The sequence below is a fragment of the Akkermansia sp. BCRC 18949 genome (assembly GCF_045011645.1).
GTDB lineage: Bacteria > Verrucomicrobiota > Verrucomicrobiia > Verrucomicrobiales > Akkermansiaceae > Akkermansia > Akkermansia massiliensis.
Map to the genome: position 1 here is coordinate 2,988,823 of NZ_CP123619.1, position 56,986 is coordinate 3,045,808.

50 protein-coding genes and 1 riboswitch (2 of these 51 running past the window's edge) are annotated in these 56,986 nt (G+C 60.2%); of the genes, 25 read left to right on the plus strand and 25 right to left on the minus strand.

Going from position 1 to position 56,986, the window contains the following annotated elements; translation table 11 throughout:
• Positions 1–87, minus strand: partial view of a uroporphyrinogen-III C-methyltransferase gene (gene cobA, locus P8A25_RS12550; protein ID WP_251841026.1) — the 5' end (the start) only. It extends 1,497 nt beyond the left edge of the window; only the first 87 of its 1,584 coding nucleotides appear in the window; it begins with the start codon at positions 85–87; its stop codon lies beyond the left edge, outside the window.
• Positions 88–164: 77 nt separating this feature from the next.
• Between cobA and P8A25_RS12555 the strand changes: the two genes are divergently transcribed.
• Entirely contained in the window at positions 165–623 is a 459-nt protein-coding gene (locus P8A25_RS12555) for a PepSY-like domain-containing protein (RefSeq protein WP_102726427.1), read from the plus strand.
• Between the two features lie 202 nt (positions 624–825).
• Positions 826–1,497: a zinc metallopeptidase gene (locus tag P8A25_RS12560; RefSeq protein WP_102722270.1), complete on the plus strand. Its 672-nt coding sequence runs from the start codon at positions 826–828 to the stop codon at positions 1,495–1,497.
• Positions 1,498–1,734: 237 nt separating this feature from the next.
• On the opposite strand, the gene P8A25_RS12565 is transcribed toward P8A25_RS12560, so the two are convergent.
• Positions 1,735–4,839 (minus strand): efflux RND transporter permease subunit, encoded by a 3,105-nt coding sequence (locus P8A25_RS12565; protein ID WP_215443437.1) that lies wholly within the window; start codon positions 4,837–4,839, stop codon positions 1,735–1,737.
• A 6-nt stretch (positions 4,840–4,845) separates the two neighbouring features.
• Positions 4,846–6,003 (minus strand): efflux RND transporter periplasmic adaptor subunit, encoded by a 1,158-nt coding sequence (locus P8A25_RS12570; protein WP_022396811.1) that lies wholly within the window; start codon positions 6,001–6,003, stop codon positions 4,846–4,848.
• A 295-nt stretch (positions 6,004–6,298) separates the two neighbouring features.
• Here P8A25_RS12570 and P8A25_RS12575 point away from each other — a divergent pair, with 295 nt between their 5' ends.
• From P8A25_RS12575 to P8A25_RS12595, 5 genes are all read left to right on the plus strand, one after another.
• A complete protein-coding gene (locus tag P8A25_RS12575) occupies positions 6,299–7,111 on the plus strand; it encodes a MerR family DNA-binding transcriptional regulator (RefSeq protein ID WP_180971634.1) in 813 nt (270 codons plus the stop codon).
• A gap of 226 nt (positions 7,112–7,337) precedes the next feature.
• Positions 7,338–8,309, plus strand: a complete 972-nt coding sequence (locus P8A25_RS12580) for a thiamine pyrophosphate-dependent dehydrogenase E1 component subunit alpha (RefSeq protein ID WP_404838721.1) — start codon at positions 7,338–7,340, stop codon at positions 8,307–8,309.
• Positions 8,310–8,330: 21 nt separating this feature from the next.
• Positions 8,331–9,305, plus strand: coding sequence for an alpha-ketoacid dehydrogenase subunit beta (locus P8A25_RS12585; protein WP_102730168.1), 975 nt, complete (start codon positions 8,331–8,333; stop codon positions 9,303–9,305).
• An 18-nt stretch (positions 9,306–9,323) separates the two neighbouring features.
• A complete protein-coding gene (locus tag P8A25_RS12590) occupies positions 9,324–10,598 on the plus strand; it encodes a 2-oxo acid dehydrogenase subunit E2 (protein ID WP_022396815.1) in 1,275 nt (424 codons plus the stop codon).
• 30 nt (positions 10,599–10,628) lie between these two features.
• Positions 10,629–11,492 carry a UDP-2,3-diacylglucosamine diphosphatase LpxI domain-containing protein gene (locus P8A25_RS12595; protein ID WP_215443439.1) on the plus strand — a complete coding sequence of 288 codons (864 nt, stop codon included), beginning with the start codon at positions 10,629–10,631 and terminating at the stop codon, positions 11,490–11,492.
• 87 nt (positions 11,493–11,579) lie between these two features.
• On the opposite strand, the gene P8A25_RS12600 is transcribed toward P8A25_RS12595, so the two are convergent.
• From P8A25_RS12600 to P8A25_RS12625, 6 genes are all read right to left on the minus strand, one after another.
• Positions 11,580–11,756: a hypothetical protein gene (locus P8A25_RS12600; RefSeq protein WP_156340827.1), complete on the minus strand. Its 177-nt coding sequence runs from the start codon at positions 11,754–11,756 to the stop codon at positions 11,580–11,582.
• A 55-nt stretch (positions 11,757–11,811) separates the two neighbouring features.
• Positions 11,812–12,141, minus strand: coding sequence for a hypothetical protein (locus P8A25_RS12605; RefSeq protein WP_022396819.1), 330 nt, complete (start codon positions 12,139–12,141; stop codon positions 11,812–11,814).
• A 78-nt stretch (positions 12,142–12,219) separates the two neighbouring features.
• Positions 12,220–12,546 carry a hypothetical protein gene (locus tag P8A25_RS12610; RefSeq protein WP_102722223.1) on the minus strand — a complete coding sequence of 109 codons (327 nt, stop codon included), beginning with the start codon at positions 12,544–12,546 and terminating at the stop codon, positions 12,220–12,222.
• 127 nt (positions 12,547–12,673) lie between these two features.
• Complete coding sequence (locus P8A25_RS12615) at positions 12,674–13,378, minus strand: MmcQ/YjbR family DNA-binding protein (RefSeq protein WP_215443441.1); 705 nt, start codon at positions 13,376–13,378, stop codon at positions 12,674–12,676.
• 161 nt (positions 13,379–13,539) lie between these two features.
• Complete coding sequence (locus P8A25_RS12620) at positions 13,540–14,334, minus strand: WecB/TagA/CpsF family glycosyltransferase (RefSeq protein ID WP_215443443.1); 795 nt, start codon at positions 14,332–14,334, stop codon at positions 13,540–13,542.
• A 26-nt stretch (positions 14,335–14,360) separates the two neighbouring features.
• A complete protein-coding gene (locus P8A25_RS12625) occupies positions 14,361–15,134 on the minus strand; it encodes an MBL fold metallo-hydrolase (RefSeq protein WP_251828051.1) in 774 nt (257 codons plus the stop codon).
• 64 nt (positions 15,135–15,198) lie between these two features.
• On the opposite strand from P8A25_RS12625, the gene recN reads away from it, so the two are divergent.
• Positions 15,199–16,857 carry a DNA repair protein RecN gene (gene recN / locus P8A25_RS12630; RefSeq protein ID WP_215443445.1) on the plus strand — a complete coding sequence of 553 codons (1,659 nt, stop codon included), beginning with the start codon at positions 15,199–15,201 and terminating at the stop codon, positions 16,855–16,857.
• A gap of 30 nt (positions 16,858–16,887) precedes the next feature.
• Here the strand turns inward: recN and P8A25_RS12635 are convergent, their stop codons facing one another.
• Positions 16,888–19,131, minus strand: a complete 2,244-nt coding sequence (locus P8A25_RS12635; RefSeq protein WP_215443447.1) for a heavy metal translocating P-type ATPase — start codon at positions 19,129–19,131, stop codon at positions 16,888–16,890.
• Positions 19,132–19,313: 182 nt separating this feature from the next.
• Here P8A25_RS12635 and P8A25_RS12640 point away from each other — a divergent pair, with 182 nt between their 5' ends.
• Positions 19,314–20,273, plus strand: a complete 960-nt coding sequence (locus P8A25_RS12640) for a glycoside hydrolase family 16 protein (RefSeq protein ID WP_215443449.1) — start codon at positions 19,314–19,316, stop codon at positions 20,271–20,273.
• A 145-nt stretch (positions 20,274–20,418) separates the two neighbouring features.
• Here the strand turns inward: P8A25_RS12640 and P8A25_RS12645 are convergent, their stop codons facing one another.
• From P8A25_RS12645 to P8A25_RS12660, 4 genes are all read right to left on the minus strand, one after another.
• Positions 20,419–21,072 (minus strand): GDSL-type esterase/lipase family protein, encoded by a 654-nt coding sequence (locus P8A25_RS12645; RefSeq protein ID WP_215443451.1) that lies wholly within the window; start codon positions 21,070–21,072, stop codon positions 20,419–20,421.
• 164 nt (positions 21,073–21,236) lie between these two features.
• Positions 21,237–21,803, minus strand: coding sequence for an elongation factor P (gene efp, locus P8A25_RS12650; RefSeq protein ID WP_022396830.1), 567 nt, complete (start codon positions 21,801–21,803; stop codon positions 21,237–21,239).
• Positions 21,804–21,925: 122 nt separating this feature from the next.
• The gene (locus P8A25_RS12655; RefSeq protein WP_022396831.1) at positions 21,926–22,384 is read right to left on the minus strand and encodes an amino acid-binding ACT; all 459 of its coding nucleotides are present in this window, start codon (positions 22,382–22,384) and stop codon (positions 21,926–21,928) included.
• A 26-nt stretch (positions 22,385–22,410) separates the two neighbouring features.
• Positions 22,411–23,667, minus strand: a complete 1,257-nt coding sequence (locus P8A25_RS12660) for an aspartate aminotransferase family protein (RefSeq protein ID WP_404838722.1) — start codon at positions 23,665–23,667, stop codon at positions 22,411–22,413.
• Positions 23,668–23,854: 187 nt separating this feature from the next.
• On the opposite strand from P8A25_RS12660, the gene mscL reads away from it, so the two are divergent.
• Both mscL and P8A25_RS12670 read left to right on the plus strand, forming a co-directional pair.
• Positions 23,855–24,268 carry a large-conductance mechanosensitive channel protein MscL gene (gene mscL, locus P8A25_RS12665; RefSeq protein ID WP_022396833.1) on the plus strand — a complete coding sequence of 138 codons (414 nt, stop codon included), beginning with the start codon at positions 23,855–23,857 and terminating at the stop codon, positions 24,266–24,268.
• An 88-nt stretch (positions 24,269–24,356) separates the two neighbouring features.
• Positions 24,357–25,511: an alkaline phosphatase gene (locus tag P8A25_RS12670; protein ID WP_215443453.1), complete on the plus strand. Its 1,155-nt coding sequence runs from the start codon at positions 24,357–24,359 to the stop codon at positions 25,509–25,511.
• On the opposite strand, the gene P8A25_RS12675 is transcribed toward P8A25_RS12670, so the two are convergent.
• The 3 genes from P8A25_RS12675 to P8A25_RS12685 form a co-directional block, all read right to left on the minus strand.
• Complete coding sequence (locus P8A25_RS12675; RefSeq protein WP_215443455.1) at positions 25,508–26,431, minus strand: hypothetical protein; 924 nt, start codon at positions 26,429–26,431, stop codon at positions 25,508–25,510. The two genes, P8A25_RS12670 and P8A25_RS12675, sit on opposite strands and share 4 nt — an antisense overlap.
• Position 26,432: 1 nt before the next feature.
• A complete protein-coding gene (locus tag P8A25_RS12680; protein ID WP_215443457.1) occupies positions 26,433–27,011 on the minus strand; it encodes a DUF6932 family protein in 579 nt (192 codons plus the stop codon).
• 108 nt (positions 27,012–27,119) lie between these two features.
• A complete protein-coding gene (locus P8A25_RS12685) occupies positions 27,120–28,304 on the minus strand; it encodes an MFS transporter (protein ID WP_215443459.1) in 1,185 nt (394 codons plus the stop codon).
• Positions 28,305–28,459: 155 nt separating this feature from the next.
• On the opposite strand from P8A25_RS12685, the gene P8A25_RS12690 reads away from it, so the two are divergent.
• Both P8A25_RS12690 and P8A25_RS12695 read left to right on the plus strand, forming a co-directional pair.
• Positions 28,460–30,082 (plus strand): beta-N-acetylhexosaminidase, encoded by a 1,623-nt coding sequence (locus P8A25_RS12690; protein ID WP_251828050.1) that lies wholly within the window; start codon positions 28,460–28,462, stop codon positions 30,080–30,082.
• Positions 30,083–30,172: 90 nt separating this feature from the next.
• A complete protein-coding gene (locus tag P8A25_RS12695; RefSeq protein WP_102722214.1) occupies positions 30,173–31,321 on the plus strand; it encodes a M42 family metallopeptidase in 1,149 nt (382 codons plus the stop codon).
• 331 nt (positions 31,322–31,652) lie between these two features.
• On the opposite strand, the gene P8A25_RS12700 is transcribed toward P8A25_RS12695, so the two are convergent.
• Positions 31,653–32,156 (minus strand): hypothetical protein, encoded by a 504-nt coding sequence (locus tag P8A25_RS12700; RefSeq protein ID WP_215443463.1) that lies wholly within the window; start codon positions 32,154–32,156, stop codon positions 31,653–31,655.
• 205 nt (positions 32,157–32,361) lie between these two features.
• Here P8A25_RS12700 and P8A25_RS12705 point away from each other — a divergent pair, with 205 nt between their 5' ends.
• From P8A25_RS12705 to P8A25_RS12715, 3 genes are all read left to right on the plus strand, one after another.
• Complete coding sequence (locus P8A25_RS12705; RefSeq protein WP_102722212.1) at positions 32,362–32,910, plus strand: rubrerythrin family protein; 549 nt, start codon at positions 32,362–32,364, stop codon at positions 32,908–32,910.
• Between the two features lie 312 nt (positions 32,911–33,222).
• A complete protein-coding gene (locus P8A25_RS12710) occupies positions 33,223–33,462 on the plus strand; it encodes a hypothetical protein (RefSeq protein ID WP_215443465.1) in 240 nt (79 codons plus the stop codon).
• A gap of 354 nt (positions 33,463–33,816) precedes the next feature.
• Complete coding sequence (locus tag P8A25_RS12715) at positions 33,817–35,541, plus strand: phosphoethanolamine transferase (RefSeq protein WP_215443466.1); 1,725 nt, start codon at positions 33,817–33,819, stop codon at positions 35,539–35,541.
• A 54-nt stretch (positions 35,542–35,595) separates the two neighbouring features.
• On the opposite strand, the gene P8A25_RS12720 is transcribed toward P8A25_RS12715, so the two are convergent.
• Positions 35,596–37,830: a glycoside hydrolase family 88 protein gene (locus P8A25_RS12720; RefSeq protein WP_215443467.1), complete on the minus strand. Its 2,235-nt coding sequence runs from the start codon at positions 37,828–37,830 to the stop codon at positions 35,596–35,598.
• A gap of 204 nt (positions 37,831–38,034) precedes the next feature.
• A riboswitch (cobalamin riboswitch) is annotated at positions 38,035–38,236 on the plus strand.
• 150 nt (positions 38,237–38,386) lie between these two features.
• Here P8A25_RS12720 and P8A25_RS12725 point away from each other — a divergent pair.
• From P8A25_RS12725 to P8A25_RS12740, 4 genes are read left to right on the plus strand one after another with little or no spacing between them, the layout of a single operon-like run.
• On the plus strand, positions 38,387–40,483 hold the full coding sequence (locus tag P8A25_RS12725; RefSeq protein ID WP_102726446.1) for a ribonucleoside triphosphate reductase: 2,097 nt from the start codon (positions 38,387–38,389) through the stop codon (positions 40,481–40,483).
• A gap of 49 nt (positions 40,484–40,532) precedes the next feature.
• Entirely contained in the window at positions 40,533–40,727 is a 195-nt protein-coding gene (nrdD, locus tag P8A25_RS12730; protein ID WP_102722206.1) for an anaerobic ribonucleoside-triphosphate reductase, read from the plus strand.
• A 26-nt stretch (positions 40,728–40,753) separates the two neighbouring features.
• On the plus strand, positions 40,754–41,470 hold the full coding sequence (locus P8A25_RS12735) for an anaerobic ribonucleoside-triphosphate reductase activating protein (RefSeq protein ID WP_215443469.1): 717 nt from the start codon (positions 40,754–40,756) through the stop codon (positions 41,468–41,470).
• Positions 41,471–41,481: 11 nt separating this feature from the next.
• The gene (locus tag P8A25_RS12740; protein WP_102728536.1) at positions 41,482–43,095 is read left to right on the plus strand and encodes an aspartate:alanine exchanger family transporter; all 1,614 of its coding nucleotides are present in this window, start codon (positions 41,482–41,484) and stop codon (positions 43,093–43,095) included.
• 130 nt (positions 43,096–43,225) lie between these two features.
• Here P8A25_RS12740 and P8A25_RS12745 read toward each other — a convergent pair whose 3' ends face one another.
• Complete coding sequence (locus P8A25_RS12745) at positions 43,226–45,361, minus strand: alpha-galactosidase (RefSeq protein WP_215443471.1); 2,136 nt, start codon at positions 45,359–45,361, stop codon at positions 43,226–43,228.
• 130 nt (positions 45,362–45,491) lie between these two features.
• The gene (locus P8A25_RS12750; RefSeq protein WP_180971002.1) at positions 45,492–45,764 is read right to left on the minus strand and encodes an HU family DNA-binding protein; all 273 of its coding nucleotides are present in this window, start codon (positions 45,762–45,764) and stop codon (positions 45,492–45,494) included.
• 154 nt (positions 45,765–45,918) lie between these two features.
• Between P8A25_RS12750 and P8A25_RS12755 the strand changes: the two genes are divergently transcribed.
• The gene (locus tag P8A25_RS12755) at positions 45,919–47,388 is read left to right on the plus strand and encodes a hypothetical protein (RefSeq protein ID WP_102726451.1); all 1,470 of its coding nucleotides are present in this window, start codon (positions 45,919–45,921) and stop codon (positions 47,386–47,388) included.
• A gap of 84 nt (positions 47,389–47,472) precedes the next feature.
• On the opposite strand, the gene P8A25_RS12760 is transcribed toward P8A25_RS12755, so the two are convergent.
• Positions 47,473–48,024, minus strand: coding sequence for a thioredoxin family protein (locus tag P8A25_RS12760; RefSeq protein WP_022396851.1), 552 nt, complete (start codon positions 48,022–48,024; stop codon positions 47,473–47,475).
• Between the two features lie 91 nt (positions 48,025–48,115).
• On the opposite strand from P8A25_RS12760, the gene P8A25_RS12765 reads away from it, so the two are divergent.
• The 4 genes from P8A25_RS12765 (at position 48,116) to miaB (ending at position 52,111) form a co-directional block, all read left to right on the plus strand.
• A complete protein-coding gene (locus P8A25_RS12765; RefSeq protein WP_102726452.1) occupies positions 48,116–49,045 on the plus strand; it encodes a DUF3750 domain-containing protein in 930 nt (309 codons plus the stop codon).
• Positions 49,046–49,158: 113 nt separating this feature from the next.
• Positions 49,159–49,482 carry a hypothetical protein gene (locus P8A25_RS12770; protein WP_102726453.1) on the plus strand — a complete coding sequence of 108 codons (324 nt, stop codon included), beginning with the start codon at positions 49,159–49,161 and terminating at the stop codon, positions 49,480–49,482.
• Positions 49,483–49,502: 20 nt separating this feature from the next.
• Positions 49,503–50,726 carry a class I SAM-dependent RNA methyltransferase gene (locus tag P8A25_RS12775; RefSeq protein ID WP_215443473.1) on the plus strand — a complete coding sequence of 408 codons (1,224 nt, stop codon included), beginning with the start codon at positions 49,503–49,505 and terminating at the stop codon, positions 50,724–50,726.
• 8 nt (positions 50,727–50,734) lie between these two features.
• Positions 50,735–52,111, plus strand: coding sequence for a tRNA (N6-isopentenyl adenosine(37)-C2)-methylthiotransferase MiaB (miaB, locus tag P8A25_RS12780; protein WP_102726455.1), 1,377 nt, complete (start codon positions 50,735–50,737; stop codon positions 52,109–52,111).
• Here miaB and P8A25_RS12785 read toward each other — a convergent pair.
• The 3 genes from P8A25_RS12785 to P8A25_RS12795 all read right to left on the minus strand — a co-directional run.
• Entirely contained in the window at positions 52,074–54,185 is a 2,112-nt protein-coding gene (locus P8A25_RS12785) for a ComEC/Rec2 family competence protein (protein WP_215443475.1), read from the minus strand. The two genes, miaB and P8A25_RS12785, sit on opposite strands and share 38 nt — an antisense overlap.
• A 12-nt stretch (positions 54,186–54,197) precedes the next feature.
• The gene (locus tag P8A25_RS12790) at positions 54,198–55,253 is read right to left on the minus strand and encodes a 3'-5' exoribonuclease YhaM family protein (RefSeq protein ID WP_180971001.1); all 1,056 of its coding nucleotides are present in this window, start codon (positions 55,251–55,253) and stop codon (positions 54,198–54,200) included.
• Between the two features lie 77 nt (positions 55,254–55,330).
• On the minus strand, positions 55,331–56,986 hold the 3' portion of the coding sequence (locus tag P8A25_RS12795; RefSeq protein WP_215443477.1) for an alpha-L-fucosidase. 450 nt of this gene lie beyond the right edge of the window; only the last 1,656 of its 2,106 coding nucleotides appear in the window; its start codon lies beyond the right edge, outside the window — the gene reads right to left on this strand; it ends in the stop codon at positions 55,331–55,333.

The following is a 56,986-nucleotide window of genomic DNA, read 5'->3' on the forward strand; positions in this document are numbered from 1 at the left end:
CAAATAAACAATACCCTGTTGCATGCTGTCATTCAACTCCATCACCCGCTTTTTGGCGACAATAAACCCCGCCATGCCCGGATTCATTCCATTGATGGCAGAATTGTCACAAGACATCCACAAAAGATTCTTGTTTTTTGAATAAATACAATTATCACGTATTTATGAATATTTCACGTATACTTACGACCACTCTCGCTGCCGCATTCACCCTTCCGGCTTTGGCGGATATTCCGGCCTCCCGAGTTCCCGCCCCCGTGAAGGAACAGGTGCAGAAGCAGTATCCGAACGCCGGCGCCATCGAATGGGATTTCGACAACGACGAAGACGTTTACGAGGCGGAATTCCACCTCAACGGCCTGGAATACGACGTCAAGCTTTATCCGGACGGCACCGTCTGCCTGATTAAGGCGGACATGCGCCTTCAGGATCTGCCCGCCCCCGTTACGGCGGCCATCGCCCGCGATTTCCCGGGGTACGCTCCCCGCCGCGCCAAGCAGATCACCGCCAGGGGAGCCCTGAAGTACCGGGTGGACTGCCGGTCAGAAACCGCCGCCGTCCGCAAACTGGAGCTTTACTATGCCCCGGACGGCAAACTTCTTTCCCAGAAGGCGGACGATTGAATGCGCCGTTCTTCCGCATGTTTCCGTATGACAGAAGCCGGGGGAACCTCCCCCGGCGGCTGACACGGCGCCCTCTGGATTCAACAAAGCCTTATGATATAAGGTCAAACTTGCAATGATTGAATTATTCAATATCGACTTCCTTTCCTACACGGCCCAGGCGGCGGAAACCGCCCCGCAGCATTCCTATACCATTTACTGGATGATTCTGCTGGGCTCCATGCTTCTGAGCTGGCTGGTCAGCGCGCGCATGAAGAGCCGTTTCAGCGAATATTCCCAGATTCCCATTCCGGTGACCGGGCGGGAAGTGGCGGAACAGATGCTGAAGGACAACCACATCACGGACGTGAAGGTGATTTCCACCCCCGGCCACCTGACGGACCATTACAATCCGGCGGACAAGACCGTCAACCTGAGCGAGTCCGTTTACAATTCCAACAGCATTGCCGCCGCGGCGGTGGCGGCCCATGAAGTGGGGCATGCCGTACAGCACGCCCAGGCCTATCACTGGCTGGGCCTGCGGTCCGCGCTGGTTCCCATCGTCCAGTTCTCCTCCAATCTGGTGAGCATCGTGCTGATCATCGGCATTATCCTGCTGGCCATGGGCGGTTCCCCGTGGGTGCTGGGGCTGGGCATCGGCCTGTTTGCCATGACCACCATCTTCGCCTTCATCACGCTTCCGGTGGAGTTTGACGCTTCCGCCAGAGCTCTGAAATGGCTGGACCGTTCCCACCTGATGAATTACTTCGACCACGGAAAGGCCAAGAGCGCCCTGTTCTGGGCGGCCATGACCTATGTGGTGGGCGCGCTTTCCTCCCTGGCCATGCTGCTGTATTACGTGTTCATCTTCCTGAACGCGCGCGGCAGGGAATAACCCGGGGCACGGGCGCAGCGGCATACGGGGTTCCAGCCCATGCGGAGAACGAGGCTTTTCAGGCCCTCCCTCCGCAGGAAAACCTCTTTCAGCCTTTTTCCCGAAAGACGGGGAGCACGGAAACGTGCTCCTCTTTTTTAACGCATCAGGCGCGGGCAGCGGTCCCATGCAGGGGTCCGTCTTCCCGCGCCTTCCGCGGCAGGGGTATTCCAGGCGTTTCCGTTCCAGCCTCGTGCCCTATGCTTCTTCCGGGTGTTCCTGTTTCCTCTTTCCGGCTGTCAGGCGGAAGAAGGGGGGAACCAGGAAGATCGCCAGCAGGGTGGCCGTAATGATGCCGCCCAGCACCCCCGTGCCTACGGCGCGCTGCGCGCCCGCCGCCGCCCCGTGGGCGAAGGCCAGCGGAACCACCCCGGCGCCGAACGCCAGGGAGGTCATCAGGATGGGCCTCAGGCGCAGTTTGGCGGCGGCAACGGCAGCTTCCATCACATCCATGCCTTCCCGGTAGAATTCCTTGGCCACTTCCACAATCAGGATGGCATTCTTGGCGGAAAGACCGATGGTCGTAATCAGGCCCACCTTGAAGTAGATGTCGTTGGGCATGTCGCGCAGGAAGACGGCCAGCAGGGCTCCGAGCAGGCCCAGGGGCACCACCAGGATGACCGCCAGCGGAATGGACCAGCTTTCATACAGGGCCGCCAGCACCAGGAAGACGATCAGGATGGACAGGCCGAAGAGCAGCGTGGCCTGGGACCCGGCAAGCTTTTCTTCATAGGACTGTCCCGTCCATTCAAATCCCACGCCCTGCGGCAGGGTGGCGGTAATCTGCTCCAGGGCGTTCATGGCGTCCCCGCTGCTCTTGCCGGGCGCGGAGGAGCCGTTGATGGTGAAGGAGGGGTAGTTGTTGTAGCGCGTGAGCTGCGGGGGGCCGGCCGTCCAGTCCAGCCGGACGAAGGAGGAGAGGGGCAGAAGCTTCCCCTGGTCATTGCGGACATGCAGGTCTTCAATGTCATTGCCGTTCAGGCGGCTTTTTCCGTCCGCCTGCACAATGATGCGGCGCACCTGGCTGTCATGCATGAAGTCCCCCACATAGCTGGACCCGAACATGACCGCCAGCGAATTGCTGATTTCCGTAATGGGCACTCCCATGGAGAAGGCTTTTTCCCGGTCAATGGAGACGTGCAGCCGCGGCGTGTCCGCCTGTCCGGAGAAGTAGACGCCCGTCAGGTTGGGGTCCGCATTGGCGCGGGCCAGGAGTTCGTCCCGGGCTTCCACCATGCGGGCATACCCCAGGCCGCCCTTGTCCTGGAGGCGGAAGTCGAAGCCGGACGTGCTGCCCAGTTCCGGCAGGGACGGCATGTTCAGGGCCATGACCATCATCTGGCGGTCCCCGCCAAAACGGGCGTTGACCCGGTCAATGATCGCCTGGGCGGAGTTGTCCTCTCCGGAACGCTCGTCCCAGTTTTTCAGGCCGACAAACAGCATCGCCATGTTGGTGCCGGTGCCCATGAAGCTGAAGCCGCCCACGGAATAGGCGTATTCCACCGGTTCATGCTGCATCAGGTAGTCCTCCACCTCCCGCAGCCGGGTGCTGGTTTCCTCCTGCAAGGTCCCGGCAGGCAGGGCAACCATCGCCATGAAGTTGCCCTGGTCTTCTTCCGGAAGGAAGGAGGTGGGAAGCGTGAGGTACAGGTAGCCGGCCCCCGCAATGATGAGCACATACAGGAACAGGGAGCGTACGGGGCGGCGGATGATTCCGGATACGGCATTGCCGTACCGGTCCGTGGACCGGTGGATGGTCCTGTTGAACCATCCGAAGAATCCTTTCTTTTCCTGATGCTCCACGGAGGAGGCTTTAAGCATGGCGGCGCACAGAGCCGGAGTCAGGGAAAGGGCCAGAAACGCGGAGAAGGAGATGGATACAATGAGGGTCACGGCAAATTGCCGGTAGATGTTCCCCACCGCTCCGCTGAAAAAGGCCATGGGCACGAACACGGCCACGAGCACGGCGGTGATGCCCACGATGGCGCCTCCGATCTGCTTCATGGCTTTTACCGTAGCGCGCCGGGCGTCCAGCCCCTCCTCCATCATGATGCGTTCCACATTTTCCACCACCACAATGGCGTCGTCCACCAGAATGCCGATGCTGAGCACCATGGCGAACATGGTGAGCATGTTGATGGAGAACCCGGAGAGCCACATCACCGCAAAGGTGCCCAGCAGGGCCACGGGGACGACGAGCGTGGGAATCAGGGTGGCCCGGAAGTTCTGCAGGAACAGGAACATGACCAGGAATACCAGCAGAATGGCTTCCAGCAGGGTTGAAATGACTTTCTGGATGGAGATTTCCACGAAATGGGTGGTTTCATACGGAATCTGGTAGGTGACGCCGGGCGGGAAGTCCCTGGCCAGCTCATCCATCTTGGCCTTGAGCAGGCCCATGGTTTCCACGGCGTTGGAGCCGGGAGCCATCTTGATAGCCATGCCGGTGGCGGTCTGCCCGTTGCAGCGGGAGAAGAACGCGTAGCTGTTGGAGCCCAGCTCCACCCGCGCCACGTCCCCCAGCTTGACGGAGGAACCGTCTGAAAGCGTTCTCAGCGCAATGGAGGCGAATTCCTCCGGCGTGCGGAAGGCTTCCTCCGCCACCACGCTGGCGTTGATGGGGGCGGATTTGGAAACGGCCGCCCCCCCGATGTCACCGATGATGATGCGCTCGCTCTGGGCGGCCACGGCATTCACGATGTCCGTGGGCGTCAGTCCCAGCGCTTCCAGCTTTTCCGGATCGGGCCAGATGCGCATGGACGTTTCCGCGCCGAAGAGCTCCACGCGCCCGACGCCTTTCACGCGCTTCAATTCAGGGATGATGCGCGCGGAAGCCCATTCCCCCAGTTCCGTATCATTCAGGTTCCCCGTGGAGGAAAGGGAGATCATCGCCTGAATGTTGTTGGAGGATTTTTCCACGAACACTCCTTCCTTCCGGACAGATTCCGGCAGGCGGGATTCCACGATTTTCAGCCTGTTCTGCACTTCCACGGCGGCAATGTCCGGGTCCGTGCCCTGCGTGAACGTGGCGGCGATTTCCACCGCGCCGTCGGAACTGCTGGTGGCGGACATGTACATCAGGCCGGGAGCTCCGTTGATTTCCTTTTCAATCACGGCGGTGACGGCTTCCTCCGTATCCTGGGCGGAGGCGCCCGGATACGTAGTGCGCAGGGTGATGACCGGCGGAGCGATGTCCGGGTACTGGGCAATAGGCAGGCTGGGAATGGCCAGCAGCCCGATCAGGGAAATCAGCAGGGCGACTACCCAGGCAAAAATGGGGCGGCGTATAAAGAAATCAGGCATAACGGGTTATTGCTGGGCGTTGGATTGCGGCTGGGGCGCGGCGCTGCGGACCTTCATGCCGGGCCGGAGGGACATGATGTGGCTGACGGCCACCTTGTCTCCATCCTTGAGGCCTTCCGAAACCAGCCATTCCCGGCCGTTCAGCGTATCCGCCTTCACGGGGCGCATTTCCAGCACGCCTTCCGGGCCCACGACAAAGACGGAAGCCCCCTGCGCGGTGCGGATGACGGCGTCCCGGGGAATGGCGAACACGTTGTCCCGCACCGCCTTCTCAAATACCACGCGCACATAGGCGCCGGGCAGAAGCTCATAGTCCGGATTGGGGAACTGGGCCCGCATTTCAATGGTGTCCGTATTCGGGTCCACCGCCATGTCGGAAAAGATGATCTTGCCGGAATGGGGGTATTCCTCCCCATTGGAGAGCAGCAGGCGCACCTTGATTTCACCCAGCGGCACTCCCTTCCACAGGCCGGACACCACGGCGCGGCGCAGGCTGCTGTACTGGGAGGCCGGCTGGCAGAAGCGGACATAGATGGGGTCTATCTGCTCAATGGTGGTCAGGTGCGTGAATTCGTTCTGGTTGGCAAATGCCCCTTCCGTCACCAGCGCGCGGCGCACGCGGCCGGAGATGGGCGCTTCCACCCTGGTGTATTCCAGATTCAGGCGGGCCTGCTCCAGAGACGCGGCGGCGGCGGCATATTCCGCCCTGGCCCGGTCTTCCTCCGCCATGGCCTGCTTGTGCTCCCGCACGCTGACGGCGCCCTTGGCCACCAGGGAGGAATAGCGGGCGGCCTTGTCCTCCGCATCCGCCAGCACGGCCTTGGCGCGCGCTACCGTGGCCTTGCATTCGTCCAGCACGGCCTGGAGCGGAGCCGGATCTATCTTGAAGAGAAGGTCGCCCGGGCGGACCGTCTGCCCTTCCTGGTAGCAGCGTTCCTGAATGATTCCCGTCACGCGGGCGCGCACTTCCGCCTGGAGGTACGCCTCCATGCGGCCGGGAAGGTTGGCGGTTACGGGAACCTGGGTGCCGTGCACCGTGAGAACGGCCACTTCCGGCACGATTTCTCCGGGAGAACCGGCGGCCGGATTTTCATCCCCCTGCCGGCAGGAGGAGAGAGCTGCCAAAAGGGTGGTGCAGAGAAGAAGGAGACTAGTTGTTTTCATCAGTAATCATGCTTTATAAGACCTCAAGAAACCCCGGAACCACGCTTCCGACAAGACCGGGGATTTTTCAATTGCCATAAGATGTAAAGTATCCCATAATGGGAGAGTCAAGAGGCAATGAAAAGATTAAGTGGAGCGGCTTTTTATCATTTGTTGTAAGCTGCTGGCAACAAGAATCAAATGAATGACGCGACGATTTCGTCTTCAGGAAGATTTCTCTTGCATGCAGCAGCCGTTTCCGCCGGGCGCGCCTCCGGCGGGAAAAAATCAGTTTCCACGCCAACCGCAATACAGGATGGACAAGCAGAATTTACTAACCATAGGCAATCTGTCCAAACAGACCGGCGTACATATTAAATCACTCCGGTATTACGAGCAGCTGGGGATTCTGCGCCCGGCCCATACGGACCCGGATACAGGCTACCGTTATTACACCCTCTCCCAGATTCCCGTGGTGGACGCCATCCGCGCCTGCACCTTCCTGGACATTCCCCTGAAGGAGTTCACCTCCTTTCTGACCGAGGACCAGCAGAGAATCCATTACAAGAAGCTGATTTCCCACGGCACCATGCTGGCGCACCAGAAAATCAGGGACATTCAGGAGAAACTGCACCTGCTGGAAAAATTCCAGAAGCAGATGGACCGGATGGAAGGCCTCCGACGCCATGAGGGGCAGACCGTCCACGCCCTGCCGGAAAAATATTGCTGGACGGCCCCTTATGCCGGAAAACAGCACAGCACGGATTACAATGTGCTCATTACCAACATGTTTGATGACATTAACCGCAATGAGCTGAGGCTGGGCGCGGAAGCCGGACTCCTTTCCTTCCACCGGAGCTCCGGAACGGAAAGGTTCCTGTATGTGGAGGTGGAAGCGACCAAAAGGGACGCCCGGCAGTTAAAGGAAATCGTGCGCCTGCCTGCCGCCTCCTTCCTATGCTCCATCAGGAAGGAAAGCGATATCGGGAAGGCCCCCCTGGTCTTTCCCGAACTTTTTGCGCAGGAGTATGATAAAATCATCATGGAAACGGAATTGTTTTCCGGAGACTACGATGTGGTGCATCCCAAATTCGAACTGAGATGCTCCCTTCCGCCGGAAGGAAAGTGAACCGGGGGATTTTTTCCGGAACAGGCAATGGGTGAAGAGGATGTAAAAAACGCCTTTCGGGAACCGGAGTTCCCCGTCCGCGCCCCTGCCGCCCTGCGGTGCAGCCGGAACGTCCGTTCAGGCCCGCAGGCATGAAGTCTCCGGAAGTTTCATGAAATGGCATTGCATTTCCCCATGCAGCATATAAAATAATGGGGTGGCACATTGCGACACTACACAACCGGACTTGAAGGAAAGCGCCGTCAAGGCTTACAAGGCCATGTTGCTGGCGCGGGCCTTTGACACCAAAATTTCCAGCCTGTATAAAGCGGGCAAAATCACGGGCGGCGTTTACCTGGGCCGCGGGCATGAAGCGATTGCCGCCTGCGGCGGCGTTTTCCTGACCGCCGGGTATGACGTGATCGCCCCGTTCATCCGGGAACAGGCGGCGCGCATCACCTGGGGGGAACCGATCATTGAAGCGGCCCGCTCCTACCTGGGCTCTGCCCTGGGCTACATGAAGGGACGGGACGGGAACGTCCACCGCGGACTGCCGGCGGAAGGCTACATGGCGCCCATCAGCCATCTGGGCAGCACGGTGGCCTTCGTCATCGGCTGCCTTTTTGCCAAGCGGCTGGACGGCAAGCTTCCCGGCCCCGTAGGCGTGGCCTTCTGCGGAGACGGCACCACATCCACAGGCGCCTTTCACGAAGCCGCCAACATGGCGAACGTGGAACAACTGCCGCTGGTGCTCGTGGTGACCAACAATCAATTCGCCTATTCCACTCCCAATGTCCGTGAATCTGGGGAAGCCTCCCTGGCGGACAGGGGCCGCGGCTACGGCTTCACCGTGCATGAAACGGACGGCACGGACTTCATGGCTACGCTGGAAACCTTCCGCACCGCCGTCAACAACGCGAGGGAAGGCAGGGGCCCCCAGTGGGTGCTGGCCAAGACCCTGCGCATGTGCGGCCACGGGGAACATGACGACGCCTCCTACATCCCCAGGGAATTGAAGGATGAGTACGACAAAAAAGACCCCGTCACCGTCGCGGAACGGCAACTGCTGGAAGCCGGCTGGCTGACGCCGGAAGAAGTGGCGGACCTGAAAAAGCAGTATGCCGATGAAGTCCAGCTGGCCGTGGCTACCGCGCAGCGGGAACCGGAGCCGGACCCCTTCCGGGAGGACTGGAACGCCACGGTATGGAGACCTTATTAAGCCTGCAAACGGAATATTCCCATGAGCGTAACATACATTGATGCCATTCACGACGCCCAGAAAGACCTGCTTACGGAAGACAAGGACGTCTTCCTGTACGGACAGGACATAGGCGTTTTCGGCGGCGCTTTCAAAGCGACCAAGGGCCTCAAGGAGTTGTTCCCGGACCGCGTGATTGACGCCCCCATCAGTGAGGACGCCATGGCCGGCATGGTCACCGGAGCCGCCGTCATGGGCAAAAAGCCCATCATGGAAGTCCAGTTTGCCGACTTCAGCACCATCGCTTTCAACCAGATCGTCAACATGGCGGCCACCCATTACTACCGCACGGGCATTCCCGCCAACATCACGGTGCGGCTGCCCTGCGGGGGAACGCCCGGCACGGGCCCCTTCCACAGCCAGAGCCTGGAAGCCCTGTTCGCCCACTATCCGGGCCTGCACGTCATGACCCCGGCCACCGTGGCGGACGCCTACTGGATGCTGCGCCAGGCCGTGGAAGTGCCCGATCCCGTCATCTTCCTGGAGCACAAGTTCCTGTACCGCTGGCTGAAGGCGGAGGACAACTACCGGGAAGCCCCGGTGATTCCCTTCGGCATGGCCCGGATCGCCCGCACCGGAAAGCACGCCACCGTAGTGGCGTACAGCGCCATGGTGCCGGAAGCCGTGCGCGCGGCGGACCTGCTGGCGAAGGAGAGCGGTTATGAAGTGGAAGTAGTGGACCTCCGCACGGTGCGCCCGCTGGACATGGACACCGTCATCGCCTCCGTAGCGCGCACCGGCCGCGTCCTGGTCGTCGGGGAAGACTTTCCGTGGGGGGGCGTCACGTCGGAAGTCGTTTCCCGCATCGTGGCGGAAGGCTTCCATCTGCTGGACGCTCCGCCCCAGCGGCTCAACGCCAGGGACACCCCCATCCCCCAGCATCCCAACCTGTGGAAGGCGCACCGCCCCACGCTGGAATCCATCGCCGCCTCCATCCGCCATCTTTTATCCATCTGATTCAACCCAGTTTCCACCATGCCTAAAGTACCCATTCTGATGCCCCAGCTCGGGGATTCCATTGCGGAAGCCACCGTGCTGCGCCTGCTGGCGGCCCCGGGCGACACCGTAGAAGCCGACCAGGAAATCTTTGAGGTAGAGACCAACAAGGCCACCATGGGCGTCACCACCATGTGCGGCGGCGTCCTGAGCGACGTGTTTATCAAGGAAGGGGAATCCATCGTGGTCGGCGCCTGCATGGCCATGATTGACGCCACGGAAGAAGAAATTGAGCGTTCCGGGGCCACCCCGGCCGGTGACTCCACCCAGCCTTCCCTTCCGGCCAGCCCGGAATCCGTGCCCCAGCGCGTCCCGGACGCTTCCGCCCGGGAGGAAAAGCCCGCCGGGGTCCACTTTGGCCTGACGGGGGAATCCTACCAGGAAAACGGCACGGACCTGAAAGTCCAGCCCAGCGTGCGCGGCCTGCCGGTGCCCGCCGGCATGAAAGGCGCGCACTACATGTCCCCCCGGATGAAGGCGCGCATGGACGAACTGGGCATGAGCGCCTCGGACATCGCTTTCATCTCCGGCTCCGGAGCCGGAGGACGGGTCACCATTGACGACCTGGAGGAATTCCTGGAATACGTGAGCCAGTGGCCGCACCGCAAGGCCTCCTCCATGCGGCTGGCCGTGGCGGACGCCATGCGCCGGAGCTGGACGCGCCCCCTGGCCTCCGCCGGGCGCCCCGTGTTCATGGACCCCCTCATCAAGCACAGGCAGCATTCCCCGCTGCGGCCCGGCATCACCCTGTACTTTGCCCGCGCCCTGGCCCTGGCCCTGGCGGAAAGCCCGGAATGCGCCGGCTACCTGGTGGGGGAAAACATCCTTTCCCCCAAAACCATTGACATCGGCATCGCCGCCCAGGTGGCGGACGGAGTGATGGTTCCCGTGCTGCGCCGCGTGAACGAACGGACGATGGAAGAACTGCTGGAAGACTACAACAGGCTGATCGCCCAGGCGCGCCGCCGCAGGCTGGCCCCGGAAGACAGCACGGGCGGCATCGCCACAGTCACCAACTTCGGCGGCTTCGGGCTCACCTTTGCCGCCCCCATGCCCATGCCCAGCGAATCCATCATCCTGGGGGTGGGCGCCGTCACCAAGACCCCGGTCTGGAGCGACGAGGTGGAGGCCTTCATTCCCATCTCCAAGGCCAACATCGTGGCTACGGGGGACCACCGCGTGGTGGACGGCGCGGACATCGGCCGCCTGCTCAAGCGCGTGGCGGAACTGCTCCAGCGCCCGGAATACCTGTAACCCGCTCCGTTCCCGCACGCTTTACGCCGCATGACGACAGACCCACCCGTACTAGGCCTGGTAGCCGGAGACGGCGTCTACCCGGAATACATCGTCCGGGGAGCGCGCCGCCGGACGCCGGAGCTGCGCATCGTGGCCGTGGGCTTCAAGGGGGAGACCAATCCCGCCGTCATTCCCCTGTGCGACGCTTACCAGGAATTCAGCGTGGGCCAGATCAGCAAGCCGTTCTCCTTCCTGAAAAAGCACGGCGTGCGGAACGTCATCATGGCGGGAGGCATCAACCCGAAGAACATTCTCTCCCTCCGCCCGGACCTCCGCGCCCTTTCCGTGCTGATGCGCATGCCGGAGAAAAACGCGGACTCCCTGCTGGGGGCCGTCATCACGGAGGCGGAAAAAGAAGGCTTCACCATCCTCCCCGCCTTCACCTACATGGAAGAGCACATGCCGCAGCCGGGCCACATCGCCGGACCGCGTCCCACGACCGAACAATGGGAGGACGCCGTTTTCGGCATGCAGATGGCCAAGGAAATCAGCCGCCTTCACATCGGGCAGTCCGTCGTCGTGCACGGAGGCACCGTAGTTGCCGTGGAAGCCATTGAAGGCACCAACAACTGCATACGCCGCAGCGGCGAGCTGGGCAACGGCAAACCCGCCACACTGGCAAAAGTGGCGCGCCTGGGGCATGACATGCGCTTCGACATTCCTACGATCGGCCCCGTCACCATTGAGATGTGCGCGGAATGCGGCGTCAGGCAAATCGCCCTGGAAGCGGGCAAAACCATTCTGCTGGAGCGTGACCGGGTGGCGGAACTGTGCAAAAGGCACAAAATCAGCCTGCATGCCATGGACGCTTCCGGGGAGGGCTGCCCTCAACCGGAAAATCCCGCCCAATAAAAATCCCCTCGTCCGGAAACCCGGACAAGGGGAAATCATGCCGCATACGGGATGCAGAATAGAAAACGGCTTATTCAACCGCCGGAATTAAGCGTTTTTGTCCTTGTCCATCATGGACTTGGCCTTGTCACTTACGCCGGAAGCCATATCCTTGACGCCTTCCTTGCTCTTTTCGTAGGCGTCTTTCATTGCCTTCTTGCCTTCTTCCATCTTGCCGGAAGCGGCATCTTTCGAGCATCCACAGCCTTCATGCATATGGTTCATATGATCTTTGGAGTCACACATAATAAATAAATGGTTTGTATTTTAATCGTTTGAGTTAACCGTTTTTCGCAGCGTCGCCAATGGCTTCGGCCTTATCGGCAGCCCTGTCCGCCGCATGGTCCACGGCTTCCTTGCTGTCCTGGTAAGTATCCTTGACGGCTTCCTTGCTCTTTTCGTAGGCGTCCTTCGCCGCTTGCTTGCCTTCCTTCATTTTTTCGGAAGCGGCGTCCTTGGCGGCTTTGGCGCCCTTTTTCATGTGTTCCTTGGCTTCAGCCATGTCCTTGTCACCCTTGGTGCAGGAACCGCTGTTGCAGGCGCTCTGCGCCAGGGCCACTACCGGAACTGCAACGGCTACCGCTGCTATAGCATATATCAATTTTTTCATGACGTTGTTCTATTTGGATTCATTCCAATAGACTCTTTCTTCATGAAAATCTATGAATACAGTCGTGTCATTCTGCGTTCACTCCTGCAAATCAAAAGCCATAAACGCCGCGGAAGCAACGCAGTCCCGGCACGGAACGCAGCCTTCTTTTTTCAGCTCCCTGCAATGGGAATAACCCAGCTTCTCCACAAACCGCCGCTTCAGCTCCTCCCTTGACTGCACGGGCGTGCACAGGAGCGCTCCATACAAGGCGCCGCATACCCCGTCAGGCGCTCTTCCCGTGCCGCACGCGGAGACGGCTTCCAGCAAATCCTCCCTTCCCAGGGCCGCGCAAACGGCCTGGGCGCAGTTGTGGCGCCAGGGTTCTGTGCGGAAGGTGGACAGAGCCTTTTCTTCAACGTTCATGCCCCCACTGTAGGCCCGGCCCCCTTCCGGGTCAAGAGTCCCGTCCCGCCTTACCACCTGCAAACTCCGCCGCCGCATTCCGGGTGAGGAAAACATAAGCCCTCCGGAAAACCGCCGGCAGCGGCGTTTACTTCCCGGCAAGCCGGCGGCTGGTCTCCAGGCGCGCGGCCAGCTCCTCAAAGGAGACGGTCCCGTCCAGGCAAAGGCTCACCCAGCTTTTCTTATTCATGTGGTAGGCCGGAAAACGGCTGTGATGGTCCACAAGGCCCTCGAGCTCCCCAGGGCGGACCCGCAGATTCAGCACCTCCACCCTTTCCCTGGAACTGCCGCCCAGTTTCAACCGCGGCACAGCCAGAAAAACGGCATACCATTTTTCCGTGTCCTTCCGCCGCACGACAGCGCTTCCCGGCGACTTCCTCCACAGGAATTCCAATTCATCCCCGTAAGCCTCCCGGACGTGCGCGACGAGGCTCCGGGCAGGATCGCCCTTGAAGAAATCAGGTTCAAAGCAGCACTCCGCCACATGCCACAGCTCTTCCTCATATTCCCTGCGGAGCGCCCTCTCCCGCAACCTGTCCGTCTCTCCCTGAGCAAGATGAGGGATACTCTTCCCGTCCGCATCACGCACCGTTACGCTGACGGAGCCCTCCGCATGTATTTCAAATTCCATACAGAGCTGCCCGTTCAGCAGCTTTGTCCGGTACAGAAAACCATTTTCCCCGCGAACGCAGCCGAAGGGAGGCAATTTTTCCTCACACAACCTCCTGTCCCTGAAAACGCGTTCCACGGCTTTTTCATACCAGCTTTTCCGGGGAATGCGGCGAAAGAACATGAGGAAAAGAAGTTAGAGGAGATGGAAGGATGGAAAACGCCAGCTGCACCCCTGCGGGCGTGCAGAACCCGGCCAAGCCATGATAAATCCGCACGGGAACGGTACAAGGCCAAAATAACCTGCGCCCCATGTCCGGGGCGCCCGCATCGGGAAAAGAGTTTTTACCTCCCCGTCAGCACATACCACACGAACAGGCTGTTATGCTTGAGGTACCGCCGGAGCAGCCGTCCCGGTTCCCGGTAAATGCGGTACAGCCATTCCAGGCCGTTCCTCTGCATCCACCGGGGAGCGCGTTTCACCGTTCCGGCATGAAAGGCAAATGCGGCCCCCACTCCCACATAAACCGCCGGGGGCAGCAGCTCCTTCTGTTCCGCCATCCACCGTTCCTGCTTGGGGCAGCCCAGGCCCACCCACACCACATTGGCTCCGCTTGAGGCGATGGCCTCCCTCATGTCCCTCCGGTCTTCCTCCGTCCAGGAACGGAATGGCGGGGAATGCACGCCGGCCAGATGAAAAGCCGGGTACTTCTCCTTCAATGCGGACGCCAGGGTCTCCAGCGTCCCTTCATCTCCGCCCAGCAAAAAATGGCGCAGACCCAGATACTCCGCATTCGCCCGCACCAGGGCTTCCATCAGGTCCGGCCCGCTCACGCGTTCGGCGCTCCTTTCCCCTGCGGGAAGGCCCCTGTTCAGCTTCCACACCACAGGCATTCCGTCCGGGCAAACCACGTCCATCCGTTCCAGCACGGCCCCATAACCCCGGTCATGAACGCCGAGGGTTATCACGTGCGCGTCCGCGGCAGCCACTAGGCACGGGGCCTGCGCTTCCAGGGCACGTTCCGCCAGGGCAGAGCTCATTTCCTCCACGGAGCTGACGGCCACGGAAAAGCCGAACACCTTTCTGGTCTCGCACGGCATCCGCGCGCCGGGCTGGTCAGGATTGTTTGCAGCAGTCATGGCCTGATGGAAATGAAGGGTGAAAATCACGGCAGGGACAGCCTCAGCCCGTCGTAGGCAGGCATGACGTTCTCCGGCAGCTTGCCGGAAAGAACCCCGTAATCCATGTCGTGGGACATGTGGGTCAGCACGGCGCGCCTGGGCCGGATGGCGGCAATGGCGGCCAGGGATTCCTTCAGGCACAGGTGCGTGGGGTGCAGATGATAGCGCAGCCCGTCAATAATCAGCAGGTCAACCCCTTTCATGGCCTCCAGGGAGGCCTCCGGGATGCTTTTCACATCCGGCATGTATGCCAGCCGCTGCCCTTCCGCCTCCAGCACGTAGGCATAAGTCTCCACCCCGGCATGCATTACGGGAAGAGGCGTCACCAGCACGCTCCCTACGCGGAACGGCTCCGTCACCTCGTGAGGTTCCGGCCTGACGTAGCCGCTCCGGCCCGTTTTGGGTTCAAACGCCCAGCCGTACATGGTCCGCAGGGCCTCCATCGTCTGCGGGGAAGCGTACAGGGGCAGGCCGCCGGACCTGCGCCAGCAGAAGGCGCGCAAATCGTCAAAGCCGCCCACGTGGTCCACATGGGCGTGCGTGTACAGCACGGCGTCCACGTCCGTGATGTTTTCCCGCAGGGCCTGCTGACGCAGATCCGGGGAGGAATCCAGCAGAATGCGGGTGCCCGCGGCCTCCACGTAAACTGAAGAACGCAACCGCTTGTTTCTGGGGTCCGGGGACGTGCAGACCGCACAGGAGCAACCTATCTGCGGAACTCCGGTGGACGTTCCGGTGCCCAGAAAGAGAATGTTCATCACAGAGGTCATGATTGCGTTTAGAGCAAATGATGCCATAATGCATTCAAAATCCAAAGCCCGAATGCTTACATTGCTGAAAATTAGAAACCTGGCCCTCGTGGACCAGCTGCTCTGGGAACCCAGCTCCGGTTTCATCTGCATCACGGGGGAAACGGGGGCGGGCAAATCCGTCATCATCGGCGCCATACGCCTGGCGCTGGGGGAACGCGCGGACAAAACGCTCATCCGGTCCGGAGAACAGCAATGCAGCGTGGAAGCCGTGTTCCATCTGCCGGAATCCTCCCCCGTGCACGGCATTCTGAACGAACACGGCGTGCCGCCCTGCGAAGACGGCAACCTGATCATCAAGCGCATCATTTCCTCCACGGCCAACCGCCAGTTCCTGAACGACAGCCCGTGCACCCTGAACCTGCTGCGGGAGGCGGGCGCCTGCCTGGTGGACATGCACGGCCCCAGCGACCACCGCTCCCTGATCTCCCAGGAGAGGCAGCTTTCCCTGCTGGACGCCTTTGGGGAGCACGCCCCCCTGCTGCACGCCTACGCGGACGCGTGGCGGCAATGGCAGGACGCGCGCCGGGCCTATGACGACCTGGAGCATGCGGAAGCGGCCACCGCGCGGGAAATAGAGCTGCTGCGCCACCAGGTGGATGAGATAGACGCCGCCGCCTTTACGCCGGAGGAAGTGCTCACGCTGGAAGAACGCTGGCAGCGCGCCCGCAACGGCACCAGGCTTCAGGAACAGGTTTCCAGAATGCTTGCCATGCTGGAGGAAACGGACGTGCCCGGCCTGGGTTCCCAGTTGAGGGAACTGACCCGGGCGGCGCACGAACTGGAACGCATGGACGCCTCCACAGCCGCGTGGCTGGCCCCGCTGGCGGAAGTGAATCTGGAGCTTAAGGAAATTGAAGGACGCCTGGCGGATTATTCCTCCGAGCTGGATTGTGATCCCCGGGAGCTCTTCCAACTGGAGGAGCGCATCAACCTGCTGGAATCCCTGAAAATGAAATACGGCCCTTCCTTTGAAGACGTCTGCGCCCGGAGGGAGGAGGCGGCCCACCGCCTGGACCGCATCGAGCACCGCACGGAACGCCTGGAAGAACTGCGGGCCTCCATCGCCGTTCTGCGCAAGCAGGTGGACGCCGCCGGACAGGCCCTGACCAAAGCGCGGCAGGCATCCGCGCCCAAACTGGCTTCCTCCATCGTCAAGCACTCCCGGGAACTGGGCTTCCGCCAGGCCGTCTTTGAAGTAGGGCTCTCCCCCCTCCAGGAACCCGGCTCCCAGGGAATGGAAACGGTGGAATTCCTGTTCGGTCCCAATCCGGGCGAACCCTCCAAGCCTCTCCGGCTGATTGCCTCCAGCGGGGAGCTGGCGCGCATCATGCTGGCGATTAAAAGCGCCCTGGCGCACAAGGACTCCACCCCCCTGCTGGTATTTGACGAAATAGACGCCAACGTGGGCGGGGAAGTGGCGCGGGCCGTCGGCTTCAAGATGCAGCAGCTCGGGAACCGGCACCAGGTCATCTCCATCACGCACTTTCCGCAGGTGGCGGCCCTGGCCTCCCATCACTACCTGGTCCAGAAGGCTTCCGCGGGCAACCGCACCATCTCCTGCCTGCGGGAGGTGAGCCATGAAGACCGGATAGACGAGCTGGTCCGCATGCTGGGCGGCGGCGGGGACCACGCCCGCACGCTGGCGCAGGCCCTGCTGCAGCCCTCCTGAACGGAGGGCGCCAAAAAGGAAGAGGCCGCCTTATTTTTCCAGACGGGGCTTGAAGCCGCGCAGCCGCAGGGAATTGAACACCACGCACAGGGAGCTTAAACTCATGGCCCCGGCGGCAATCATGGGATTCAGCGTAAGGCCGAAGGCCGGATACAGGCACCCGGCGGCCAGCGGAATGCCGATGATGTTGTAAAAGAAGGCCCAGAAGAGGTTCTGCCTGATGATGTGCAGGGTGGTGCGGCCCAGTTGAAGGGCTTCCGCCACGCCCACGGGATTGCTCTTCATCAGCACGATGTCGGAGGACTCCATCGCCAGCTCCGTTCCGGACTTCATGGAGATGCCCACCCGGGCGCAGGCCAGCGCCGGGGCGTCGTTCACGCCGTCCCCCACCATCGCCACCTTGTCCCCGCGTTCCTCCATCTTCATCACATGGGAGGCCTTCTCATCCGGAAGCACGTCGGAAATCACTTCATCAATGTGCAGTTCCCCGGCCATGTGCCGCGCCGTGGCGGCATTGTCCCCCGTCAGCATGACCACGCGCAGGTTCATCCGCTTCAGATAATCCACCGCCGCCCGGCTGTCCGGTTTCAGAGAATCCGCCACCATGATCACTCCCGCAGGGCGGTCTCCCCTCCCTACATACAGCGGGGACGCGCCCTGCCGCATGAACTCCCGGAGGCGGCCTTCCTCCTCCTTCCAGGAGATGCCCTTGTCCTGCATGAAGCCGGGATTGCCCACCGCATAGGGCACGCCGTCCACTACGCCGGAAATGCCGCGGCCCGGCACAACGGACAAATCCGCCACGGCGCGGATGGGGAGTTCCAGCAGCCTGGCGTGTTCATAAACGGCTTTCCCTACCGGATGTTCCGATCCCTGCTCCAAAGCCGCCGCCATTTCCACCAGTTCATCCGCATTCATGGCCGGCTCCGGCAGAACGGCCACCACACGGGGCTCCCCTTCCGTCAGGGTTCCCGTTTTGTCAAAAACGACGGTATCCACGCGGCTCAAAGCCTCCAAAGCTCCGGCGGACTTGCACAGGATGCCCAGCCGCGCGCCCCTGCCCGTCCCTACCATGATGGCGATGGGCGTGGCAAGCCCCAGAACGCAGGGGCAGGAAATCACCAGCACCGCAATCGCCCTGGCAAGAGCGAAGGAAAATCCCTCCCCGGCAGCCAGCCACGCAACCAACGACACCAGGGCAATGGCAATCACCGCAGGGACAAAGAAATAACACACCCGGTCCGCCAGCCGTGCAACCGGAGCCTTGGACTGGCTGGCCTCCTCCACCAGGCGGATCATGCGGGCCAGCGTGGAGTCCCTGCCCACGCGTTCCGCACGTACCTTGAGATACCCGGCCCGGTTGAACGTGCCGCTGATCACCCGGTCTCCCGCCGTCTTGTCCACCGGCATGCTTTCCCCCGTCAGGTCCGATTCATCCAGCGCGGCCTGCCCTTCTTCAATGACGCCGTCCACCGGAATCCTCTGCCCGGTTTTCACCACCACCAGGTCCCCGGAATGAAGTTCATCCAGCGGGACGGCGCGCTCCGCGCCGTCATGCCAAACCAGGGCCTCCTGGGGAACCAGCTTCACCAGCCCTTTCACGGCGGCGTTCGTCTTGCGGTAGGAACGGCGTTCAAGATATTTCCCCAGGGAAATCAGGGTGACGATCATGGCCGCGGATTCAAAATACAGTTCCATTCCGTCCACGTTGGCGCCCTGCCACAGCGCCGCAATCAACAGATACAGCCCGTACAGGAAGGCGGAACCGGAGCCGATGGCGATCAGGGAATCCATATTGGGAGACAGCGCGGCAAGCTGGCGCACGCCGTTGATTAAATAATGCCGGTTCAGCCACAGAATCGCGGCCGCCAGAATGCACTGCGCCCACAAATTCATCCAGAGCCCCCAGCCCCCTCCCGGAACGGGCCAGTGCCACATGGGCCCCATGGACAGATACATCAGAGGCGCCAGCAGCAGAACGGACCAAACGAGGCGGGAGCCTCCCGTTTCCTCCTGCCCCTGGCTTTCCTCCCCATCCGCACCGGAAAACGGTTCCTCCCGCCAGTCCGCCAGGTGGAAGCCGGCTTTCTCCACTACGGACGCAATGCGCCCCCTGGCGGGCGAATCGGGCTTTTCAAACAGAACGGTCATCCGCCCCGTCAGCAAATTCAGCTCTACGCGCTCCACACCCTCCAATCCCTCCACGGCGCGCTCCACCTTGGCAGCACAACCGGCGCAATGCATGCCGGAAACAAGATAGTTCTTTTCTTCCATTGTCGTTAAAACGGAGTGTTTGATTTTCCGGGACCAAAGAAGGCTCCCATGTTGTTAGGTGAAACTAATCTCATCAATCCCGTTTCTCAAGCCGCTTTCGCGGCTTCACCCTTTTCCAATAAAAAATGACAAAAAAACGCCCGCGGCCCCGTAACAGTAACAAACACCTTCATCCCTTCATAATGACCGCTCCCACCCTGTTCCGAGTCCTGGCCTGCACGGCCCTGTTGTCCGCCCCCCTCCATGCCCAGCTTTACACCCTGCACGGGGACGGCGTCAAAAAAACCGAGAGGGTGGTGGAAAAAGCGGATTATTCCGATTACGAACTCGTCTGGCACGACGAGTTCGACAAGGACGGCCGCCCGGACCCCGCCAAGTGGAATTACGAACACGGATTCGTCCGCAACAAGGAGGAACAGTGGTACCAGCCGGAAAACGCCCGGTGCGAGGACGGCATGCTGATTATTGAAGGCAAAAAGGAAAAACACGCCAATCCCCATTATGACCCGGCGGGAAAGAATTGGCAGACGACGCGCAAGGAAGCGGATTACACCTCCGCCTCCCTGACCACGCGCGGCAAGTTTTCCTGGCTGTACGGGCGGTTTGAAATCCGGGCCAGATTCAGCCCGCGGGAGGGCATGTGGCCCGCCTTCTGGACCATGGGCGTCAAGGAAGGATGGCCCATGTGCGGGGAAATAGACATCATGGAGTACTACCAGTCCACCTACCTGGCCAACCTCTGCTGGGCCTCCCCCAAAAAACACGTGGGCAAATGGAGCACTACCTACACGCCGCTCAAATGGCTCCAGAAAAGGCATGCGGACTGGGCGGACAGCTTCCATGTCTTCCGCATGGACTGGGATGAAAAGGAAGTGCGCCTGTATGCGGACGACATCCTGCTGAACAGGACGCCCCTGGACAACACCGTCAACGCCGTTTACAAGGAAGTCGCCAATCCCTTCCGTCAGCCCCATTTCATCATCCTGAACCTGGCCATGGGCTCCACAGGAGGCGATCTGAATAAACTGCCCCTGCCCCAGAAGTATGAAATAGATTACGTCCGCATATACCAGAAGAAGGATTCCCCCCACAAGGGGACCATCCCGGCCCAGCCGGAAAAGAAACAGCAGGCCTCCCGGTAACCGTTCCGTTTTAAGACAGGGACGTACGGGATGGACGGAAGGGGCAAAGTAAAAAGGAATTCCAGCGCCCCTGCGCCCGTAAGTCCCCTTTACCCCCTGTCTTCTCCTGTAAAAAGCCCCCGCCTCCGGGAACGGGGGCAGGCCGTTATTCCAGGGCCTTCCCCTTGAGCACCAGGAGAATGTGTTCCGCCATGAGGGCATGCCCTTCCGCATTGGGATGCACGCCGTCCACCAGCAGGGCGCCCTTGTCCTTCATCACCTTGTTGAGGTCGATCACCCTGGATTTGGTGCTTTTAGCTGCCTGCCGGATGAGCGGAATGATTTCCTTTTCAATGCATTCCCTGCTGATCCCCCCTTCCCTGGCCTCCTGGGAGGGAATGGGCAGCAGGCAGTATACCTTCAATTTGGGATTCTGCTTGCGGAATTCCGTGATGATCTCCTTGTAATTGTTTACAAAATCATCCTTGTGGCTCCAATTCACTTTTTTGCTGTCATTGGTGCCCAGGCCTATCAACAGCATGTCAGGCTTGAACGCCAGCGCGTCCTGATAAGCCTTCTCCCGCGTGATGGGGCGGTCCCCCTTGAACAGCAGGCAGCGCGCCGATACGCCGAAGTTTCCTACTTCCGCCTTCCTGTCCAGGGTCTTCGCAATCCGGGATACCCAGCAGTCTTCCTTTTTAACCCCCATCCCGGCGGTGATGCTGTCCCCCAGACAGGCCAGCTTCACTGCGGCGGCACAATCCGCCGGCAGAAAAGCGGCCAGCAGCCCTATCCACAACAAGACAATAAACTTTTTCATGGAGTAAAATATTACAATGAAAATGGCTTACTGGACGCGGCTTCAAATGTAAAGCCCGTACTCCGGCCCGTCTTCTGGTCTTTTTCCGCGCCGTCCCCTCATGAAAAAGCCCCGGCCGGATAAAACCCGGACGGGACTCTTCAAATAACAGGAAAAGGGAACGTTTAATTCACGCGGCCCAGGTAGGAGCCGTCTTCCGTCTTTACGGAAATCTTTTCGCCGGGCTTGATGAAAAGGGGCACCTGCACCACCAAGCCGGTGGTCATCGTGGCGGACTTGTAAACGTTGTTCGCGCTGTCGCCCTTGACGCCTTCCGGAGCTTCCGCCACTTCCATGGTGATGGCGGCGGGGAGTTCCACGGAAACAACCGTCTCATCCGTAAAAAGCAGAATGTAGATGTTGCCTTCCATCAGGTAATCCTTGACGGGTTCCACGATGTCCGGAGACACGGTAATGTCTTCGTACGTATCGGGGTTCATGAAGTGGTAGCCCATGCCGTCAATGTAGCTGAACTCATATTCCTCACGGGCGAGGTTTACGCCTTCCAGGGATTCATTGGAAGTCAGGCGAAGGTTATATACCTTCTTGGTGGAAATGCTGCGGATGCTCATTTGCACGTAGGAGGCCATGCGGGGGGGGCACTTGTGCTCCATGCTGACCACGACGCAAACGTCATTGTTATGATTAACCGCGTGTCCCTTGCGAAGATTGATTACGGGTACTTTTGCCATGCGGCCCGTACCATACCATGTTTTCCCCTCCCGTCAAGCCGAAAAAACGCGCCAAACCCTTGATGCGCTTGGAGAAAACGCCTTTGGCCGGGTGACCGGAAAGGCCAGAAAAACCATCGTTCCTACCGGCTGAGATCCTGCTGGAACAGGACCTTGATGCCGCTGGAATTCAGCACGGTGCGCCCGAAGTTGAGGTCATCCACATGGAGGGCGACCAGGGAGCCCCGCGCCATGCAGGGCATCAGGGGGTACAGGAAGTTGACGTTCATTTCCGCGGCATACAGCACATCCAGGCACTTCTTGAGGTCCGCGGGGCCATGGCGGAGAACCGCCACCAGAACCTCGGACTCCGTGTAGCAGATGCCCTTTTCCAGAAAGATTTCCGACGTTCGTTCCGGATCGCTGACAATCAGGCGCGCAATGGTCGCCTCATGGCAGTCGTGCATGCTGAACCCCAGGCAGAAGATGCCGTGCATGTCCAGCAGGCCGAGGAGGGCGGACAGCGCCCCCACCCGGTTCTGGAGCATGATGGAATATTGCCTTATCGTACTGCCGGGGGCTTTGATGGCTTCTTCCTTCATGACAATAAAGCAAACGGGGTTGAGTTCTATTTAACGTATGTCTTAAGCACGCGCCTGATGATGGCAAGCGCCTGCTGGACTTCCTCTTCACTCACGTTCAGCGGAGGCAGCAGGCGGACGGTTTCCGGCCCGGCGGGAACGGAAAGCAGGCCTTCCTGCCGCAGAGCCTCCACCACCACGGCGGCAACCGTCTTGCCTTCCGGCGCGTCCACCATCTCCGGATTGAGGCCGATGCCCAGCAACAGGCCCAGGCCGCGCACGCCCTGGATCACGGGCAGGTTCCAGGATTCTATTTCCGCGCGGATTTCCGCGCCCAGGCGCCGCGCACGTTCCGGGAGCCCCTGGGAGACGATTTCCCGCAGCACGGCCAAGCCGACCGTGGTGCCGAGCGGATTGCCGCCATACGTGGAGCCATGGGAGCCGGGATCCATGATGGAGGCAAGCTCCGTGCCCTGGTCGTCAATGGCGCGGTCGGAAATCCAGAAGCCGCCGATGGGAAAACCGCCGCCAAGAGCCTTGGCCCAGGAAACGCCGTCCGGCTCCACGTCCGGAGCCACGGCGCGCCATCCCATGATGTCGCCGCAACGGCCAAAGCCGCACTGCACTTCATCCATCAGCAGAAGAAGATCGTGCTCCTTGCACAATTGTGCCAGGCCGCGCAGGAATCCCGGAGTCACGCAGTTGACGCCTCCTTCCCCCTGGATGGTTTCCAGCATGAAGGCTACTGTTTCCGGCCTGATGGCTTCGCGGGCCGTTTCCAGGTCATTGAAAGGCAGATGGCGGAATCCCGGCAGCATGGGGTCAAAGCCTATCTTGATTTTATCCTGCCCCGTGGCGGACATGCTGCCCAGCGTTCTTCCGTGGAAGGATTTGTTGAACGTAAGCACTTCATAACGGGGTTTGCCGTCCGCCTGGGGCTTCCGGTGGCCGTAGCGGCGCGCCACCTTGATCAAGCCGTCATTGGATTCCGCGCCGCTGTTGGAGAAAAAGACCTTCCCCGGACGCTCCACGCATTTGGTCACGATGAATTCCGCCAGATCCGCCTGCTGGGGAATCTGGTACAGGTTGGAGCAGTGCACCAGCGTGGCCGCCTGCTTTTGCAGGGCCTGCGTCACCACGGGATGGCAATGCCCCAGCGCGCAGGTGGCAATGCCGGCACAGAAGTCCAGATAGCACTTCCCCGTGCTGTCCCACAGTCGGGAGCCTTCCCCGCGGACGGCAGCCATGGGATAACGGCCATAGGAATGGAGTACGTACCGGTTGAGTTTTTCTTCTGTGTTCATAAGCTAAGGTAATACGCGTGTAGTTTGCGCTTCTGGCCCCGTCTGTAAATGATTTTTTTGGGAGCCACGTCATGATTCTCACATTTTATCCCGGCGGGTAGTCATATCTCTGTTCGGCGGCATTTCATTTTTCTTTTCTTTTATCCTTTTGCCGCCAGAATAAATCTACAACCAGCAGCAATCCATCATGGCACATTTTTTCAATCCCAAAGGTTTTCTGGAGGAATTCAAGGCATTCGCCCTTAAAGGAAACGTCATTGACCTGGCGGTGGCGGTCGTCATCGGCGGCGCGTTCAACAAAATCGTTTCCGTCTTCGTCTCCAGCATCATCACCCCCATCATCGGCTACCTCACCTCCGGCGTGAACCTGGCGTACCTGACCCTGAAACTGGGGGACGTGGAATTGAAATACGGGGAATTGCTTCAGGCGACCATCGACTTCATCATCATCGCCTTCTCCATCTTCGTGGCCATCAAGCTCATCGGCTCACTGAGGCGCAAGAGCGAAGAAACGCCCGCAGCCCCCGCGCCCAAGCCGGATGACGTCGTTCTGCTGGAACAGATCCGGGACATCCTGCAAAAACAGGCGGACGTCAAATAAGGCCGCCAACAGCATTTGTGCCGGTTTCCCGCTGAACCGGCACATTTTTCCTCTTTACTTGTTCCGCCGCGGGCGGGAAAGTGGCAGCATGAATTTCCTCCTGCGCTCCCTTGCCTGTGCCCTGCTGCTTGCGCCGTCCCTGCTTCCGGCGGCGGAGACCCAGCGCTTCGTTCTGGAACGCCCCTACCAGGTGGCGGAAATCCCGGAGCCTGACCGGAACCTCCCTGCCACCAACGTCATCCTGATGATTGGGGACGGCATGGGCATCCATCACCTTTCCGCGGCCTGGGCGGCCAACCGCGGGCGCCTGTTCATTGAAAACTGCCCGGTAACGGGCATCTCCAAAACATGGTGCGCGGACAAGCTGGTGACGGATTCCGCCGCCGCAGGCACCGCCATGGCGACGGGTACCAAGACGCTCTACAAGAGGGTGGCCGTGTGCCCCAGGGGCAACAAGCTGGACTCCCTGGTGGACAAGGCGGCGGACATGGGCAAATCCACCGGCGTGATCGCCACCTGCGAGCTGAACGACGCCACCCCGGCCGCCTTCTGCGCCAATAATGAAAAAAGGTCGGATTCCTACGGCATCATCGGGGATTACCCCCGTTCCCGCGCCGACTTCATTTTCGGCGGCGGCGGCAAGTATTTCACGCAAAGGCCGGACGGGAGGGACATTTTCAAGGAGATGCAGGCGCAGGGCTACCGGATCGCCCGCAGCTGGGAGGAAGCCGCCGCACTGCCGCCCGGAAAAACGCTGGCCGTCACCGCTCCGGGGAATCTTCCCCCGCCCTCCAGGCGGGGAGACGTTCTGCGCCGGGCCACGCTGAAGGCGCTGGATACCCTATCCCGTAATCCCGAGGGATTTTTCCTGATGGTGGAAGGCTCCAACATCGACAAGGCCGCCCACCGCAACAACCTGGAAGAAATGATGGAGGAGCTTCTCGACTTCGACCGGACCGCGGGAGCCGTGCTGGACTGGGCTTCAAAACACCCCGGCACCCTGGTCGTCATCACGGCGGACCATAACACGGGCGCGTTCGCACTCACAGGCGGCAACCGGGAGAAAGGGGAAATAAACGCCCAGTTCGGCTCCGGCAATCACGACGGCATGGCCGTTCCGGTGTACGCCTTCGGCGCGGGAAGCGGCGCGTTCACCGGCATTTACGAAAATACGGACATCTTCCACAAGATCATGAAATCTATGAAATCTATGAAATATAAAAAATATTATACCAGTAATTAAATTATTATTAAATCTTTTAGAATATATCGTATAGATTTTCTATTATTCTTATATGTTATGGTATATTCATCCATTACAGCAACACATTTTTTATTTGTGAACGAAGTATTAAAATATGTAATTTTTGTATCATTCAATTCATGATCGATTACACCTGTAATTTTATAACCATTTTGATCATTGAAATCAAATTTTCTTGATTCCAATAATGCTCCTTTAAAAATGCCTTCCATTCTAATTGATTTTTTTTCAGCATATGTTTGCGATACACGATTATAGGCACTTTTAGCCTGTCTTGGAGATAGTTCACAAGTAAAATCTCCTGTCAACAATCTAATACCTGCTTTATTATTCGCAATAACTTTTAAAAAATCTTTTAGACTGTTTATTACTCTAGGATCTGTTTTATCAAGATATTCGGCAAAATTTTCATCATTTTTAGCAGATGCAGCAACTAGCTCTGTAATGTATGCTAACGTCTCACCTAACTGCATTTCATCTAACAAGGTCTCATTTTCAGCTTTTACCAATTCCAAGCCAAATGAACCTCTCGGTAATCCTACCAAGAGAAGACGCGATTCATTTGCATTTTTTACTTTTCCCCGTTTACCATTGCTCCGTCCATTAACTCTGGATGAATAATCTTCCATAACCATATTTTGAAATGGAGATAAAACATTTGATGCAAACAAAGAATCTATACCTTCTGAACCAACAACTGGTCCACCTGAAAAGTACAACGTAGTTCTAGCCTCTTTTTGTCCTAAGGGAGGAAGTTCCCTAATTTGCTTTTCGACCTCTTCTAATTTTGATTTATATGCCATGGATACATATGGATGTCCACCAATCGATTCCAAAAGATTTATCAATTCTAATCTTTCTTTTTGTAAGAAAGCGCGATGTTCTCTTAACGTAGCCATCTTAAAATGTCCCTCCTATGAATTGTAAAGCTTGTTGGTCAAGTTCATGTGTGTTCAACTGTATTTGTAACATTCCTCGCCAAACACTATTCCTTGTATGGGAAAATAGACCTTGCCAATATCGACATTGCTCAAGAACAATAAATGGCGTGGCTTTTTTTCCATAATTTTTAAAATCCATATCAACGGTATAGTGATCAAGAAAATATTCCTTTTTTGCATATGGATGATCAAAAAATGCAGGACATTGCTGTAACACATCGTTCAAATGATCTTCACCTTCTGACAAAAAGAAAGTCACTAAATCTAAATCGTGAGGCCTATCCTTATCCTGCAATTCTATATTTTCCAGAAAGCTTCCGCCAATCCACTGTACTCCTTCCAAATGGCAAATTTCTAATTGAGAACGGAATCGTAAAAAACCTTGTAAAATATTTTTCCGATTATCATTAGTAGCAAACTTCTTGCATAAATCCAACGTAGTGCAGGGATAGGGAGATAGTTGCTCCCTTCGAGTTGGGTCACCTAAATGTGGAGGTAAGACATGATTATGATCAAATGATGGAATAGGGTTGCCCATGAGGAGATTTCACAGTTAATACGAAGGCAGTGTAACTTATGTTGAGTCAATCACCAAACATATTTTTCTAGAGAAAAAATACTTATTCATCAACTATCTAACTAAAAATCATACCTCCTCCATGTGCCGCGCCACCAGCCCGGCCCCGGCGGTAGCCAGGCCGCCTATCAGGAACACCGCCTGCGGACCGCCCGTATTCATCCAGATCACGCCGCCCAGCACGCCGTAAGTGATGGAAGCCACATGGTTGATGGCCAGCCCGGTGTAAATGCTCGGCGTGATGTCCTCCGGCTTCTCGCAGATGCGGGCCACATAAGTGCTGCGGGCCATGCCCAGGGCGAACAGCAGGTTGTCCAGCACGAAGCAGGCGGTCACCACGCCCACGGCCCAGTGCAGGGGGAGCAGCTCCGGGGCGAAGGCATACGCCAGGCACAGGAGGGACAGCGCAATGCTGTCGAAAATCGTTACCTTCCGTTCCCCATACCGCTTGATGCTCCAGCCGATGAGGGGCTGCGTGACCAGCCCGATGACGCCGGCAATGAGCAGGGTTTTTCCGATGTATCCGGGCGGCTGGCCCAGCGTGCTGACCATCAGCCAGAAGCCGAAGGTCAGATAAAGCTGCTTGCGGATGCCGTGCAGGATTTCCAGCCCGTAATAAACGGCATACCTGCGCTTGAAGACGAAACACTGCCGCCAGCCGCGCCGCTGCGGAAAGACGGGCGTTTTCACCCGGCTCAGGAACAGGAACGCCAGCAGGCACACGCCGCCCGTAACGAAAAAGTCTACGGCAAAAGACTGGTTGAATTTCCACTTGATCCATACGCACAGCGCGCCCAGCAGCGCGGCCGCCGTCCCCAGCGCCTTCATCTGGCCGAGCCTCAGGCTACGGTTCTCCGGCCTCGCCGTATGGATGACGATGGTATCAATCATGCCCATCAGAATGTGCTGCCCCAGGCTCACCGTCAGAATCCACGCAGACAGCGCCCACAGGCTGGTTCCGGCGCCGCAGAAGGCCAGCGCGTACATGCCGCCGAACATCAGCAGGCACGCCACCCCGGCCATGCGCACCTCATTGAACATGAAAAGCAGGCTGACCACAAAAAGGGACAGGATGCCGGGCAGTTCCCTGGGGAGTTCAATGAACCCGCGCATCTCCACGTCCAGATGCTGGGCGTCACGCAGGAAGTTGCTGAAAATGAGATCATACACGCCGCTTCCGAACTGGCCCAGAAAGAGAGCCAGCAGCACAAAAATCATCGTCTTCCTGATGCGGGGGGAAGCGGCTTCACTCATAGGGCGGGGATACTCTCACAGGTGCACAGGCGGAGCAACCGCTATTTTTATCCGCCGGCCTTTCCCGGCATTTGAAAAAAACAATCGCCGGAACAGAATTTTTTCGGGAAATACCACGTAGTTACGCTATGATTTCCAGACACCTTTTCCCTGCCATGGCTTTCAGCTTATCCTCCCTCTGCTGGGGCGCCCCGTCCGCTCCGGTTCCCGGGACGCCCCACATCATTCCCCAGCCCGCCGCCATGCGCGTTAAAACCGGAGAAGCCGGATTTTCCCTGAAAGACGGCGTCCGGCTCCCGGAAGGAAATCCCCTTTCCAAACAGGCGGAACGGATTTTCCGCGACAACGGGATCAAAACGGCGCTGGTTGAAACCGGCGCGGACCTCATCTTTACGGAAGACGCGTCCCTGGGCAGGGAAGGCTACCGCCTTGCCGTAACGCCGGATTCCATTTCCATTGCCTCCGGTTCCGTGAACGGCGCTTTGTACGCCCTTCAATCCCTTGTGCAAAGCGTCGCTTCCGACGTGAACGGAGCTCCGGCCCTGCCCCGGCTGGACGTGAAGGACCAGCCCCGCTTTTCATGGCGCGGCCTGATGATGGACAGTTGCCGCCACATGATGCCCGTGCGGGACATCAAAAAGATCCTGGACCTGATGGAGAGGTACAAATTCAATACCCTGCACTGGCACCTGACGGACGACCAGGGGTGGAGGCTCCCCATCGCCAAGTACCCCAGGCTGACGGCTGTGGGAGGTACCCGGGCGCAGTCCCCCGTCATCGGCAGCCACAACAAGGCGGACGGCACCCCGTACTCCGGCCATTACACTGCGGATGAAATCCGGGAAGTGGTCCAGTACGCCAAAGACCGCGGCATCACCGTCATTCCGGAGGTGGAACTGCCGGGCCACGCCTCCGCCGCCATCGCCGCGTATCCGGAACTGGGCAACACGGACATTCCGGGCTTCGCGCCCAAGGTGCAGGAAACCTGGGGCGTGCTTCCCTACACCTTCGCTCCCACGGAAAAAACCTTCCATTTTCTGGAAGACGTTATTGATGAAGTGTGCGCCCTGTTCCCGGACAGCCCCTATATCCACATCGGTGGGGATGAGGCTCCCAAGGACCAGTGGAAGCAGTCCGCCGCGGCGCAGCAGGTCATGAAGGACAACGGCCTCGCCAACGAGAACGAACTCCAGAGCTACTTTATCCGGCGCGTGGAAAAAATGATCAACAGCCACGGCAAGAGGCTCATCGGCTGGGATGAAATCCAGGAAGGGGGCCTCTCCCCCACCGCCACCATGATGGTCTGGCGGAGCTGGATGCCGAACAGCGCGCGGCATGCCCTGGAACAGGGCAACGACGTGGTGATGACGCCCAACAGCCACCTGTACTTCGACTATGACCAGGGCCCCGGCAAACCCTCCGCCCCGGAGTATGAAACCATCAACGACGACAACCTGACCTGGCAGCGCGTCTATGGGCTGGAGCCCGTCCCGCAGGGAACGCCCCGGGAACGGGAAAAACAGGTGCTGGGCTGCCAGGCGAACATCTGGACGGAGTACATTCCCAACCTGCCGAAATGGGAATACCATGCCTTCCCCCGCGCCCTGGCGCTGGCGGAAGTAGCCTGGACCCCCAAGGAGCTGAAAAACGAGAAAGACTTCCGCAAGCGCCTCGACCGCCAGCTTCCCTTTCTGGACGCCCATGGCGTCAACTACAAGAGGCCGGACAACGGGGCCCCCGCGCAGCCGGACGCCGTCATTACCCGGGAACGCCGGTAAATACGGAGGGAAGGCCCCCGCGCAGCCTCCTTCCGGAGGCCGCATTATGGGCTAGCCAACCTTCACGAAAACCATTACATTGGCGGCATTATGAATTTGGAACTGCTTCGTCAGGTTTGCGTGACTCCGGGCGCTCCGGGGTTTGAAGACAAAATCCGTGATTTCATCATTCAGGAAGTGGCCCCTCTGGTGGACGCCGTGCGGGTGGACAACCTGGGCAGCGTGATTGCCATCGTGGAAGGCAAGGATACGGAAAAAACCATGATGGCCGCCGCCCACATGGACGAAATCGGCTTCATGGTCCGTCACATTGACGACAAAGGGTTCATCAAATTCCTCCCCCTGGGCGGCTTTGACGCCAAGACGCTGACGGCCCAGCGCGTCATCGTCCACGGCAAAAAAGACCTCATCGGCGTCATGGGCGTGAAGCCCATCCACGTGATGTCCCCGGCGGAACGCACCAAGCTGCCGGAAGTGACCGATTTCTTCATCGACCTGGGCATGAGCAAGGAGGAAGTGGAAAAATACGTCTCCGTGGGCGACTCCGTCACCCGTGAACGCGACCTGGTGGAAATGGGGGACTGCGTGAACGTGAAGTCCCTGGACAACCGCGCCGGATGCTACGTGCTGATTGAAGCCCTCCGCGCCATCAAGGCTTCCAAAAAGAAGCCCTCCTGCAACTTCGTGGCCGCCTTCACCGTTCAGGAGGAAGTGGGGCTGAGGGGTGCGCAGGCCGGCACGCTGGACATCCAGCCGGACTTCTCCATCGCCCTGGACGTCACCATCGCCTGCGACATTCCCGGCACCCCGGCGCACGACCAGGTCTCCCACCTGGGCGCAGGTGCCGCCATCAAGCTGTATGACGGCTCCGTGATTGCGGACCGCCGCATGGTGAAGTTCATGAAGGCCATGGCGGACGCCCACAAGATCAAATGGCAGGTGGAAATGCTGCCGGCAGGCGGCACGGACGCCGGAGCCATGCAGAAGTTTGTTCCGGGCGGCTCCATTGCCGGGGCCATCTCCGTTCCCACCCGCAACGTTCACCAGGTCATTGAAATGGCGCACAAGGATGACCTGGACGCTTCCGTAGCGCTCCTGACCGCCTGCGCCATGAACGTGGACAAATGGGACTGGTCCTGGAACTCCGTCAACGAATGCCCGGCAGAAAAACCCGCCAAGGCATCCAAAACGGCAGCCAAGCCGGCCAAAGCCGCCGCCAGGAAGAAAAAGGCCAAATAAAAGCCCCGGCGCCAACCGATCACTCACCCGCAGGCCGCCCCGGAAACGGAGGCGGCCTGCCTGTTTCCGGACGTCTTCAAGCGTTCCGCGCAATACGCCCGCGGCGTTGCCCCGTCCCGTCAAGAAGCGCCGCAGCCCCTTGCGCCAGTCAAACCTGAAATTGAGCGGCAGTGAACTCTGTTCCCTGAAGCAGGGCATCCTGTCGGACGCATGCGTTTCAGCTGCCGCAGAGGCCTGAGGCACGCCACGGAGGCTTTTCAGGACGGCCTCCCCATAAAAAATCCTCCGGCACCCAGAGATGCCGGAGGAGGATCAATCCTGAAAAAGAAAGTTACTTGGCGGCGGGAGCGGGAGCTTCCTTCGGAGCGGGAGCGGGGGCCGGAACGGCTTCCACTTCCACTTCTTCCTCCACTTCAACGCCTTCTTCGGGACCGGAAGCTCCGGTCTGCTTCATGGCGTCCTTCAGGGCCTGGCTTCCGAAGAAGTCGGCCTGCTGCAAGCGCTGCATGTCGGTCATCATGCCCATGAAAATGGGCAGGAGTTCGGCTTGGCGCGCCTGCATGGCGGCATCCATTTCAGCCTGGACCTTCTGGACGCTCTTGGAAAGGGCTTCGCCCTTTTCATTGATCTTCGCCATCTTTTCAGCAGCCGCGTCTGCGGTGGCCTTGTCCTTCACCGTGCTGAGCGTGGCGGACATTTCCTTCATCAAAGCCAGCATCTGGTCAGCGGCTTCCTTCGCTTCCTTGGAAACTTCAGCGGCCGGCGCGGTGGGCGCGGCAGGGGTTTCAGCGGCCGGGGCGGATGCCGGAGCCGGGGCATCCTGGGCGGAAGCCATACCTGCAAATGCCAGGGCACATGCCGAACTAATTGTTACAATGCTCTTCATAACGTTTCCGTTGTACAGGCTCGCCATGCATGCGTCAATGAATCATTGTGTAACGGCTCCCCGTGATGCCGCAGAAAGGGGAATTTGCGTTTTTTCTTCCCTTGGAGGATTTTTTCAGTTGCATCTTTTTAGAATTATTATAAATTCATTCCCGATGACTAAAACCATAGAAAACCTGAAAGCCGCCATTACGGGCGAAAGCACCGCCTCCGCCACTTACGCAGCCTATGCCGCCAAAGCCGCCCAGGAAGGGCAGCCCCTCATTCAGAAATTGTTTGAAGCCGCCTCCAAGGCGGAATCCGTCCACGCCGCCAACCACAACAAGGTTCTGGAAAAGCTGGGCGCAACGATGGACCCCATCGATATCCAGATTCATGTAGGAACCACCGCGGAAAACCTGAAAGCCGCCATCGCCGGGGAAACCCACGAATTCGAAAGCATGTATCCGGAATTCATCGCCGTGGCGGAAGAGGAAGGCCAGAAGGCCGCCGTCCGCTCCTTCACGTGGGCCACGGAAGCGGAAAAGGAACACGCCGATTTTTATGCCGCCGCCCTCAAGGCCCTGGAAAACGGAGACACCAGCGCCCTGCCCAGGCAATACTGGGTATGCCTGGTGTGCGGGGACACCTTCAAATCTCTGGAAGGCGTGGACGCCTGCCCCCTCTGCGGCACCAAGGCTGAAAAATTCCTCGTCATCGGGTAAACTCCGTCTGAGCACCGGAGGCCATCCATGGCACACAAAACCCGCCCGGAACATTCCGGGCGGGTTTTTACAGGCCGGAAACCGCTGCCATCTGGGGAAGCGGCCAGAGAAGAAGCATCGCCGGCTTTTCCCTTCCGGTCATTCCGCAAGCGCCGTTCCAGAACCGTGTTCCGGCCCTTTTCCGGACTTCAAGACTTTTCTCCACTTCCGACTGTCCGGGTGGCCCTGGTCCTCTCCTCCCACGTGCATCCGGCCCCGGACCTTTTTTGAATGCCCGGATTGATGGACTTGTTCATTTAAAACATTAAATACATGCATTCCGTTCTGGCTACGGCGCAGGCGAGCATCCCGATTAAAATCATGATGATGCCGAATGCGACGGATTTTCTGCACAAGGCGACAACGGCGCAGGCAACGGAAGCCACCCCCAGCAAAATCCCGGCTGCGCCCAGCACGGTTCCGGGAACAAGCCCCAGGCCGGAAGCCGCTGCGACCCAGGGCAATGACACGGCCCCCACGACACAAATACAGGCGGCTCCTTTCACAGCTTGAGGACATTGCAGCACAACGGGCTGATTTTCCATAAGCTTCCCTATACCCTCCCAAAACCGGGCCTGTCAACTACAACCGGAAAGTCCCCTCTTTCCGTCAACCCCGCATGCCGGACGGGCTGCCCCCACAACCAATTGCCCCCACAACCAATTGCCTGCGCCGCCATCCGCACCAAGCCCCAAGCGCAAAAAATGGCGGATGCTATCGGCACCGCCGTTTCAACGGCGGTTCCCTTTTCCTGCCCGGGCCCTTCCATGAAAAGGCGTTCCGCCACATTCTGCTTGAGCATCACCGTGAAACCCTTACAATGGCTCACCCCTTCAAGCAGGAAGAATACTTTATCCTTTCTTTGCGATGACCCCTCCCCATGCATCCACCCGTTCCGCAGAACGGTACGCAGGCCGGCCAGGCGCTCTTTCCGCCGTCTTCCAGGCTCTTCGCGCCGCGTTCTTTCCGCGCCGCATGCGCTGCCTGTGGGCAACCGGACTCGCGGCGGCTCTGGTGGTCAATCCTTATGTGCTCAATGACGGCCAGAGCGTGCTGATGAGCTGCATGGGCATCGCCTGTTCCGCCTCCCTGCTCTGCGGCACCATCCTTCTCTGCCTGAAATACCGCTTTACCGCCTACGTCGTCCTTCCGGCCATCATCCTGTTCAACGCGGGCCTGTACATGATGCAGATGCGGTACGGGCTGACGCTGAACCTCTCCGTCCTTTCCAGCATGGCGGAGACCAACTTCCGGGAAGCCTGCGCCTTCTGCACCGCCGCCTCCGCCACCGGGGCCCTGCTGCTGGCGGCCTTCATTTACCTGGCCATTTACTGGAGCCGCCGTTCCCTGCGCCAGAAGGCCACGTGGGGCGCGCTGGCGTGCATCTGGAGCCTGTACGGAATCTTTCTGCTGCTGGGCATTCCGGCCACCTCCTACAGCTCGGAACCCCTTTACCTTTACTACACCTCTGACAAGGCCAAGGGCTGGCCCCTCGTGGACTTCGTGATGGCGTACAAGCTGGCGGACGAATACGTCACCCAGGACGCAAGCCGTTTCAATGAACTCCGGAACCTGCCGTCCTGCGCGGAACCCCTCTCCGGATGCGACGCTCCGGACGACCTGGCCGTGGTCTTCCACATGGGCGAGAGCGTGCGCGCGGACCACCTTTCCCTCAACGGCTACCACCAGAACACGATGCCCCTGCTTTCCCGGGAACCCAACGTCGTTTCCTTCCCCCACGCCACCTCCTTCGGCATCGTGACCAGGATTTCCGCCATCGGCATGTTTACGGATGCGGAACTGTCCCGCCGCCGCCCCGCCCATTCCTCCTTCATTGACCTGTTCAACAAGCACGGTTTCCGCACCGTCCGGATCATGGACCTGTGCGGAGACTCCATCCATGACTATTCCCTGGGCATCCTGACCCGGAACTGCCGGGAACGGAAGCAGACGCCGCCCATGCACGAAACGCCCGGAATGATGCAGGAACGCACCTCCCTGGTCATGGAGGAATCCCTGAAACGGCACGGCCGGGAAAAACAGCTTTACGTCATTTACAACAACGGCAGCCACATGGCGTTCAGCTACCCCGCACAGGCGGAACGCTTTACCCCGGCGTCCTGCAACATGGACGACCCCAAGGCCCGTCTGGAAGAAACCGTCAATGCGTATGACAATTCCATCGTGGACCTGGACGCCTCCGTCCACCGCATGATTGCACTGTTGAAGGACAGGCCGGCCATTTATTTTTACTGCTCCGACCATGGCGTGGCGCTGGGCGAGGAAGGAAAAATGTTCCAGGGGCATGTTCTGCCGCCTGTTTACCGTCCCGCCATGTTCGTGTGGTATTCGGACGCCTTCGCCTCACGCTACCCGGACATGGTGCGCGCGCTGAAGGCCAACCGCCTGAAAGCCGTCTCCCACGACCACATTTTCCACACCCTCCTTTCCCTGGCCTCCATCCGGTCGGAAGTCGTCCGGAACGGCCTGAATCTGGCCTCTCCGGACGCCCGGGAAACCCCGGCCCCCCTCCAGCCGGAAGTGCTGGCGGAATGGCTGGCCGCTCCCGCACCGCCGCAGCCGCTTCCGTAAAAAAGATGGAAGCTGCCGTCATCCTCTGCGGGGAACGGCAGGATAGGACGAACTCTACCGTACCCGGACTCGCAGGGGATGCCTGACGCACTCCCGGACGCGGCGCGCCTCCGCCTCCCAGGCGGCAGAGGATTTGAACGGAGAAGCCTTGTCCCAAACCGCCCCCATGTACCACTCAAAGGGCTTTCCGTTCACCGCCTCCCTGATCCAGTAGGTACATCCTTCCGAGTCTACTGCCCCGCCTTCCGGACCCCAGGGAACTATCACGGCGGTTCCCAGGCATCCGTCATTCTTCCGGGGCCTGCTCCATGCCGTCATCAAGCCGCCGTCCTCCCGGTCCTTCGTGACCGTTTCATAATTATTCCTGCCCTTTCCGGTATCCATTCCCACGCCGGCCTTCACCGTTTCCGCCCCCCGAATGGTCAAGGTGCTGCGGACTTTGGAAAAACGGCTTCCTGCGTCCAGAGTCACCCTCCGCGTTTCCGCCACGCGTACGCCGCCGCCCACGTCCCACGGCGCATAACCCACTTCAAAGGCGGTCTGAACCGGACCGTTGTACAATGCCCGCGCGCTGGCCCAGTTTCCGGATACATGCGGTTTCCCATCCCTGAACACGGCAATGCCGCCGCAGCCCCGTCCCGGCCCTACGTTGTACATGTCCAGTCCCCGGCCATGATCCCGGTGGTAATCCCCCCGCTTGTAGAATTCATTGATGACGGGAGCACCCGCGCGCTTGCTCCATACATCCGTTCCGCTGGAAACCAGGCCCTCCCCCTCAGGGGCCGGCCTGGCAACGGCCGGACCGTAAATCCGGTGCGCCGTAAGATCGTTCTCCCACGCGAAATCATCCAGGCGTTCCGGGACCAGGCGGCTGAAACAGACGTCCGCGGAAGGAGCTGCCTTCAGGGAGGAATCGTTCAGAATCCAGAAATCACGGGCCGTTCCGGGCCGGAAATTGCTCTGGAACAAAAGAGTATCCGTCCTTCCGTCTCCATCCGTATCCGCCAGTTGGTGCGGGATGACGCGCCCGTGGCGGACGTCAAACACGCGAAGGGCGGCGGCATTCCCGGAAGTTCCGGACGTCCAGGGCACCGACACGGTTTCAGCAGGACGGAACTTGGCCAGTGGGTTCGTGACGGTTACAGTCTTTCTCTGCGGATGGTCCCGGCCAATGACGTATTTGCGCAGTTCGGTGCCGGCCATCAGGTAGGCGCCCGCGCCGTATGCTTCCGTATCCTCCCCGGAATAATGGCCCGGCTTGTCGGCAATGGGCTGCACCCAGCCCAGCGCGCCTTCCGCGTTGACGGAATCACAGGCGGCCTTCCACGCCCTGCGGATGACGGGAAGATATTCATCCGCATCCAGATACCCCTGGTTCACCCCCCACAGCATCCCGTACATGATAAAGAGGGTGCCGCTCATCTCCTTCAAGGGGGGCTCTTCCGGGTCCAGCAGGCTGGCGTGCCAGGAACCGTCGGGCGACTGGCATTTTTTCAGGGATGCCGCCATACGCTTGAGCAGATCCTCATAAAAGGGGCGGGAAGGCCAGTCCGCGGGCATGTCCTGAAGAATAAGCGGCAGTCCGGCAATCACCCAGCCGTTGCCCCGGCTCCAGAACATCTTTTTCCCATTAGCCGCCGGAATGGTGAAGTAACGGGAATCACGGAAAAACAGCCCTTCCTTCCGGTCAAAAAGATAGTCGCAGGTGAGCTTGTATTCCCTGTCCATGAATTCCAGATACCGGCGGTCTCCGGTATAGGCCGCCAGCTTCACGAACACGGGAGGGGACATGAACAGGGCGTCCGACCAGCTCCAGCGGTCCTGGCAGCCGGGAGTCCCGAACTGGAGGGAAGCGGAGGAGGGCCGGTTCATCACCCCGTCCAGCACGGCGCGTATTTTCTCCGCCGCAGCGGTATTTCCGTCTTCCATCGCCATCTCCATCCAGGCGTGGCCCACGGCGTGATCGTCCGCATGGTAATGCCGTTTCAGGGTTCTCCATTCCTGTTCCCCTCCTGTTTTCCTCAGCAGCGGCAATCCCGGCCCTTCCGGGACGGCCAGGCCATACTGCACCAGGCCGGAATAAAAGGCGCCGTAGGTCCAGTGCAGCGGCGAGCGTTTTCTGGGATGCTCCGCCTGCCATTTCGCCACCAGGCGGAGATTATCCCGGATGGTCTTTTCATTCCAGTCCGCGGGAGCGCCGGAAGCGGGGCTCCCCGCAGAAAGCGCGGGAAGAACCAGCAGCAGGAAGGATTTACGCCATCCGTTTTTTGAAAAGGAAAAGAAATTCATTTGACTGGTACGGAAAAAGCCGCGCTGAAATTTCTCCGTGAGGAATGAATCTTCCCTTTTCGGCCTGTCCCGTTTTCCCCCGGTCCCCGGAAAGGGGAGGCAAGGGCACATATGGTGCCATGACGGAAGGGAATGCCGCGTTATCAACCATTCCCTGCAGCATATATACAACATATTGTATCATTATAAATATTTAATACATTATTTATACATTTTCCTTGCGGGGGCTCTCTTTCTGTGGTTCATTGCGTTTCAGCGCAGGTAACGGAAGACGGTGAAAATCCGTCGCGGACGCGCCGCTGTAACCGGTAGACGATGGACCGGACACTGACTGCCAGCAGTCGGGAAGTCCCCATCACATGTCGCACCGGAAGCCAGAAGACGACCTGATGCCCCCGTATCCCATCCCGCGGACAGGATGAACATACGCACAGGTCCTCATCGTGCCCCTTGTTAAAAATGCACGCATGCGGCGGCCCCTGCCTATGATTTTTCCAGGCTTTTGCCCAGGCTCGCGGATGAGCGGTCATCATCCCTTCCAAGCGAGACACCCACCATGGCAACAAGCATCATCAAGCGTTCCGGAAAAAAGGAACAATACCAGGGCTACAAAATTGAGGAAGCCGTCAAGAACGCGTTCCACAGCTCCGGCACCGCCTACAACCGTTCCATTTACGAAGAAGTGGAGGCCAAGCTGAGCCATCAGGACTGCGCGCATGTGGAAGAAATCCAGGACATGATAGAACGCGCCCTGTTCCGCTGCGGATACTTTGACACGGCCAAGACCTTCATCACCTACCGCTTCCTGCACAAAATGCAGCGCGAACAGCTCGGGGGCCTCTATTCCGGCAACACGTACGTGGACTGCAAGCAGACGGTGGAGGAATACATCGGCCAGAGCGACTGGCGCATCGCCGCCAACTCCAACACCACGTATTCCAACGCCGGCCTCATCAATAACACGGCGGGAAAGGTGATTGCCAACTACTGGCTGGACCAGGTTTATTCCGCACGGGAGGGGGCCGCCCACCGGGAAGGGGACTACCACATTCATGACCTGGACTGCCTGACCGGGTACTGCGCCGGGTGGAGCCTCCGCAACCTGCTCAACGAAGGATTCAACGGCGTGCGCAGCCGCGTGAACAGCAGGCCGCCGCGCCACTTCCGGGAAGCACTGGGCCAGATGGCCAACTTTCTGGGCATTCTGCAAAGCGAATGGGCCGGAGCCCAGGCCTTCAGCTCCTTTGACACCTTCCTGGCGCCTTACGCCTTCAAGGACCAGGCGGATTTCACGCGCATCAAGAAGGACATCCGCAGCTTCGTCTACAACCTGAACGTGCCCTCCCGCTGGGGGCAGTCCCCCTTCACCAACGTCACGATCGACTGGACCGTGCCGCGGGACCTGCGGGACCAGGCCCCCTTCAGCGGCGGGGAGCACCTCTTTGAAGGGGTGGAGGACCCGGGCCTGCTCTCCCTGGCGCGGGAACGCGGCGTGAACAAGCTGACAGAGCTGACCTACAAGCATTTCCAGAAGGAAATGAACCTGATCAACAAGGCCTTTTACGAGGTGCTCACGGAAGGGGACAGCACCGGGCAGCCCTTCACCTTCCCCATCCCCACCGTCAACATCACGGAAGACTTTGACTGGGAAGGGGAAAACGTGCCGCTCCTGTTTGAAAACGCCGCCAAGATCGGCTCCTCCTACTTCCAGAACTTCATCGGCAGCCAGTACACCGTGAATGAAAACGGGGAACGCGTGCCGGACGAACGGGCCTACAAGCCGGACGCCGTGCGCTCCATGTGCTGCCGCCTCCAGCTGGACCTGCGGGAGCTGCTCAAGCGCGGCGGCGGCCTCTTCGGCTCCGCGGAAATGACCGGCTCCATCGGCGTGGTGACCATCAACCTGGCCCGGCTGGGCTACCTGTTCAAGCAGAACCGGGAAGCACTGTTCGCCCGGCTGGGGGAACTGCTGGACCTGGCCAAATCCTGCCTGGAAAAGAAAAGAACCTTCGTCCAGGAAATGTACGACCGCGGCCTGTACCCCTACACCAGGCGCTACCTGCCCACCTTCCGCAACCACTTCTCCACCATCGGGGTCAACGGCATGAACGAACTGCTGCGCAACTTCTCCAACGACTCGATGGACATCACCTCCGAGGAAGGCAGGACCTTTGCGGAGGAAATCCTGGAATTCATCCGCCTGCGCATGCAGGAGTACCAGGAGGAAACCGGCAACCTGTACAACCTGGAAGCCACCCCTGCGGAAGGCACCACCCACCGCTTTGCCCGGGAGGACCAGAAGCGCTATCCGGACATCCTCCAGGCCGGGCCCGTGGGGCAGCGTTACTACACGAACAGCTCCCAGCTCCCCGTGGACCACACGAGCGACCTGTTCCGTGCGCTCCAGCTCCAGGACGAACTCCAGTGCTGCTACACGGGGGGAACCGTCTTCCACATGTACATGAATGAAGCCATCAGCTCCCCGGAAGCCTGCCGGGACATCGTCCGCAAGGTGCTGACCCGCTTCCGCATGCCGTACCTGACCGTCACCCCGCTCTTCTCCGTCTGCGACAAGCACGGCTACCTGCGCGGGGAGCACCAGTACTGCCCCTTCTGTGATGAAGAGCTGCTCCACATCCACAGGCATGAATAACCCTTTTCAACCAGCCGCCTCGTTTCAAAACCCAGCCATCAATACGACAATGACCAAACAGGAAATATTAAGCAAATACGCACAGGACCGTACCCGCTGCACCGTTTACACGCGCGTCATGGGCTATCACCGCCCTGTGGAAACCTTTAACGCCGGCAAACAGGGCGAATTCCACGACCGCGTCCACTTCGTGGAACCGGACCGTCCCTGCTCCTGCTCCGCCCAAACGGAACAGCCGCGGTAATTTTCCCAATAACATATGCGAAGTCAATGGGAACGGGCCGGGGCATAGCGGACATCACGCCGCTCACCTTGCTGGATTTTCCAAACAAGGTGGCCTGCATCTTCTGGCTGAGAGGCTGTAACTTGTTTTGTCAGTACTGTTACAACGTCTCCCTGGTCAGAGGAACGGGCTCTCCTGCCGGAGACCGGACGGACTACCTTGATTTCCTCAGAGATCGGGTGGGATTTCTGGACGGGGTAGTCCTGTCCGGCGGCGAGTGCACGCTGTGTCCCGACCTTATCCCCATCTGCCGCGAGATACGGCAGCTAGGCTTCGCGATTAAAATAGACACCAACGGCACGAGGCCCAGCGTGGTGAAAGCGCTGGTGGAAGAGGGGCTTTGCGACTACATCGCCCTGGACTACAAGGCGCCCCCCGAACAATACGGCGCCGTCACCGGCAGGCCCGACCTTTTCCCCTCCTTTTCCGCAACTCTGGACTACCTGATCGCCTCCCAAACCGCCTTTGAAGTCAGAACCACCGTCCATCCCGATTTATTGACGGAAGATCACGTCAACAACATCATACGCGACTTGACAAAGCGCGGGTATGGGGGCAACTACTTCGTGCAAAATTTCTACCTGACCAAACAAACACTCAACTCTCTCCCCGCGCCGAGCCGGTTGTTTGACCGGACCAGGCTGGAGCCGGCCTCCATCCCCGTCCACTTCCGCAACTTCGAGTTCGCTCCGGGCAAAGTCTGACCCAGCCGACCATGTTCGACATCCTGCTCAACCACAACACCCTGGTTCTCTTCGGAATCATCTTCTTCGGCATCGCCCTCGGCAGCATTAAAATATACGGCCTGAACCTCGGCCTCTCCGGCGTTCTCTTCGTAGCGCTGGCCGCCGGCCACTACCGCCTGGCCATCCCCAACGGCGTGGGCCAGCTGGGCCTGGCGCTCTTTGTGTACTGCGTGGGCCTGAGCGCGGGCAACCGCTTCTTCTCCGCCATCGCCAAGCAGGGAAGCAAGCTCGCGGTCATGTCCGCCGTGATTGTAGGCGTTTCAGCCCTCTTCACCTGCCTCTTCGGCATCTGGTTCAATGTTCCCGCGGGGATTTCCTCCGGCATCTTCGCCGGCGCGTGCACCAGCACCCCGGCCCTGGCGGCAGCCACGGAAAGCCTGCCGGGAGCCTCCGGAAGCGGCGTCAGCATCGGCTACGGCATTGCCTACCCGTTCGGCGTGGTGGGCGTGGTCCTCTTCGTCCAGCTTCTCCCGCGCCTGCTGCACTTTGACCTGAACAAGGAGGCCAAGGCCATGCACTCCAAGCAGGAGGCCAGCATCATCTCACGCTTGGTCCGCGTCACGCAGCCCAACCTGATCGGCCAGAACATTGCGGACTGCAAGCTGCTGGACGGCCTGCACTGCATGGTCACCCGCGTGGTGCGCAACGACAGGCTGATGCCGCTGACGCCGGAAGACACGTTCCGGGAGGGAACGGAAGTCCTCATCGTGGGCAACAGCGACACCATGCCGCATGACGTCGCTTTCCTGGGGGAAGTATGCGACAACCCCTACCCCATGGACTCCCAGAAGGAGCGCCGCAAGCTGATCCTGACCAACAAGAACTACGCCGGGCGCAAACTCCGCGATCTGAAAACCCTGCGAACGGACGGCGTGATCATCTCCCGCATCTCCCGCCTGGGCTTCACCTTCGTCCCCACGGGGGACACCACGCTGGAGCGCAATGACGTGCTGACCGTGGTGGGTTCTCCGGAAAACCTCACCAAGTACGGGGACAAAATCGGCCACCGCAGCCAGGACATGAACCAGACGGACCTTCTTTCCCTCGGGTTCGGCCTCTCGCTCGGTATCATTCTGGGGCTGGTCAACTTCAGTCTGGGTAACGGCCTGGGCATCTCCCTAGGGATTGCCGGCGGCCCGCTGATTGTGGCCCTGCTGCTCGGCCACTTCGGGCGCCTGGGCCCCATCGTGGGTTACATCCCCCGCCCCACGCGCCTTCTTTTGCAGGACCTGGGCCTGGTCTTCTTCCTGGCTGACGCCGGCATCAAGGGCGGCGCGGACCTGGTCACCACCGTGGCTACGCATGGCGCGGCCGTCTTCATCATGGGCGTCATCGTCACCTGCTCCGGCATGTTCGCCGGCTACTTTGTGGGCATGAAGGTCTTCAAGATGAACATCCTGGAATGCCTGGGCGGCATCTGCGGCGGCATGACCTCCACCCCGGCCCTGGGCGCCATCGCCAGCAAAACGGACTCCCAGGCCCCCGTGGTCAGCTACGCCACCGCCTACCCCGTGGCCCTCATCCTGATGACCATCATTGCGAAGGTCATCATCCAGACCATCGGCGGCGTGGTGGGCGTTTAGCCCAAGGCGCAAACTTCACCACCCGGAAAGACCGCGTCTCCGGCGGTTCTCTCCGGGCGCCATGCTTCACGGAAAAAGGAATATCGATTGCGGATCAGCGCCGTTTACCTCCTTGCCACCAGCCGGAAGTTTAAGACCCCGTTTCCGTCACTTCCATGCAGACGGACTGGAAGGCATTTTTCCAGTTGATGCGGATTCCGGCGTTCATCAGAAAATCGCCGCCCAGCACCCGTTCATGGACGTTGGCCAGGGGGCCGTTTTCATCCAGGTTGATCTCCCTGACCAGGTATCTGGCGGCAGGATTCAAGCCTTTCAGGCGCAGGGGCGGCGGGGAATCCGCCAGCCATTTGTCCATCAGCCAGGCGAAGACGACGGCCCGTTTCTCATGAACGTACATCAGGGCGGCCACCCGGCTTTCATACGGGGAGGACAGGCGGTACAGGTCCCCGAACTGGACCACGGGGCGGATGCGCTTGTATTCCGCCAGCGCCCGTTTGGAAAATTCTACTTCCTCCTTCGTCATGTCACAGGGCTGAAGCTCGAATCCCAGACGGCCCGACATGGCGACGTCAAAACGGAATTTGAGCGGCGTGACGCGCTTCGTCTGATGGTTGGGGGAGGCCGTCACATGGGCGGCCATGGTGATGGCCGGGAACAAATGGCCTATGCCCCACTGCATGAACACGCGTTCACAGGCGTCCGTATTGTCGGACGTCCAGAATTCATGATGCCTCCGCATGGTCCCGTAGTCGGCGCGGCCTCCGCCGGAGGAGCAGGCCTGAAACGTCACGTCCGGAAATTCCGCCGCCAGCGCATCAAGAATGGCTTCATAGCCGCGCACGTAGTCAATGGACAGGTTCCCCTGATGGCTGGCGTCCAGCCAGGGGGAGCCGGGATCGGAAATCTTGCGGTTGCAGTCCCACTTGACATAGGAAATGCCCGGATGTCCTCCCAACAGTTTCCGCATGGCGTCAAGAATGTATCCGCGCACGGCCGGGTTGCTCAAATCCAGCAGGTACTGGCTGCGTTCCAGCCTGTTTTCCCGGTGCGGAAGGCCGATGACCCATTCCGGATGCTTCTGATAAAGTTCCGAGCAGGGGTTCACCATTTCCGGCTCCACCCAGATGCCGAAGCGTATCCCCAGCTTTTCCGCCTGGCGGATCAGGCCTTCCAGCCCATGGGGCAGTTTAGCACGGTTTACCTGCCAGTCCCCCAGACCGGCCCGGGCGTCATTGCGCGGGAATTGGCCGCCAAACCAGCCGTCATCCAGCACGAAAAGCTCTATTCCCAAGTCCGCCGCACGTTTCATCATGCCGTGCAGCACTTTTTCCGTGAAGGTAAAGTACACTCCCTCCCATGAGTTCAGCAAGGTCAGCCGCTCCGTGCCGCCGCCGCGCAGGCCGTAGCGGCGCGCCCAGCGGTGGATGCGCCGGGAGGCTTCCCCCTTGCCGTTTCCACTGTGCGCCAGAATGAGGGGAGGCGTTTCAAACACTCCGCCGCCGTCCAGCAGATAGGGAGCGGGAGCCACGTCCAGCCCCGCCCCCGCAAAGAGGTAGTGATACGGGCTGTGGCGGAACCATATCCGGTAGTTGCCGGGCCACGCCAGCGCCCCCAGAACCACTTCCCCCGCATCCTCCCGCGCCGGACCGTCCAGGGAGATGACGAAGCCAGGGCTTCCCTCCTGGGCGGCGCGGGTACCGGTTCCGGAAACCAGGGCAAGTTCATGCCCCCGCGCCACTTCCTCCTCGCTCATCAGGGATTCCCCGCCCCATGTGCCGCGGAAGCTGGTGACAAAGTAACGTTCCGCTCGCAAATTCAGTTGCGCGGACGCCGCGCGGTGCAGGCGGATGCCTTCCCTTCCCTCGTTCCGTATCACCGCCCATTGAAGGAAGGCGTCCGATTCCCGGTGGGAGCGCACGTGAATTTCCACCCGCACGGGGTAGGAAGGGTCTTTCCCATAGAAGACGGCTTCTTCCCGGTCGTCATCCAGTTCCAGCACTTCCCATCCCTGGCATTCCAGGCGCAGGGAAAGAGTTCCGTCCGCCTGGGTCGCGCAAATGCAGTATTCATCCGACGCATTGGGAAGCCCCGTCACGGAGTCCGCCAGGGCGGAATACAGAAGAGGCGCATCCGCGGCGCTTTCCAGGGCATCCTCCGGTTCACGCAGCCGCGGTCCGTAATAGGCGCGGCGCACGCGGCCCTGTTCATCCCTGAACAGGGTCATCTGGGAGGAACGGGTCAACAAATGAACGGAATCCGGAGTCATGGTCGGCAAATGGGGAAAGGGTAAGTCATTTTTTCCGGGCAGGCGCACGGCCGCCCCTGCCTTGTCCATTAATCCCTGCCCCGGACAGGGAAGTCAATGGCAAAATGGCAGGAGAGCCCGGGCGTTTCTCCTACTTTTTCCACAAACGGGAGGAAGGCCGGAATTTCATGGTGCTTGATTCATGCACAAACAGTTTGCTGCCGTTTTCCGGATGGCGTACCACGCGGGCACGCCGCCGCTTGATGCTGAACGAACCAAAGCCGCGGAATTTGACCAGTGAGCGCCTCAGGACCGACCGGGCAATCGTGTCCAGCACCGCGTTCAGCGCACGTTCCGCCTGCCTGGGGGTAACGCCGTCCCCCAGCTCCCGCTGAAGTTCCCTGACGAATTGTGTTTTATTCATAGGCCGCCCAGCATGATATGCCCCGTTCTCCCGGTAAAGCGGAGAAGGGGCGCAGGCATTCCTGCCACCAGCCCCATACGGGGACGCCCTTCCGTTCCGGGCTGCAAGTTTCATCCTTGCCCCCCTCCGGCGGACCCATTAAGGTTCAGGGAAGATGCCTTCCCCCGCCGCCGATGCTCCATTCCCGGAACGAGCTTTCAACGTGACCGCGTTGAAATGGAATACCTGCGCCTGGCTTCTGCTGCCTGTCCTGGTGTTCATGGCCTGGTGGATGCACTGGTATGTCTCTATCCCCCTCGCGGCCCTGATGGCCGCGGGACTGGCTCCCGGAAGGCGCAAGGAACTACCGGAAAGGGAATTCCTCCCCTCTTTTCCCCTGTTCAACCGGTCCTCGTTTCTTGTCCTGGGCGCATTCATCGCCCTGATGGTCCTGTCCGGATGGGGGGAATGGGTCAATCAGCACCCGGACCACATCGTCAGGAACGCCTGCCTTCGTGAATTGGTCGCCAGCCCGTGGCCCGTCGTTTTTCCGGACGGAGACGTCTTGATCTACAACACAGGGTTCTGGCTGGTTCCGGCCCTGGCAGGCAAAGTGGCTGGGCAGGAAATTGCCCGGGCATTTGTCGTGCTGTGGGGTGCATGGGGCCTGTTTCTTGCCTGGCTGTGGCTCTGCGTTTTCTCCGGCCGCCGTTCCCTGCTGCTCGCCCTGCTGATGGTAATGTTCGGCTCCCTTCTGAATTTCCAATGCTGGCTGGGGCTAGATCTGTTCCGCCTGCATTACTTCGGCACGGCGGAACAGATCATGTGCAGCGCAAACGCCTCCATCCCTGTCATGCTTTTTTTCATCTTCCTGGCTTCGGGACGCATGCCCCCGCACTGGATGCCCCTTTTGTTCGCGGCCACGGCCTTTTATTCTCCCCTCGCGGCCCTGGGGGGGCTGCCCCTGGCGGTCTGCCAGTGGCTCCGGCAATGGAAAGGCAGCCGCTCCCCCCGGCGCAGCCTGCTTCATCCCTCCTTTCCGGCAGCCGTCATGCTGGGGGCGTGCTTCCTTCTTTATTATGCGGCGGTAAACGCGCCGTCCTCCCATATGGGCTGGCGGCCTTTTTATACGCGGCCGGGGGATTTTCTGCTGGCAGGGACCTCCTTCCTGCTGTACGCCCTGTTCTGCTGGCGGGATTTCCGGCGGAATTCCCTCTTTATCTGTACGCTGGCAACCGGACTGCTGCTGCCCTTCTTTTACGTCAACGGAGACGTCAACGACCTGCTCTGCAAGGGGAGCGTTCCGGCGATGGCCTGCCTGCTCGCCTTTCTGGCCTCCACCTGGGCGCGGCATCCCCGTCTCCGGATATGGATATGGCTTCTGCTGGCGCTCGGATTGGCGCCCCGGTTCAATGTTCCCTATTACTGCTGTTCTTCCAGCGCCCTCCAGGCATTTCTGACGCCTTGCGCCTCATGCACGGAGCCTTCCTCCTTTCCCTGCCGGGAATGGCGGCAACTCACCTATGCGCCGCAGGCACGCCACCAGGATGAATGGGGCCGCACCATGCACCATCCCGGACACCGGTGGCATCCCTATTATTCCGGCACGCCGCGCCCATGGCTACGCTTCATTTACCGTTTTTGACGTAAAGAAAACAGTTGCGGGAAAAACGCCCGGGAAATGAACATTCCGGATTCACTCCTTTCTTCATGGGAGGGGTCCGAATGCTCAGGCGGTCTTTTGACCTTCCTTCTGGAAGTTTTTCCAGCATTCCTCGATAACCGCGGGCAGGGACTTGCCTTCCTTGTCCATATCCCCCTGGCTTACCATTTTCTTAATCATTTTTCCGGAAACGGGGTCCAGGATGATGACGGCGGGAGGCCCGAAAACGACATAGGGGGCCTTGGAGCCTATGCATCCTACTACTTTGCCCGCTTCCTCCGGAACGAACTGGAAGGTAAAGGAACCCGGTGTCCTTCCCGGGGCCTGCCTGGTATCCACCATCCAGAAGATGAATTTTTTGCCGGAGGCCCTCTTGAAAGTCCGCTCCTTGATATGCTTGTCCGTAAAAATGTTGCAATACACGCACCAGGAAGACCCCGTCAGGTAGATGACCAGGGGAACCTTCTTGGCGATGGCCTCATTGCGCAGCTTGTCAAAGGCGGGACTGCCCGATTCATTCACGGCTGGAACGGGAGCCTGCTGCGCCAGGGCGGAAGCGGGAGCCAGCATGCCTGCCACGGCGGCGGCGCAAAGCACGGAAACGGCAAACTTGATCATATTACAGTAACCATAAGTCTCCCTGCGCAGAAGTCAAACTTCAAGATTCCGCCATTGCCATCATTTGCCGTTCAAGGTATATACATTCGCCATGCGCCATTCCAACCCCTATAACCGCAGGCACCCCTCACGGAATAAATGGCGCTTTGTTTTCTGGCTGTTCATGGCGTTCCTGCTCCTGGGCGCAGCCCTGGTTTATTTCCACCCCGCGGAAGACTGGAAAACTGCGGACCGCAGCAGCAGCGGCCTGGCCCCTCTACCCGCTGAAGAACCGGAAGCCGTCGTCCAGGTTTATTCGGCACGCGCCTTCGGCTGGCGCAGGTATTTCGCCGTGCACACCTGGATAGCCGTGAAGGAGAAGAATGCCGGCTTTTACACCGTGTACCAGGTCATGGGCTACCAGCTTCCCTCCCGGGGAACCAGCGTTTCCATCACGCGGGACATTCCGGACCGCAAATGGTTCGGCGCGGAACCGGAATTGATTCAGGAATTGCGCGGAGCAGCGGCGGAAAAGGCCATTCCCGTCATCAGCCGCACGGCGCAGGATTACCCCTATGCCGATACCTACTGGATCATTCCCGGCCCCAACAGCAACACGTTCACCGCCGCGCTGATGAGGGAAGTGCCGGATCTGACGGTGGAGCTTCCGCCTCATGCGGTGGGGAAGGATTATCTGCCCGGCGGCATTGCCGGACGGACGGAAAGCGGCACGGGCATCCGCATCAATTTATGGGGTCTCGCCGGGTTCAGCCTGGGGCTGGCGGAAGGAGCGGAAGTCAGCCTGCTGGGCCTGAACGCAGGCTTTGACCTGTTGCGCCCCGCCCTTAAACTTCCGATGATCGGGCGCATAGGGCTGCCGGACGCTCCTGTGGGCTGGGACTGGTGGAGCGTCACGCTGCTTCTTTCCGCCGGAGGGTTCATCTTCTTCCGCATGCTCCGCCACATGCGCAGGAAGCGGAGGCAGGCGCACCGCATCCCCTACTTCCGCCATCCGCGGACAAAAACGAGCGAGCGCATTTGAGCCGCATGGTACGGAAGCCTTTTTCCCTTATTCCGTTCCCCGTACACGGGAAGAAGGGGAATAAAGCGGAAATTCGATTGCCAAGCGCGGATGAAGCTGTAAGAATCCGCGCCATGAAAAAGCTCCTGATCCGCTCCTGTCTGATTGCCGGGCTGGCCTGGACCGCTTCCTGTTCCTCCAACAAGGAAACGGCGCCTCAGGAACCCGCTCCCGCCCCAGCCGTTCAACCGGAACAAACCGCCGCGGCGGACCGCCCCGCCCCCTGGGCTCCGGCCCCGGTGAAACCGGCCATTCTTCCGCAGGAGGAGAACGCAGAGTCCGTGCCGGGACCAGCCGTATTGCCTGGCGACTTCCGCCCCGGGCTGCGCACCCCCCGGCTGCCGGAAACCCTGCTGTATGATCTGGACGGCAAGCTGATCACCCCCTCCGCCCCGTAACCCTTTTCTTTTCCTTCACCATGACTGCGACCATTCCCAAGGGCTTCCACCCGGAACCTTTTTCCTACCATCAGGAGCTTGAACTGGACATTGACGCCCTTTCCAATGCGGGCGACGGCATCGGCCGTGTGGACGGCTGGGTGGTTTTCGTCCCCTTCGCCCTGCCGGGAGACCGCGTGAAGGCCCGCGTCTGGCGCAACGACAAGAATTATTCCTCCGCGGACCTGGTGGAAGTGCTTCACCCCAGCCCGGACCGCGTGGAGCCCGGCTGCCGCCTGTTCGGCACCTGCGGCGGATGCCAGTACCAGCATTTTTCCTACGACCGCCAGCTTCTCTGGAAAACCCGGCAGGTGGCGGACCTGCTCCGGTTGCAGGCAGGGCTGGAACTGCCCGTCAATCCGGCCATTGCCTCCCCCCGCCAATACCATTACCGCTCCAAGATTACGCCCCATTTTGACAAGCCCAAGGAAGCCAGCCGGCCGGCCATCGGCTTCCTGAAGGCGGGTTCCAGAAGGGAAGTGGTGGATGTGCCGCAATGCCCGATTGCCATGGAGTGCATCAACGAGGCCCTGCCCCTGGCCCGCAAGAGCGTTTACCAGGCCGCGGCCCGGTTCAAGCGGGGAGCTACCATTCTGCTCCGCGCCTCGGAAGGGACCGTCATTACCAATAACAACGCCGTGGCCTGCGAGCGCGTGGGCGGTCTGGAATTTCATTTTTTGGCGGGAGATTTTTTCCAGAACAATCCTTTCATTCTTCCGCTTTTTACGGACTACGTGGCCCAACAGGCGAGCATGGACGGGGAGGAGTTCCTGGTGGACGCCTATTGCGGTTCCGGCCTGTTCGCCCTGAGCCTAGCGAAGAAATTTAAAAAAGTGCTGGGCGTGGAAGTCAGCGAGACTTCCGCGGACTGGGCGCGCAGCAATGCCCGGAGCAACGGGATTAAACACGCGGAATTCCTGGCGGCGGACGCCGGAGCCATTTTCGCCCAGGTGGATTTCCCCGCGGAAAAAACCGCCGTGGTGATCGACCCGCCCCGCAAGGGATGCAGCATGGAGTTCCTGACCCAGTTATTCGCCTTCGGCCCCGGAAAGGTCGTTTACGTTTCCTGCAATCCCGCCACCCAGATACGGGACCTGGCGGAATTTGACAAGGCCGGGTACGCCGTCACCTCCGTCCAGCCCTTTGACCTGTTCCCCCAGACCAAACATCTGGAATGCGTGGTCACCCTGAAAAAGAACATCTGATTTTCCCCATGCCCAAGCTTTACATCAAAACCTACGGCTGCCAGATGAACGAGCGGGACTCCGAGCAGGTGGCCCGCATGTTCGTGCAGAAGGGCTATACCATGACGGACCGCGAGGATGAGGCGGACGTCATCCTGTTCAATTCCTGTTCCATCCGGGAGCAGGCGGAACAGAAGGCGCTGGGGAAGATGGGCCTGCTGGCCAAGCAGCAGCGGCACCGGCCGCACGTGGTGTACGGCATGATGGGCTGCATGGCCCAGAGCAGGAAGGATGAGTTGTTCAAGGAACTGCCGCGCCTGGACCTGGTGATAGGCACCCAGAAGTACCACCGCGTGTTTGAGCATGTGGACGGCATTCTGCGCGCGCGCCAGGAACGCCGCATGGATGAATTGCAGACCGCTTTTTCAGGCACTCACGTGTGCGACGTGGCGGATGAGGAGGATTCCCAGAACCGCATCCGGGACCACCTGAATCCCGGCGCGCGCTCCACGGCGTATGTCTCCATCATGCAGGGGTGTGAAATGAAGTGCGCCTACTGCATCGTCCCCTACACCCGCGGCAAGGAACGCAGCCGCCCCGTCCGGGACGTGGTGGACGAGGTGAAGATGCTGGTGGACGCCGGCGTGAAGGAAGTCACCCTGCTGGGCCAGATCGTCAACCGGTACGGCAGGCAGATGGAAACGGCGGACGGCAAGGGCGGCTTCGTCCAATTGCTGGAAGCCGTGCATGAGGTGGAAGGCCTCCGGCGCATCCGCTTCGTTTCCCCCCATCCCATCGGCTTCCGGCAGGATCTGGTGCAGGCATTCACCTACCTGCCCAAGCTGTGCAGCCACATCCATTTCCCCATGCAGAGCGGCAGCGACCGCATCCTGAAAATGATGCGCAGGCCGTACAGGAATGAAACCTATCTGGACCTTTGCGCCCGGATGAAGCAGGCGCGCCCGGATTTGTCCATCACCACGGACATCATCGTGGGCTTCCCCGGAGAAACGGAGGAAGACTACCTGCTGACCCGGCAGGCCGTGGAACGGGTCCAGTTTGACAACGCTTTCATTTTCCGCTACTCCCCGCGCCGCGGCACGCCCGCCGCCGCCATGGAGGAACAGATTCCGGAGGAAGTGAAGGAAGCGCGCAACCAGGACCTGCTGGCCGTGGTCAATGAAATCGCCATCCGGAAAAACCGGGAACTGGTCGGCACCGTTCAGGAAGTCCTGCTGGAAGGACCGTCCAAAACAAATGAAGCGCGCCTCTCCGGACGCACCTCCCAGAACAAGCCCGTGATGGTGGATGCCGCCCCTGACCTGACGGGAGAGCTTCTGCCCATCCGCATTGAGGAAAGCACGGGGTTCACCCTGTACGGCGTCCCATGCCCTTCCAGGGGATGATTTGCACGCCTTCCTCTTCCACCCGCAAATAAATGGCTCCGGTTTCCGGGAGACGGTACACGGCCGTTCCCTCCGGCACGGGGCATTCATGCTCCGTGGTGAAAATGACCGCGCGGGCGCCCGTGGCCCTGATCCATTCGGCGCTGTCCACCGGATCGCGCGGATGGTGCCCGATGACCAGCACATCCGCCCGCGGCGCTATTGCCGCCCGCGCCAGGGAGGAAAACCCGGCATTCCCTATCATCAGGACGAACCGCCCGCGGCATTTCCACGCCAGCACCCGGTTCCGGTCCTGATGGATTCCCGTGGACAACGGTACGGGAAAATCTTCCAAAACAAGTTCATTTCCAGGGCGGAACCTCCATTGCCGAACGGGACATTCCGCATCCGCTGCGCCCCAGTTCCGGATTCTGGGATATTCCTTCGCCAGCGCTTCCACTCCGGCGCGCTCCGCCCTGCCGTTTCCGGAAGCCAGTACGCCGCAAGGCCGGATACTGCGCGCCTTCAACACGGGAAGGAGGGTGTACCGGACCGCGTTTTCCGTTCCTGCGGCCACGACCAGCGCGGGATTGGAGATGACCGCGGACCAGGCGTCCTTCTGCAACGGAACGAGGACGGCTTCATTTTCCCCGGCAGGCGGCGCGGAAGAAAGATAGCTGCACGGCAGGGAAGCCACTCCCCCCGCCACCGCCAGCATGGCGGAGGCCAGCCAGGAAGCCGCCGTATTGCAAGCGCATGACATCCACGGGCACCATGCGAACACCAGCCCGAACAGGGAGACGCCCATGAGCGGAAAAACGAGCACGCTCAAGCACAAATTGGTCAGGGGAGCGTACAGGTTCCAGGTGTCGAAGTGCCATGCCGTCAGGGGAATGGACATCAGCCACGCCCCCACGGAGATGAGCAGCGCGCCGCGGCACGCTTTTTCCAGGCGCACCAGGCCTTTTTCCCGCGCATTGTAAATCCGGGAAGGAATGAACGGGTCCGGAGCCCACAGGGGCCTTTCCCGGCTGCTCCATCCTGCCAGGCAGACAATCACGGCGAAGACGCAGAAGGAGAGCTGGAACCCCGGCTGGAAAACCTGGAGCGGGTCCATCAGGCAAAGGAGGATGAAAGCCAGCGCCAGAATATTGGCCGGATGCCCCTTCCGGCGCAGCACGGACGCCAGCAGCCAGACCGCCGCCATGATGAAGGCCCGCAGGGCGGAGGCGGACATCCCGGTCACAAACACGTACACCGCCAGCAACGGAATGCAGGCCAGCCGCGCCGCACGGGGGCGCACGTACAACAGCCTCAGCATTCCCAGAACCAGCATGGCCGCCACCCCCACATGCATGCCGCTGACGGCGAACACGTGCATGCAGCCGCTTTCCAGAAACTTCGCCATCGTTTCCGGCCTCGCGTCCGTCTTGTCCCCCAGCACGGCGGAAACCATCACCTGCCGGGCCTCGTCATCCGCCGGCGCGCCTTCCCTCAGCAGGCCTGCGGCCCCCTCCCGGAGCCGCAGGGAAAACGCCCGGAGGCGGCTGCGCCAGTCGCCCGGCCCCACCCGGCAGGCGCCATCCAGCCGAATCCCGGCAATAATGCCGTGCAGGTATCCCCACCGCTCCCGGTCAAAGATGCCGGGGCCGCACGGGGCCTGGAGCGGATATGTCTCTCCCTCAATCCGGTACCGTTCCCCTACTGCCAGGGGGCATTCCCCGCCACGGGAGGAAACTGCGTACAGCCACCGGGAGCCATCCGGGCGGAACAGAACGGACTTTCCGGAAACGGCGTTAACGGAACCCTCCATGGCGACAGTCCTTCCCGCCTCTACGGGAACATTCCCGTATTCCCGGTCATACGCCAGCAGATGCATGGCCGCCCACACCGCCAGGGCAATGGCCAGCAGGCTCATGGAAGGGGCCCGGAACAGGCAGGGCAATAGCGCCCAGCAGAGGCAGAGGCCCCAGAACCAGGGGGAAACGTCCACCGCCGCGCATGCGCACAGCATGGCGAGAGCGGGAGCCAGCAGGGGAGCCGCGGCCATGGTCCGTTCCAGCCACGGCCGCCGCAGGTGGCGCTCCTGTTCCATCCGGGGAAAAACTTACTGCATGGCGTCCGCGCCGTCCCGTTCCAGGGGAAGAACGGAAGGTAGCGGAAGAACGACGTTGGCAGGCAGGGGGGCCTTGCGCTGGAGCACCTTGGGAGCCAGCGCCTCGCTCGTCTCATAGGCGCCGCGGAACATCTCCAGCTTGGCGTCCAGATTGTCAATGTAATGCAGGGCCACCGCCTCCGGGGTCTTGGGGAACACGGGGGAGCCGAAGGCCAGTTCCCCGTGGTGGGAGGCGATCAGGTGCAGCAGGTGCATGCGCACGTCCGGGGAGGCGGGGTCCAGCGTCTTCCAGGATTCCGCTTCCGGAAGGGCCATAATGCGCTTCCACAGATTGTTGACCAGTTCAATGCCCAGCGGAATGTGGCCCAGCAATTCCCCGGCTTCCGAATAGGGCATCGTGAAATCCTCCTTCGGGTAGCAGTTTTCCCACAGCTTCCCGCAGTCGTGAAACAGGCATCCGGCCAGCAGGAGGTCGCGGTTCAGCTCCGGATTCGCCTGGCAGACGGCAGAGGCCGTGCGCATCATTCCCGCCACATGCTCCACCAGTCCGCCGCGGCGGGCGTGATGGTAAGTGCGGGCGGCGGCGGCGCGCTGGAGGCGTTCCCCGAACTGTTCGATGAATTCAATGCACAGGGCGCGAATGCGCGGATCATTCATGCCCTTGATGAGCACGCAAATCTCCTTCAGGTCCGCTTCCTGCTTCTTCTTCAAGGTTCCGGACCCGGCCAGGAAGCTTTCCTTCTCCTGTTCGTCCAGGGGGCGCACTTCCAGATCGGCCGCTTCCATGCCGAAGCCCCCCTTGGTCCACTGGCCGCGCAGGCTCACGAAACTGCGGAGAGGCAGGGAGGCCAGCGTGCGGAACCAGGGCTTGTCCTCCCACACCTTCAGTCCCATCGTCCCTTCCGCATCGGCAAAAGATACGTCCAGATACGGCTTGTTGCTCTTGGTCATCTTCTGCGCGCACTGGGCGATCTGGGCAAAAACTTCCGCTTCCACCTGGCCCTCCGCGGCCAGCTTGCCCAACTCCATGAGACTGACTTGTTCCATGCGGGCCATCTTGCCCCGCTTCCCTCCATCCGTCAAGAAAACGCCGGAGGACTACGATGATAAAAAAAGGAAACCGCTTATTTTTCCAATACTCCCAACTCAGCAACGGCAACATGGCTGCCTTCCACTACCCGCTTGCCTACAAAACGCAGGTAACGGGCTTTCACGGGCGTTTCCAGGTCAATCCGCTGCGGAACGGGATTGGCGCGGATATTGGAAAACTCCCCCTCCGCGGCGGGAGCTCCCCAATCGTTCCCGTCCGTACTCAGGTAGACGGCGTAGCGGTCAACCGTCCCCTTTGCGGAATCCTTGCGGGGCGTGTAGATGACGGCGGCAACGTTGACCGGACGCCCCATGTCGATTTCCAGCGCCTGCGGAGGAGCTATTTCCCCCTGGGCGGCATGCGTATGCCAGAGGGTGGAGGGGTTGCCGTCAATGGCCAGCTCCGGAGCGGCGGCGCTTCTTTCCCCTGCCGCCACCTTCCAGTCCCGCGTAGGGACGGGGATGATCTGCGCGGTTACGGAAGACCTTCTGCCGCGGTATTCGCTTACCGCCTTCACCGTCCCCCCGGCAGGGAGAAGGAAAGGCTCCCTGTACACGGCGGACTGCGGGCCGGGGTCCGTTCCGTCCGTGGTGTACCTGGTCACCACGCCCTCCGCGGATGCCAGGGTCACCCGGCCATCGCGGTCGTAATTCACTGCCGGAGCATTCAGGATAACAGGGTACTTCCACAGGGAAACCTCGCACAAGGCCGGAACGGCCCGGGACTCTTCCAGCACCACGCGCACTTCATCCGCCGTCACGGGCCTGCCCTTCAAAAGAACCCTGGCTCCTATGCTGGAACCTTCCGTCCATTTGCTCCAGCGGCCGTTTTCACGCACCTCCACGCGGAACTTGCGCACCCTCTGCCCCAGTTGGACGGGTTCCGCCAGCCGGATGACGTCAAACGCCGCAGGTTCCGGCAATTTCAACGCCAGGCAGGGATTTTTATCTTCCGGAGCGGCCGCCCAGTACGTCGCCCGCTTCCGGTCCAGAACCTGTTCCGGGCCGTGCCCCTTCCATGAGGAGGAGGAATCCGCCCGTGCCCCGGAAGCGAAGTTGCGGGAATACAGTTCATTCAGCAGCGCACGGAACCCCGCCAGGGACTTTTTATCCTCTTCATGAATGCGGCCGCGGCGGTCCGGCGGCACGTTCAGATTCAGGTTGGCCCCTCTGCCCACGCTGTCAAAGTACAGTTTCAGCAGATTCTCCGGCGTCCGGACGCGGGAATTCTCATGCTCATGCCAGAACCAGCCGGGACGGATGGAAACATCCACTTCCGCGGGAATCCAGTACTTGCCGTCCACGGTGCCTTCCGTGCCCAACTGGTAGCGCACGGTGCCGGGCGCGGGTTCCGTCCCGGCTTGCAGCGGAACGGGGGTGTACGTGGCCCAGCAGGGATAGCCCGCATAACCGCTTTCGTTCCCCACCCAGCGGGCACCCGGCCCCACGTCGGAAAAAATCACCGCTCCGGGCTGCCGTTTCTTCAGTTCCCCCCACGTCTTCTTCCAGTCGTAATACGTGCTCCGGTCAATGGAGCGCTTCTCCCGCGTTCCACCGTAATAGCCGTCCCCTCCGTTCGCTCCGTCAAACCACGCCAGGAAAACGGGACCGTATCCCGTCGCCAGCTCCTTCAACTGCTGGCGGTACATTTTGATATATTCCGGAGTGCCGTAGGAGGAAGCGTTGCGGTC

Bases quoted from the DNA above. Each gene is read 5' to 3' on its own strand.
- P8A25_RS12755 (WP_102726451.1), top strand. From the start codon at position 45,919: ATGCCTTCCCCCGCCGCCGATGCTCCATTCCCGGAACGAGCTTTCAAC.
- P8A25_RS12790 (WP_180971001.1), bottom strand. From the start codon at position 55,253: ATGGAACAAGTCAGTCTCATGGAGTTGGGCAAGCTGGCCGCGGAGGGC.
- P8A25_RS12675 (WP_215443455.1), bottom strand. From the start codon at position 26,431: ATGGCTACGTTAAGAGAACATCGCGCTTTCTTACAAAAAGAAAGATTA.
- P8A25_RS12625 (WP_251828051.1), bottom strand. From the start codon at position 15,134: ATGAACATTCTCTTTCTGGGCACCGGAACGTCCACCGGAGTTCCGCAG.
- P8A25_RS12770 (WP_102726453.1), top strand. From the start codon at position 49,159: ATGAAAAAGCTCCTGATCCGCTCCTGTCTGATTGCCGGGCTGGCCTGG.
- P8A25_RS12645 (WP_215443451.1), bottom strand. From the start codon at position 21,072: ATGAAAAAGTTTATTGTCTTGTTGTGGATAGGGCTGCTGGCCGCTTTT.
- P8A25_RS12615 (WP_215443441.1), bottom strand. From the start codon at position 13,378: ATGTTCTTTCGCCGCATTCCCCGGAAAAGCTGGTATGAAAAAGCCGTG.
- P8A25_RS12760 (WP_022396851.1), bottom strand. From the start codon at position 48,024: ATGATCAAGTTTGCCGTTTCCGTGCTTTGCGCCGCCGCCGTGGCAGGC.
- P8A25_RS12715 (WP_215443466.1), top strand. From the start codon at position 33,817: ATGACCCCTCCCCATGCATCCACCCGTTCCGCAGAACGGTACGCAGGC.
- P8A25_RS12575 (WP_180971634.1), top strand. From the start codon at position 6,299: ATGGACAAGCAGAATTTACTAACCATAGGCAATCTGTCCAAACAGACC.
- P8A25_RS12710 (WP_215443465.1), top strand. From the start codon at position 33,223: ATGCATTCCGTTCTGGCTACGGCGCAGGCGAGCATCCCGATTAAAATC.
- P8A25_RS12735 (WP_215443469.1), top strand. From the start codon at position 40,754: ATGGGAACGGGCCGGGGCATAGCGGACATCACGCCGCTCACCTTGCTG.
- P8A25_RS12660 (WP_404838722.1), bottom strand. From the start codon at position 23,667: ATGAACACAGAAGAAAAACTCAACCGGTACGTACTCCATTCCTATGGC.
- P8A25_RS12765 (WP_102726452.1), top strand. From the start codon at position 48,116: ATGCGCCATTCCAACCCCTATAACCGCAGGCACCCCTCACGGAATAAA.
- P8A25_RS12655 (WP_022396831.1), bottom strand. From the start codon at position 22,384: ATGAAGGAAGAAGCCATCAAAGCCCCCGGCAGTACGATAAGGCAATAT.
- P8A25_RS12745 (WP_215443471.1), bottom strand. From the start codon at position 45,361: ATGACTCCGGATTCCGTTCATTTGTTGACCCGTTCCTCCCAGATGACC.
- P8A25_RS12560 (WP_102722270.1), top strand. From the start codon at position 826: ATGATTCTGCTGGGCTCCATGCTTCTGAGCTGGCTGGTCAGCGCGCGC.
- P8A25_RS12750 (WP_180971002.1), bottom strand. From the start codon at position 45,764: ATGAATAAAACACAATTCGTCAGGGAACTTCAGCGGGAGCTGGGGGAC.
- P8A25_RS12740 (WP_102728536.1), top strand. From the start codon at position 41,482: ATGTTCGACATCCTGCTCAACCACAACACCCTGGTTCTCTTCGGAATC.
- nrdD (WP_102722206.1), top strand. From the start codon at position 40,533: ATGACCAAACAGGAAATATTAAGCAAATACGCACAGGACCGTACCCGC.
- P8A25_RS12690 (WP_251828050.1), top strand. From the start codon at position 28,460: ATGGCTTTCAGCTTATCCTCCCTCTGCTGGGGCGCCCCGTCCGCTCCG.
- P8A25_RS12610 (WP_102722223.1), bottom strand. From the start codon at position 12,546: ATGAACGTTGAAGAAAAGGCTCTGTCCACCTTCCGCACAGAACCCTGG.
- P8A25_RS12585 (WP_102730168.1), top strand. From the start codon at position 8,331: ATGAGCGTAACATACATTGATGCCATTCACGACGCCCAGAAAGACCTG.
- P8A25_RS12725 (WP_102726446.1), top strand. From the start codon at position 38,387: ATGGCAACAAGCATCATCAAGCGTTCCGGAAAAAAGGAACAATACCAG.
- P8A25_RS12600 (WP_156340827.1), bottom strand. From the start codon at position 11,756: ATGAACCATATGCATGAAGGCTGTGGATGCTCGAAAGATGCCGCTTCC.
- recN (WP_215443445.1), top strand. From the start codon at position 15,199: ATGCTTACATTGCTGAAAATTAGAAACCTGGCCCTCGTGGACCAGCTG.
- P8A25_RS12705 (WP_102722212.1), top strand. From the start codon at position 32,362: ATGACTAAAACCATAGAAAACCTGAAAGCCGCCATTACGGGCGAAAGC.
- P8A25_RS12785 (WP_215443475.1), bottom strand. From the start codon at position 54,185: ATGGAACAGGAGCGCCACCTGCGGCGGCCGTGGCTGGAACGGACCATG.
- P8A25_RS12685 (WP_215443459.1), bottom strand. From the start codon at position 28,304: ATGAGTGAAGCCGCTTCCCCCCGCATCAGGAAGACGATGATTTTTGTG.
- P8A25_RS12700 (WP_215443463.1), bottom strand. From the start codon at position 32,156: ATGGCTTCCGCCCAGGATGCCCCGGCTCCGGCATCCGCCCCGGCCGCT.
- mscL (WP_022396833.1), top strand. From the start codon at position 23,855: ATGGCACATTTTTTCAATCCCAAAGGTTTTCTGGAGGAATTCAAGGCA.
- P8A25_RS12590 (WP_022396815.1), top strand. From the start codon at position 9,324: ATGCCTAAAGTACCCATTCTGATGCCCCAGCTCGGGGATTCCATTGCG.
- P8A25_RS12695 (WP_102722214.1), top strand. From the start codon at position 30,173: ATGAATTTGGAACTGCTTCGTCAGGTTTGCGTGACTCCGGGCGCTCCG.
- P8A25_RS12635 (WP_215443447.1), bottom strand. From the start codon at position 19,131: ATGGAAGAAAAGAACTATCTTGTTTCCGGCATGCATTGCGCCGGTTGT.
- P8A25_RS12605 (WP_022396819.1), bottom strand. From the start codon at position 12,141: ATGAAAAAATTGATATATGCTATAGCAGCGGTAGCCGTTGCAGTTCCG.
- P8A25_RS12680 (WP_215443457.1), bottom strand. From the start codon at position 27,011: ATGGGCAACCCTATTCCATCATTTGATCATAATCATGTCTTACCTCCA.
- P8A25_RS12595 (WP_215443439.1), top strand. From the start codon at position 10,629: ATGACGACAGACCCACCCGTACTAGGCCTGGTAGCCGGAGACGGCGTC.
- P8A25_RS12555 (WP_102726427.1), top strand. From the start codon at position 165: ATGAATATTTCACGTATACTTACGACCACTCTCGCTGCCGCATTCACC.
- P8A25_RS12570 (WP_022396811.1), bottom strand. From the start codon at position 6,003: ATGAAAACAACTAGTCTCCTTCTTCTCTGCACCACCCTTTTGGCAGCT.
- P8A25_RS12640 (WP_215443449.1), top strand. From the start codon at position 19,314: ATGACCGCTCCCACCCTGTTCCGAGTCCTGGCCTGCACGGCCCTGTTG.
- efp (WP_022396830.1), bottom strand. From the start codon at position 21,803: ATGGCAAAAGTACCCGTAATCAATCTTCGCAAGGGACACGCGGTTAAT.
- miaB (WP_102726455.1), top strand. From the start codon at position 50,735: ATGCCCAAGCTTTACATCAAAACCTACGGCTGCCAGATGAACGAGCGG.
- P8A25_RS12720 (WP_215443467.1), bottom strand. From the start codon at position 37,830: ATGAATTTCTTTTCCTTTTCAAAAAACGGATGGCGTAAATCCTTCCTG.
- P8A25_RS12670 (WP_215443453.1), top strand. From the start codon at position 24,357: ATGAATTTCCTCCTGCGCTCCCTTGCCTGTGCCCTGCTGCTTGCGCCG.
- P8A25_RS12775 (WP_215443473.1), top strand. From the start codon at position 49,503: ATGACTGCGACCATTCCCAAGGGCTTCCACCCGGAACCTTTTTCCTAC.
- P8A25_RS12565 (WP_215443437.1), bottom strand. From the start codon at position 4,839: ATGCCTGATTTCTTTATACGCCGCCCCATTTTTGCCTGGGTAGTCGCC.
- P8A25_RS12620 (WP_215443443.1), bottom strand. From the start codon at position 14,334: ATGACTGCTGCAAACAATCCTGACCAGCCCGGCGCGCGGATGCCGTGC.